Source organism: Sorangium sp. So ce185, from assembly GCF_051526825.1.
Classification (GTDB): Bacteria; Myxococcota_A; Polyangia; order Polyangiales; family Polyangiaceae; genus Sorangium; species Sorangium cellulosum_D.
Genome location: NZ_CP150316.1, coordinates 1,094,739 through 1,152,409, shown reverse-complemented (window position 1 = coordinate 1,152,409; position 57,671 = coordinate 1,094,739). Strand labels below are relative to the sequence as shown.

The window sequence follows — 57,671 nt, the reverse complement described above, 5'->3', positions numbered from 1 at the left end:
GCCCGTCAGGCCGCCCCCCGGGAGGCAGAGGCTCACGCGGGCCCGCCTCCCCTCGCGGCGAGGGGCCGCGCGGCCCCCGCCGTTCGCTTCCACGGTCGCGGGGGCGCGGCCTTCGCCGTCCCCCGCTGCGATCTGCGCGGTTCGGCTCGCGCCGCCGCCTTGGCTCTCGAACGCCGGCATCATCGGAGGTCCTCTTCCCTCGCGCGGGCCGCCCCCTCGGCGCGGTTGCCGAGGGCGCAGGCGAGCGCGGTCAACACAAGCGCACTGGCGGAGCTCGCCGCCACGAGCCACCCCGGGATCGACGCGGTCTCCGGCAGCGCCGCGCCGGCAGCGGCGGGCACCTCGTCGACGGGGCCCGCGCCCCCGGCGGAGAGGAGCGCGAAGCACTGGATCGCGTTGTAGGTCCCGTGCATCAGGATGGGCGGCAGCAGCGAGCCGCTCGCGACCCGGACGACGCCGAGGGCCACACCGAAGAGCGCGATCGGCAAGAGCTTCTGCCACTCGCCGTGGGCCGCCCCGAAGAGCGCGGCCGTGGTCGCGACCACGACCGGGGCGCCGTGCGCGAGGCGCATCGGGCGGGCGAGCGCCCCGCGGAAGAAGGCCTCCTCCAGGGCGGGGCCGAGCGCGATGAAGATGAGGCCGAACGCGATCCGATCGAGCGCGCTCGCCTCCACGAACGTCTGGACGAGCCGGGCGTCGCTGATCCCCGACGGGAAGCGCCGCTCGATCGCCTCGTAGAGGGCGGTGATGGGCGGCTCGAGCGCGAAGCCGAGCGCGACCGCGAGCGGGTAGAACGCCGCGTGCGTCCCGCGCACCCCGAGGAGCTCGCGGGCCGTCGCGCGCGGCGCGTGGACGCGGCGCACGCCGAGGAGCCCGAGCAGGTACGCGGCGGCCTGGCACGCGAAGCTGCCGACCACGTCGAGCCTCGGCGCCGGCGGGGGCGAGCCGGCCGCGCCGCCCGGCGCCGGCCGGAGCAGGGCGAGCGCGCCGAGCAGGCACACGAAGACGAAGGTGACGGCCGCCGTCCAGCCGGCCGCCGCGAGGACCGACATCGGTCGCTCCCCGCGGCCGCGATGGACGAGCGGGCCCTCCGCTCCGCCGCTGGGCGGAGGCTGGGCGGCGCTGCGCGGATCGCTCATCGACCTCGCAGATGAGGCAGCACACCCCGCTTCACGACCGTGTCCGTGGAGAGGCGATCGTTCGTCTCCGGGTAGTCGATGGTCGAGTGCAGCCCCCGGCTCTCGTGCCGGGCGGCGGCGCAGCCGACGATGAGCTCCGCCACGGTGGCGATGTTGCGCAGCTCGAGCAGATCCCGCGTGACGAGGTGCTTCCAGTAGTACTCGCGGATCTCCTCCTGGAGCAGGGCGATCCGCCGGGCGGCGCGGCGGAGGCGGGCGTCGGACCGGACGATGCCGACGTAGTTCCACATGGTCCGGCGCAGCTCGTCCCAGTTGTGGGCGACGACGACCTCCTCGTCGCTCGCGACCGCGTTGCCGGCCTGCCACTCGGGGACCGACGGGAACGGGCTCTGCCGGAGCTCGTCGATCTGCGTGGAGAGGCGCGCGGCCGCGCGGTGGCCGAAGACGAGCCCCTCGAGCAGCGAGTTCGAGGCGAGCCGGTTCGCGCCGTGGAGGCCGGTGCACGTGCACTCGCCGATCGCCCAGAGGCCGGGGATCGTGGTCCTGCCGTAGAGGTCGGTGGTGACGCCGCCGCACATGTAGTGGGCGGCCGGCACGACGGGGATCGGCTGCGCGGTGATGTCGATGCCGTAGCGGAGGCACTGCGCGTAGATGGTGGGGAAGTGCTCGCGGACGAAGCTGGCCGGCCGGTGGGTGATGTCGAGCAGCACGTAGTCCGAGCCGGTCCGCTTCATCTCGAAGTCGATCGCGCGCGCCACGATGTCGCGCGGCGCGAGGTCCTTGCGCGGGTCGTGGCTCGCCATGAAGGCCGTGCCGTCCGGCAGGCGGAGGATGGCGCCCTCGCCGCGCAGCGCCTCGCTGACGAGGAAGCTCTTCGCTTCCGGGTGGAACAGGCACGTCGGATGGAACTGGTAGAACTCCATGTTCGCGATCTCGGCGCCGGCGCGGTAGGCCATGGCGACGCCGTCGCCCGTCGCGACGTCGGGGTTCGTCGTGTAGAGGTAGACCTTGCCCGCGCCGCCGGTGGCGAGCACGGTCGCCCGCGCGAGGTAGGTCTCGACGACGTGCGGCTTCGAGGCGGGGCGGTGGCGGGGCGCGGGCCGCTCCGAGTCGCGCGGCCGCGGCGCCGGGTTGAGGGCGGCGTCGGTCTCGTCGAGCACGTAGGCGCCGGCGCAGACGTCCGGCCCGCCGAAGCGGGAGAGCGGGATCAGGTCGATCGCCGTGTGGTGCTCGGCGAAGCGGATGTTCGGGTTCTGCCGGGCCTGCTCGAGGAGCGCGCGCTCGATCTCCTGGCCGGTGGCGTCGGCGGCGTGCACGATCCGCCGCGCGGAGTGCCCGCCCTCGCGCCCGAGGCGCACCTGACCGTTCTCGTGGTCGAACTGGGCGCCCCGCGCGATGAGCTCGCGCACCCGCTCGGGGCCTTCGCGCGCGCAGATCTCGACGACCACGTCGTGGCAGAGGCCCGCGCCCGCCTCGAGGGTGTCGGCGATGTGCGCCTCGGCGGAGTCGTCCGGCGCGAAGACCGCGGCGATGCCTCCCTGAGCGTATTTCGTGTTGGACTCGTCGCGCGAGCGCTTGGTGACGACGATCACCTCGCCGTGCTCGGCCGCCTCGAGCGCAAATGTAAGCCCGGCCACACCGCTGCCGATGACGAGGAAATCGGTCGTAATCGCCACGGCCCGGCAGGGTAGCAGGAGCGGGGCGTCCGAAGGTAGGCCGCGGTGCGCGTCCTGCACGTGACGGCGCTGCGGGCCTGGCGCTCGGGCCGGCGCCGCGCCGAGCGGAGCCGAGGCGAGCGCCGGCGTGGGGGACTGGCGTGAGCCGGCGCGAGGCCGATGCCGCGGGCAGGCGCGAGGCCGATGCCTTGGCCGAGGCTGGCTGCACGTCCGCCCTGCGCGCCAAGAGGCACGTCACGTGCTCGGGCTCGCCGCTCTCATGAGCACAGTCGAGCAGCAGGCTCGCCGTGAGACGCAGCTCATATGCGCTGCAAGGATGCCGATGGTGCGGCGATTGGCCACCGAATCCCAGAGGCTGCCCGAGCAAACGAGAAAGATGTCGCCTGGCTCGGTCCGCTCGACATGGGTGCTCATTTCCACCGCCGCGTCACAGCCGAGCGCTCGTGTCACCCGCTCTTGCGTGCTGCGTCAACATGGCGAGCGCATCAGGCGATGATGATGCCCTCCGACACGCCACCGTAACAGCAGTACGGGAGACAACCCATCCCCCGAATCCACCGGCGACCAGGAACAGCCCCAGGCAAGGCCGCGCATCAAAGCTCTCCCTGTGGCTCGAACGACGCTTCGACGCAGGGCCCGCCGCGCCTGCCTCGGTTCAAGCCCTCAAGCGTCCTTGCGCTCGACACGCGGTGAGCGCACGAGCCTCAGCTGGCCTCGGCGCTTGCTCCGCCCCTTCGGACCACCCGCCCCGGGAGGGGTCTTCGCCCAGCCGACGCTCAGCAGCGGCTTCGGTCGGCTCTCCGATGGCGGAGCAACCTCCTCCACCGCCTCTCCGCGAGCCGCTCGCTCCGCGAGGCAGTGCTCGCAGCATTGCTCCGGATCCCACGGGATGTCGTCGAGACCCATCTTCCGCACCCACTTCCGCTCCCACTCCCCCAGCCCGCTCAGGCTCGGGCGCCTACGGGAGGGAGGCAGGTCGTCTCGGCTGGACTTCCGGCGCATCGACATGGCGACTCCTTCGGCAGCGCCGATTCTGCCGAGATCGGAAGAGCCCGCCAAGGGGTTTCTTCCAGAAATCGATGCTCTTTCGATGGTTTACGTTCAACCATGTCGATTTATCACCAAATCGTACGGTGGCGGTCACTTTCCGCGGTCCTCCGGGAGCGTAGTTCCCGCGGATCCTTCGCGATACCTCGCCACACCTCGGAATGCACCTTCCCTCCGATCGCTCGTCATGCGCTCACCACCAACCTCTCCCTGCACCCCTCCACCGCGGCGCGGGCGGTGCTCCGACGACGCCGCCCGCTATCTCATCGCTCGCTCACCGAAACTCCTGCTCCGCTGCCCTTACGGCTTTGGCGCCTGCGCTCTCAGCAACGTTGCTGCTTCCGCCGGCCTCCTGCGCCCGCGCGCGGTCCGCCCCTCCCACGCCCCGCGCTGCGCACGCGACGGGAGGAGTTCCCGGAGCGACGGCGACCCTCGCGTCAGCGCTGCGGCGCATCCCCGCCCGGCCGCAGCCATGACCGATGGCTCTCGCAGAACACAAAAGCGATCTGCTGCCGGGCTGCCTTCAGCGACCGTCGGATAACATCCGCTCTCGCGGCCCGACGCAGAAGGGTTCAGCAGATCTTCGGTCCGTCCGCCCGCGCCCTGGGCATTCCACGCTGTGGTGGAGAAGTTGTAAGCGCCGAGCAGCCCACCGTGCCGCGTTTCCGCGACAGAGCAGTCCGTACCACTCCTGCGCAGGGTGCGTCCACTCATTTCTTGGTGTCTCCTTCAGCTCAGCAGCTCACGGACCGCAGCTCTCGTTGCTCGATCGCGTGCATTCCGTCGAGCTCGGCGGATTTTCCACGCATGAGATCGTTCTTCTCGCTCCGCGCAGCTCTCGCTCTCACGCTCACCGAAGCGCCAGCACACGCCGCTCTTGCCTGGGCTGATGGGGTTCGGGATGGCTGGCAGAACTGCCCTGCCTTTGCTCCGCCTCCTCCCCCTTGATCTCGACTCCCGGGTGCGCCGTCATCTCCGTCGCCACCCGCGATACCGGCCAGCGTCAGCATGATGTCACTGCCGGCACCGCCGGGGATGCCGGCAGTTCCAGGCGCGCCGGGCTCAGCCCCGCCGCCCTCCCGTGCTGGCGTACCGTTTCTCCTCGTGAGTTCCCCCTCGGCTATCGCCGACGCGCGCCAAGAGGCACGTCACGTGCTCGGGCTCGCCGTGCTCATGAGCGCACTCCATCAGCAGGCTCGCCGCGAGGCGCAGCTCATGGTGCGCTCCAAGGATGCCGGCGATGCGGTGCTCGGGCACCGAGCCCCACAATCCGCCCGAGCACACCAGGAAGATGTCGCCCGGCTCCGTGCGCTCGACCAGCGTCTTCATTTCCACCGCCGCGTCGCAGCCGAGCGCACGTGTCGCGGTATCCGCGTGTTGGCTCAACATGGCGAGCGCATCCTGCGAGATGGTTCCATCCGACGCGCCATCGTCGGACATAGCGTGCTCACGCGTTCGCTCCTCCAGCTTTCCGCCACGAAATCGGTAGACGCGCATGTCGCCGGCATAGGCCATATACGCGGCAACCGGCGCGAGCAACACACCGGCGAAGCTCGCCGGCACGCTGTACCTCGTCGGCTCCGAGCAATCGCGCTCCGAGCGACAGCCGCTCGGCCGATGCGGGCTCATGATGAGCCGAACTTCGTCCCGGAACTGCCGCGCAGCCATCCCATCGGCACGAACTTCGCCCACACAGTCTGCGTCGACAGCTGCGTGCACCAGCGCAATGGCCGTGCGCGAAGCGACTTCGCTGCCGACCCCACCCGCGACCAGGAACAGCCCCAAACAAGGCAATGCACGATAGCTCTCCTCGTTGCTCGTACGACGCGTCGACACAGGGGCTTCCGCTCCTGCCTCGATGGCGAGCGTTGGGCACACCATCATCCACCTCGCACGCTCGTCACACCGACGAGCCGAGTCAGGGCGCACCGCGCCCGCGGTGCGCCGAATCCTAATCCGTAGCCCTGCGCCCAGCGCGGCTGCCGTCCGCGGTCAGCGCTCCTGGCTCGTCAACGTCGAGTCGCTCGAACCGACCCCTCGTGACGGCGTCTTCCGCTCAGGGATCCTCTCGCTCGATGCGAGGCGAGCGCGCGAGCTTCAGCAGCGTCAGCTTGCCGCCGCCCTTGCTCCGCCCCTTTGGACCGCCCGCCCCGGGCGGGGTCTTCGCCCAGCAAAGGCCCGGCAGCAGCTTCGGTCGGCTCCCCGACGGCGGCGCAACCTCCTCCACCGCCTCGCCGCGAGCCGCTCGCTCCGCGATGCAGTGCTCGCAGCATCGCTCCGGATCCCACGGTATGTCGTCCAGGCCCAGCTTCCGTACCCACCTCCGCTCCCACTCTCCCAGCCCGTTCAGGCAGGGACGCCTACCAGAGGGAGGGACGTCGTCTCCGCGGGGCTTTTGGCGCATCGGCATGGCTGCTCTTTCGGATCGGGCAGCACTGATTCTGCCGATGTCGAAAGAGCTCGCCAAGCAGTTTCTTCCAAAGATCAGGTGTCCTTTCGCTGGTTTACGTTACACGCTTTCGATTTGTCACAAAATCCGACAACAGCGTTCACTTTCCGCGATTCTCGCTGGAAACGAGCTTCCTCCGGCGCCCGCTCGACACATCACCCACACCTCGGGATGCACCTCTCCCCTGCGATCGCTCCTTGCGCGACCACCACCACCTTCTGCCCCCCTCACTCCGCGGCCGTGCAAGCGGCGCTCTCGACGGCGCCGCCCGCTACCTCACCGCTCGCTCACGGAAACTTCTGCTCCGCTGCACTTACGCCAGCGGTGCCTGCGTTCTCCGCAACGTTGCTGCTTCCGCCCGGCCCCCCAGCACTCGCCGTGGCGGGCATCAGCATCGTCTGCCCTTCCTGCCTCACCGCCTCCCCCCGGTATGCGATCGCCAGCGACGGCCCGCCGAGACCTCCTCCTCCGGGACCGCCGGGGCCGCCTTGGCCTCCCTGACCGCCAGCGCACGCGTTTTTGGAGATGCCGACTCCCATGCCGCCGACGCCGCCGACCCCGCCGGCTCCACCCGGCTGCAGGTCGCCGCCCGCGCCTCCCTTGCCTCCGTTGCCCGCCTTCAACACGCAGTCCTTCAGCGTCACCTTTCCCTCCACGCTCGCCAGCGCAATGCTCGCTCCGCCGGCTCCACCGCCCTGCCCGGGCAGCCCGCCGCAGCCGCCGGCTCCGCCGCTGCCTCCGCTCGCGCCGGCTCCCCGCACGCCGCCGGGGCAGATCGCTGCGCCGCCCTTCGCGCCCCCTCCCCCGCCTCCGCCCTGCCCTGGCTTGCCAGCTCCACCGGCACCACCGCTCACGCCCACGTAGCCCGACGAGCTCAACGTGCCGAGGCCGCTCGCGGCGAGCCCGACTTGACCAGGCATGCCGTTGTCGCCGCCCTGGCCGGTGCCGCCGGCGGCGCAGCTCCAGGCGCCTGCCGCGGGCTCCCCAGATCCTGCTGCTCCGAGCGCGCCGGGCTCTCCGATCTGTCCACTGCCACCGTTGTTCACCCTGCCAGCGCCACCTTCGCCGCCGATGGACAGCGCATCTCCGCCGCACGTGTTTTCTACCTGCGCTCCTCCCAGCAGCGCCTCATCGGGTGCCCCTGATGTGTCTAGATCGCTGCACGCATCGGTTCCGGCGTTCCCCGGCGACGCCTGCGCCGGCACCTCGCTCGGCGCATCCTCCCCCTCCGCGCCATCCGCTCCGTTCCCGGCGACCAGCTCACACCGCACCAGCTCCGCCTCCGCGCCATCCACCAGCACCGCGATCGACGACGCTCCCGGCGTCCGCGCATCCGCCGCGTGCACCGACACGTCCTCGACCCTCACCGATCCCGCGCCCCGCCTCACCTTCAGCGCGATACCTTCGTCGCCCGGCGCCACGGTCGTCTTCTTCTCCTCGCCGATCCAGCTCCACCCGTTCGCGCAGTCGAGGCCACCGAAGAGCCTGACGCCTGCTGGCAGCTCGACCGCTTCCTCGAACGTTTCGGCGCACGCGTAGGCCCCCGTGCGCTTGTCGGCAGCCCTCCGCAGCGCTTCGGCGAGCGTCGCGACCGGCTCGGCACGGGTACCTGCATTGCTGTCCTTGCCTGTCGAAGCCACGAACACGCCGCACGCGTCATCCACAGCGCCGTCGATCTCGCTCGGCACGCATCCTGACGGCACGACCTCGCTGCCCCTGCCCCGGTACTTCTCGCACGTGAGCATCAGCTCGCAGTCGTCCTCGATGTGATACCAAAGCCCATCGCAACCGCTGGAGATCAACGCAACAGCGACAGTTGACCCCAGCAGGACTTGCCTGATTGTTCTCATCGGTCGCTCTCCTGCTCGGCTCACCATGCGCTCACCATCACAACGCCGACGCCATCCACGCGCGGCTCCGGAAGCACGAGCAGTGCGGTCGCCTTCTCCGCGCCTCTCCCTGGCCACAGCGCGTACGTCAACGCGGCCGTGGCGAGCACGCCCGACGCTATGTAGCTCGCCAGCGCGATGTCCCCCAGGCGACCGGCGCGCTCACCTGCGTTATGAAGCTCAGCGCATTGTCCTGCGAACGACGGTGACGCCAAGCATCCGCCATCTGCGGTGAAAATCTTGTCCTGTTGAGCGCGCGCTTCCGAGTTCGCGCTGTCCGACGCGACCGTCATCCCCACCCCCACCCCGAGTCCCACCGCGCTCGCCGCTCCCAGCGCGATCACCGGCCACCAGCTCCTCTCTTGGGGCCGCTGTTCCTGTTGTTCCGGCGCAGCAGGCGTCTTCTTCTCCACGGGCCCACCGGCCCCCGCGCCCGGCGCGCTCGCGCCCTCCGCCGCCTTCGCGACCGGCGTCGCCTCGTTCGCCTCGCTCTTCGCCAGCGTCATCGCCAGCTCCACCTTCGCCGTCCCTCCCTTGCCCACGCGCACCGTCTGGCTCGCCGTCTCGTACCCCGAGAGCCGCGCCTCTACCCGGTGCTCGCCTGGCTCGACGAACACCTCTCCCTCGAGCGGCGCTCTGCCCGTGACCTTGCCGTCCACCAGCACTTCCGCTCCCGCCATGGTCACGGTCACCCCCACCGCGCCCACCTGCGCCCGCGACTCCGCCAGCCACTTCTCGGCGTTCGGCTTCAGCTTCGCCACCCCCTTCAGCAGCGGCCAGTGTCTCAGCGCAAACGACAGGTACTGCGCTGCTTCTCGGTGCTTCTTCAGCTGGTACTCGGTGTTCCCCAGGTTGTACGCCACGTCGAACGTCGGGTTCAGCTCCCACGCCGACTGAAGCTCCGCCTCCACCTCTGGATGCTTTGCAGCTCGCGCTGGTGCGCAGAGGAGAAGAGAGACCACTACAACGATGCCCACCCCCGGCCCGTGCTCGGCCCTGCGGGCCTGCGCGCGGTCCGCCCCTCCCAAGTCCCGCGCTACGCGCGGGACGGGAGGGGTTCCCGGAGCGACCGCGGCTCTCGATGCTGCGCTGCGACGCCTCCACCCGGCCATGGCCACGGCTCGCGGGCTTCCCGACGCGCAAAAGCGATCTGCTGCTGGGCTGCCTTCAGCGACCGTCGGATGACATCCGCGCTCGCGGCCCGACGCAGAAGGATTCAGCAGATCGACGGTCCGTCCGCCCGCGCCTTGGGCATTCCACTCGGAGGTGGCGAGGTTGTCAGCGCCGGGCAGCCCACCGTGCCGCGTTTCCGCGACAAACCACTCCCTACCACCCCGGCGCGGGGTGCGTCCACTCATTTCTTGTTCTCTCCTTCAGCTCAGCAGCTCACGAGGCGCAGCCCTCGTTACTCGACCAAGTGCATTCCGTTGAGCTCTTCAGAATTGCCACACGGCGACACCGCGTCTCTCACTGCCCGCAGCTCGCATTGGTGGTGAAGTCCCAACATTCTCCGCTCTCACCCGCATTGCCGGCATTCCCGTCCGGCGCCGTCGTGCCGCCGTCGCCGGCAGTGCCGGGCATGAAGCTCGCCAGCTCGACGGCTCCACCTGGCGCAGTGGCGTAGGCGATGCCCACCGCGTGACCGCCTCGGCCGCCCGCACCGGGACCGCCCATTCCGCCTTGACCGCCTCTTCCACCATCGCAGCCGATGGATCCACCGAGGGACGAAGCAGCCCCCCCAGCTGCACCGCTGCCTCCAGCAGCGCCGCCTCTTCCGCCAGCGCCGTCCCCGCCCTTCCCCGCCGTGCCCACCTCGACCGTCACCTCCGTCAGCACAAGCTTCGTCCCCAGGCTCACGATCCCGATGCTCGACCCGCCGGCCTTTCCGCCGCCGCCTCCCTTGCCGCCGCAACCGCCAGCGCCACCGCCGCCGCCGCTCGCGCCGGGACCGTCGATCGGGTTCGGGATGGCCTGGCAGAACTGCCCTGCCTTCGCTCCGCCTCCGCCTCCTCCCCCTTGACCTTTCTTCCCGGTTTCGCCGTTGCCTCCGTCGCCCCCGGCGATGCCGGCCAGCGTCAGCTGCGTGTCGCTGCCCCCGTCGCCAGGGTCGCCGGCAGTTCCAGGCGCGCCGGGCTGTCCCGGTCGGCAATTGCCACCGCTCTGCCCTGCGCCGCCGAGACCATCCTGCTCCGGGTTTGGCTCCGGCGGCGGCGCGCCATCCGTCCCGTTCTGCCCGTTGCCGTCATCGGTACCCGTGATCCCGCCTGGCCCGCCGGCTCCGCCGCGTGTCAGGCCGTCTTCGCAGGTCGTCTCGCCGGGGTCACCGCCGTGCACCGCTGCATCCCTTACACACGCCGCCGACGCGTTCATCGCCGGCGCGCTCGCGCCGATCTGCGGCGCCTCCGTCGGCGTGGCTCCGTTCGACCCGTCGAGCCCGTCCCTCGCCGTCACGTCGACCTGCGCGAGTTCCGCCTCGATATCCGCCACCACCACGCCGATCGACGACCTTCCCGCCTCCGTCGCGTGCGCCTCGCCGGTCGCGTCCTTCGCGTCCGCCGCGCGGATCGCGAAGCTCCGCACCTTCGCCCCGCTCGCGGTCTCCGTCAGCGTCAGCGCCGCCGCGCCCGCACGCCCCTCGATCGTGCTCCGCGCCTGCTCGCTCCACGTCCACCCCGCCTTGCAGTCGAAGCCCCCGATCACCTCGACCCCGGCCTCGATCCTCACGCTCTCCTCGAACGGCCCGCTCGCGCACGCAAGCACCCGCTTGCCCTTCGCGTTCGCTACAGCATCGCTGAGCGACGCGTACGGATTCGCTTTCGTCCCATCGCCGCCCGACCCCGCATTCGCGCTCACGAACACCGCGCACTCGTCGCTCACGGCGCTCGCGTCCTGCGTCGGGTCCCCGTCGCACGCGGGGTTCGGCAGACCGCCTCCCTCTCCCTGGCGCCAGTCGTGATGCGGGTTCTCCAGCGTGTACTCATGGTCATCGGTCAGGTCGATCGATAGCGCATCGCACCCGACCGCTGCGAGCACCGCGCAGATGGCGCCAGCCGTGAAGCCGTTATGTCCTCTCACGTTCGCGTCCTTTCCTTCCCGCTGCCGCTCACCACAGACCAACGACACCGACCATCGTCTCGCTCGTCGCCAGCGAGACGATCGGTCGAATTCCGACCGAGCTGCCCGTCGTGGCCGATCGAGGCCAGAGCGCGTACGTCACTGCTCCGGCGGCCAGCGCACCGGACGCGACATAGGCCACGAGCGCGCCTGTGCCGAACGCCTCGGCGCTACCCGCCGTGTCCTTGAAGGCTTTGCATGCGCTCGCCACGTCACTCGGTGCATTCACGCACCCGGGCCCCCTCGACAAGATTGCAGCGCGTTGTGCATCGGCATCGCTCCGCGCGTTGCGAGACGCGACCGTCATCCCGATGCCCACGCCGAGCCCCACCACGCTCGCCGCCCCCAGCGCGATCACCGGCACCCAGCTCCTTTGCTGCGGCGGCGACGCCGGCTCCACCGGCGCTCCAGGCGCCAGCTCTGCCGCAGGCCCACCGCCGGCTCCCGCGCCCGGCGCGCTCGCGCCCTCCGCAACGTTCGCGACCGGCGTCGCCTCGTTCGCCTCGCTCTTAGCCAGCGTCATCGCCAGCTCCACCTTCGCCGTGCCTCCCTTGCCCACGCGCACCGTCTGGCTCGCCGTCTCGTACCCCGAGAGCCGCGCCTCTACCCGGTGCTCCCCCGGCTCGACGAACACCTCCCCCTCGAGCGGCGCTCTGCCCGTGACCTTGCCGTCCACCAGCACTTCCGCTCCCGCCATGCTCACCGTCACCCCCACCGCGGCCACCTGCGCCCGCGACTCCGCCAGCCACTTCTCGGCGTTCGGCTTCAGCTTCGCCACCCCTTTCAGCAGCGGCCAGTGTCTCAGCGCGAACGACAGGTATTGCGCCGCTTCTCGGTGCTTCTTCAGCTGGTACTCGGTGTTACCCAGGTTGTACGCCACGTCGAACGTCGGGCTCAGCTCCCACGCCGGCAGCAGCAACGCTTCCGCCTCTTGGTACTTCCGCGGCGGCACGACGGACGACCTACCCAGCTCCTCACTCCACGCAGCTCGCGCTGACGTGCAGAGGAAAAGAGAGAGCACTACAACGATGCCCACCCCCGGACCGTGCTCGGCCCTTCGGGCCTGCGCGCGGTCCGCCCCTCCCAAGTCCCGCGCTACGCGCGGGACGGGAGGGGTACCCGGAGCGCCGGCGGCTCGCGGTGCTGCGCTGCGACGCGTCCACCCGGCCATGGCCACGGCTCGCGGGCTTCTCGCCGCGCACAAGCGATCTGCTGCTGGGCTGCTTTCAGCGACCGTCGGATAACATCCGCTCTCGCGGCCCGACGCAGAAGGGTTCAGCAGATCGGCGGTCCGTCCGCCCGCGCCTTGGGCATTCCACTCGGAGGTGGCGAAGTTGTCAGCGCCGGGCAGCCCACCGTGCCGCGTCTCCGCGACAAACCACTCCCTACCACCCCGGCGCGGGGTGCGTCCACTCATATCTTGTTCTCTCATTCAGCTCAGCAGTTCACGAGGCGCAGCCCTCGTACTAGACCAAGCGCATTCCGTTGAGCTCTTCAGAATTGCCACGTAACAACCCGGTGCTTCTCACTGCCCGCAGCTCACATTGGCCTTGAAGTTCCAGCATTCTCCGCTCTCGCCGGCCATGCCGGCGTTCCCGCCCGGCGCCGTGGTGCCGCCGTCGCCGGCAGTGCCCGGCATGAAGCTCGCCAGTTCGACAGCTCCGCCTGGCGCAGTGGCGTAGGCGATGCCCACCGCGTGACCGCCTCGGCCGCCCGCACCGGGACCGCCCATTCCGCCTTGACCGCCATCGCCACCTCGGCAGCCGATGGATCCACCGAGGGACGAAGCAGCCCCCCCAGCTGCACCGCTGCCTCCAGCGGCGCCGCCTCTTCCGCCAGCGCCGTCCCCGCCCTTCCCCGCCGTGCCCACCTCGACCGTCACCTCCTTCAGCACAAGCTTCGTCCCCAGGCTCACGATCCCGATGCTCGACCCCCCGGCCTTCCCGCCGCCGCCGCCCTTGCCACCGCACCCGCCGGCTCCGCCGCCGCCTCCGCTCGCGCCGGGGCCGTTCACGAGGTTCGTACTGGTCCCGCAGAACTGCCCCGCTTTCGCTCCGCCGCCACCACCTCCTCCTTGACCTCGCGTCCCGATCTTGCCGTTGTCTCCGTCGCCGCCCTCGATTCCGGCAAGCGTCAGCACCGTGTCGTTCCTCGCGTCGCCTGGATTTCCACGGATTCCGCTCTTGCCTTTCGCACCTGACTTGCATTCGCCGTCGGGATCCGTCTGCCCAGTGCCACCCAACCCGTGCTCGTCTGGGTTCGGCTCGGGCACCGGTGCACCGTTCTTACCGTTCTGCCCGTTGCCCTCCTCGGTCCCGGTGATCCCGCCGAGACCACCGGCGCCGCCACGTGTCTCGCCGTCCTCGCACGTCATCACGCCGGGCTCACCGCCATGCACCGCCGCCTCCACGAGACACGCCGCCGACGCGCTCATCGCCGGCGCGCTCGCCCCCACCTGCGGCGCCTCGCTCGGCGTCTCGCCCTTCTCGCCATGCATCCCATCGCCCGCCGTCACGTCCACCTGCGCCAGCTCCGCCTCGACATCCGCCACCGCCACGCCGATCGACGAGCCGCCCAGCTCCGTCGCGCTCGCCGCCGTCACCGCGAAGCTCCTCACCTTCGCCCCGCTTGCGCCTTCTCCCAGCGTCAGCGCTATCTCGTTCGCTGGCCCCTCGATCGCGCTCCGCGCCTCTTCGCTCCACGTCCACCCCGCGTCGCAATCGAAGCCCCCGATCACCTCCACCCCGGCCTCGATCGTCACGCTCTCCGCGAACGGCGCGACCGCGCACACCAGCACCCGCTTGCCGTTCGCCTTCGACACTGCCTCTCCGAGCGATGCGTACGGCTTCTCCTGCGTCCCGTCGCCCCCCGGCTCCGCGCTCGCGCTCGCGAACACCGCACACTCGTCCGTCACCGTGCTTGCGTCCTTCGTCGGATCCGCCTCGCAGTGGGGGTTCGGTATGCTCCCTCCGGTGCCACTCCACAATCCGCGGTGGTGCTCACACATCAATATAGACTCGCAATCCTCCGCGACGTTGCTCCACACCGTATCGCAACCGGCGACACCAACGACAACCCCCAAAGAGCACAGCTGCCAGCGAACTCGATTCTTTATCATCCCATCCTCGTGTCGGCTCTTCACCATGCCCCCTGCACCACAATCCCGCCGTAACCGACGTGCGCTTCGGGCAGCACACGCATCTTGCCTGACGCCTTGACCTCCGAGCGCGGCCATAGCGCGTAAGTCACGGCTGCGATGGCCAGTACGCCCGACGCCGTGTACGCCACGGTGGCTGCGCGCGCGAAGGTGTCGACCCGCGAAGCTGTCGACCGGAGATCAGAGCACGCTTGAATGTATGCAGCCGGTGCATCCGGGCAGCCGCCCCCCGCTTCGAGGATCGCATCCGCTTGCGCGCGCCGATCGGCGCTCGCGTTGTTCGACGCCACCGTCGTCCCGATCCCCACGCCGAGCCCCACCGCGCTCGCCGCTCCCAGCGCGATCACCGGCACCCAGCTCCTCTTCTCCGGCACCGGCTGCGGCTCCACCGGCGCCGCCGGCCCCCCCGCCACCGGCCCCACAGCCCCCGCCCCCGCCGTGCTCCCGCCGCCCTCCGTCGTCGTCCCCGCCGCCGCCTGCGCCTCGCTCTTCGCCAGCGTCATCGCCAGCTCCACCTCCGCCGTCCCGCCCTTGGCCACCTTCACCGTCTGGCTCGCCGGCGCGTAGCCTTCCAGCCTCGCCTCCACCCGGTGCTCGCCCGGCTCGACGAACACCTCCCCCTCCAGCGGTGCCTTGCCCACGGCCTTGCCGTCCACCAGCACCTCCGCCCCCGGCGTGCCCGCCTTCACCGCCAGCGCGCCCACCTGCGCTCGCGACTCCGCCAGCCGTTGCTCCGCCGTCGTCTTCAGCTTCGCCGCCGCTTTCATCAGCGGCCAGTGCCGCAGCGCGTGCGACAGGTACTGCGCTGCTTCCTTGTGCTTCTTCAGCTGGTACCTCGTATTCCCGAGGTTGTACGCCACGTCGAACGTCGGGTTCAGCTCCCACGCCGGCAGCAGCAACGCTTCCGCCTCTTGGTACTTCCACGGCGGCATGGCGGACGACGGACCTAGCTCCTCACACCACGCAGTGCGCGCTGGTGTGCAGAGGAGAAGAGAGAGGAATACAACGATGCCCACCCCCGGACCGTGCTCGGCCCTGCGGGCCTGCGCGCGGTCCGCCCCTCCCAGGTCCCGCGCTACGCGCGGGACGGGAGGGGTCCCAGAAGCGCCGGTGGCTCTCGGTGCTGCGCTGCGACGCCTCCACCCGGCCATGGCCACGGCTCGCGGGCTCCCCGCCGCGTAAGAGCGATCTGCTGCTGGGCTGCCTTCAGCGACCGTCGGATGACATCCGCGCTCGCGGCCCGACGCAGAAGGGATCAGCAGATCTCCGGTCCGTCCACCCGCGCCTTGGGCATTCCACTCTTCGGTGGCGAGGTTGTCAGCGCCGGGCAGCCCATCGTGCCGCGTCTCCGCGACAAACCAGTCCCTACCACCCCGGCGCGGGGTGCGTCCACTCATTTCTTGTTCTCTCCTTCAGCTCAGCAGCTCACGAGTCGCAGCTCTCGTTCTCCGACCGATCGCATTCCGTTCAGCTCTTCGGAATTACCACGCGACGACACCGCGCTTCTCACTGCCCGCAGCTCGCATTGGTGGTGAAGTCCCAACATTCTCCGCTCTTACCCGCTTCGCCGCCGTTCCCACCCGGCGCCGTGCTGCCTCCGTTGCCGGGTGTGCCTGCCATGAAGCTCTTCAACGCAAGCGCGGCGCTCGGCGCCGCGGCGTAGGCGACACCCACCGCATGGCCTCCTCGGCCGCCCGCACCGGGGCCGCCCATTCCGCCTTGACCGCCTCTTCCACCATCGCAGCCGATGGATCCACCGAGAGGCGAAGCAGCACCCCCAGCTGCACCGCTGCCTCCAGCGGCACCACCTCTTCCGCCAGCGCCGTCCCCGCCCTTCCCTGCCTTGCCCACTGCGACGGTCACTTCCTTCAGCACAAGCTTCGTCCCCAGGCTCACGATCCCGATGCTCGATCCGCCGGCCTTCCCGCCGCCGCCTCCCTTGCCGCCGCAACCGCCGGCACCGCCGCCCCCGCCGCTCGCGCCGGGACCGTCGATGGGGTTCGGAATGGCCTGGCAGAACTGCCCCGCCTTCGCTCCGCCTCCGCCTCCTCCCCCTTGACCTTTCTTCCCGGTTTCGCCGTTGCCTCCGTCGCCGCCCGCGATTCCGGAAAGTGTCAGCAGCGTGCTGTTGCCACTTAGGCCCGCATCGCCGGATCCGCCTGGCGCGCCTGGCTGTCCCAGCCTGCAGTTCGCTCCGGTTTGCCCTGCGCCGCCGAGCCCGTACTCCTCGGGGTTCGGCTCCAGCGGCGGCACGCCGTCCGTCCCGTTCTGCCCGTTGCCGTCATCGGTCCCCGTGATCCCGCCTGGCCCGCCGGCGCCGCCGCGTGTCTCGCCATCTTCGCAGCTCGTCTCGCCAGGGTCACCGCCGTGCACCGCGCCAGGTAGCGAGCACGCCGCCGACGCGTTCATCACCGGCGCGCTCGCTCCTGCCTGCGGCACCTCTGTCGGCGTGGCTCCGTTCGACCCGTCGAGCCCGTCCCTCGCCGTCACGTCGACCTGCGCGAGCTCCGCCTCGATGTCCGCCACCACCACGCCGATCGACGACCTTCCCGCCTCCGTCGCGTGCGCCTCGGCGGTGGCGTCCTTCGCGTCCGCCGCGCGGATCGCGAAGCTCCGCACCTTCGCCCCGCTCGCGGTCTCCGTCAGGGTCAGCGCCGCCGCGCCCGCACGCCCCTCGATCGTGCTCCGCGCCTCCTCGCTCCACGTCCACCCCTCATCACAGTCGAAGCCCCCGATCACCTCGACCCCCGCCTCGATCCTCACGCGCTCCTCGAACGCTCCGCTCGCGCACGCAAGCACCCGCTTGCCCCTCGCGTTCGCTACAGCGTCGCTGAGCGACGCGTACGGATTGGCTCTCGTCCCGTCGCCACCCGACCCCGCATTCGCGCTCACGAACACCGCACACTCGTCGCTCACGGCGCTCGCGTCCTGCGTCGGGTCCCCGTCGCACGCGGGGTTCGGCGTGCTGCCGCCTGTGCCCGTTGGCAGGAAATGCCCGCAGGTGAGCATCAGCTCGCAATCTCCTGACACATCGCTCCAGATCACGTCACAACTGCTCGCAGCGAGGACAAGCACCACATTCGCCGCAATCCAGCGCCTTGCTTTCGTCTTCATCGCGTCCTCTCCCGAGCCCTTCACCATGCACCGAGCACGACGATGCCAGCGCCCATCGGATGCGCAGCGGCAACCACGCGCGGCTGCCCTGCAGCCCCGGCCTCATCACGCGGCCACAGCGCATAGGTCAGCGCCGCGGCGGCAAGTACACCCGATGCGACGTACGCGGCGCCTGCTACGTGGCCGAGCGTGTCGACTCGCTCTCCAGCGCTGTTCAGCTCTGCACAACGGTCGACGAATGCTGCCTGCGGCCTCGCGCACTGCCCGCCAGCGTCTCTGAGCGCCTGCCGCTGCGCGTGCACGTCATCGAGCACGTCGCTCCCCGCGACCGTCGTCCCGATCCCCACGCCCAGCCCTACCGCGCTCGCCGCGCCCAGCGCGATCACCGGCCACCAGCTCCTCTCTTGCGGCCGCTGTTCCTGTTGTTCCGGCGCTGTGGGCGTCTTCTTCTCGAGCTCACCGGCCCCCGCGCCCGGCGCGCTCGCGCCCTCCGCCGCGTTCGCGACCGGCGTCGCCTCGTTCGCCTCGCTCTTCGCCAGCATCATTGCCAGCTCCACCTTCGCCGTGCCCCCCTTGCCCACGCGCACCGTCTGGCTCGCCGTCTCGTACCCCGAGAGCCGCGCCTCCACCCGGTGCTCCCCCGGCTCGACGAACACCTCTCCCTCGAGCGGCGCTCTGCCCGTGACCTTGCCGTCCACCAGCACTTCCGCTCCCGCCATGCTCACGGTCACCGCCACCGCGCCCACCTGCGCCCGCGACTCCGCCAGCCACTTCTCCGCGTTCGGCTTCAGCTTCGCCACACCCTTCAGCAGCGGCCAGTGTCTCAGCGCAAACGACAGGTACTGCGCTGCTTCCTTGTGCTTCTTCAGCTGGTACTCGGTGTTCCCCAGGTTGTACGCCACGTCGAACGTCGGGTTCAGCTCCCACGCCGGCAGCAGCAACGCTTCCGCCTCTTGGTACTTTCCATCCGAGTAGAGGCGGCCGGCCTTCTGGACCAGCGCTTCGGCGCGCTTCGCCGCATCGGCGCTGCCAGCGGCGTGCTGCGGCGCCGCTGGTTGCGCCGCGGCGATGTCAGGCACGGCGACCGCGGTCGCTAGCGAGATCAAGAGAGCAACGGATCGGAAGTTCATCGTCATGGCTCCACGCGGTTTCATTGCATCCAGTTTTCGTCGAGCGGCCGCTCGGCCGGCGCCGGCGCTACCGGCGTCGGCGGGAGGCGCGGCGCAGCACGCGCCGGCCGCGCGGGTGTCGGCGCGGCTGGTGCAGGCGGGTCGCTCGCGGTCGCGGAATCGTCAAGGCTTGGCTCGACCGCCTCCGGCGCTTCCGGCGCTGCCGGCGGCGGCAGCTCCGAGGCTGCCGGCGGCGCTATCGCGCTCCGCGCCGGCGCCCCGCTCGACGGCGGCGCTGGCTGCGACTCCTTCGGCGGCGTCTCTCGCAGCAGCAGCGCCGCCAGCACGAACGGCATGCTCACCGCGAACACCGCAAGCACGACCATCAGCCACCTCGGCATCCACGGCCGGCGCTCCGCGGCCGCGGGCGCGCTGGCCGGCGTCTTCGGCGTCGCCACCGGCGGCGGCGTGATCGGCAGCAACGACGACGGCAGCAGCGACTTGTCGATCGGCGGCAGCGTACGATCCGCCCACTGGCTCGGCGCCATCGCCCCCGGCTGCGCCACCGTGCTCCGTGGGACCCCGGGACTGGGCATCGCCGCTCCCAGCGGCGCTGCCGCGCCACCGTACAGCGGCACCGCCGATCTGTGATGCGCCGCCGCTGGTGCGTGGTGCGCCGCCGCTGCGCCCTGCTGCGCCGCCGCTGGTACGTGGTGCGCCGCCGCTGGTGCGTGGTGCGCCGCCGCTGGTGCGTGATGCGCTACCACCGCTCCCTGCTGCGCGACCGCTGCGCCCTGCTGCTGCGCCGCCATCCCCGGCAGCGGCGGCGGCCCCACCGCGCCCTGCTGCGCCCCCGCCCCCGGCAGCGGCGGCGGCCCCGGCCGCACCGCCGCCCCCGACGGCGCCGCGTGCCCGTGGGGCACCGCCGGCACCACCGGGAACTGGAACAGCGGCTGCCCTGTCGGCTTCTGCTGCTGCATCTCGGACAGCGCCCGGTCCAGCTCCGGGTTGTTCAGCGCCTGCTGCAGCTTCCGCTCCGCAACCGCCGGATCCGCCTCGCGCCGGATGCTCTCCAGGTCCGGCAGGTACTGCCGGACGTCGTCGCTGTCCTTGTTGCTGCTCATCTCGAAGACCTCTCTCCTCAGCGACTAGAACGGCCTGCACCCCGCCGACTCGCACGGGCCTTTTGGCTTCGCGCCACCTGCATCCGCAGGCGCTGCCTTCTGCCCCGGCGCCGCCTTCTTCTTCTCCTCCGATAGCACCCGCAGAAACGACGGCTTCTGCCGCTTCGGCATCGGGTAGACGTCGTCCTCATCCTCCGCCTCCGCCGGCGCCGTCCTCACCGGCGCCGCCTTCTCCAGCGACGGCTCTCTCACCGGCGGTTGCTCCTTGGAAGGGGGTGGCTCCGCTTCCGCAACCGCCTCGGCCTTCGCGGGCATCCCGACATCCGCAGCCCCCTCGGCCGTGCTCACCGCCCCCGCGCTCGCTGTCGCCTCCGGCGCGGGTGCGGCGGGAACCGGCTCCGGCACCGGCGCAACGGCGCTCGCCGCCGCCGCGCTCGCCGACACGCTCTCGGCCGGCATCGCCGTGACCGCCGGCGCTCCTGTCGCCCCCTCTGGCGCGGCGCCCCTCATCGCTCGGATCCCCAGCGCCGCTCCGACGCCCACCACCGTCATCACCAGCGCCAACAGCGGCGCCAGCACGTACACACGCGTCGCTCGCCGCGGCTGCACGAGCATCGCCGCCGGCATCCTCGGCGCCTCTCTCTGCAATGACCCAGGCGCTTGCGCGCTCGGCGCCGTCACCGAGCTCGGCGCCGCCGGCGGTCCCGCGACCAGCGGCGGCGCCGCTGCCGCTCGCTGCATCTCGGTCATCGGCAACGGTGGCGTCGCGTACTGCGCCGCAACCTCCCACTGCGGCGTCACGTAGTGCGCCGCAACCTCCCGCTGCTGCGGCGTCACGTACTGCGCCGCAACCTCCCGCTGCTGCGGCGTCGCGTACTGCGCCGCAACCTCCCGCTGCTGCGGCATCACCTGCGCCGACGCGATCTCCGGCGGCGGCACCGCTCGCTGCGCTTCCCTCCAGGGCGACAGCACCGGCGCTGCGTGCTGCGTCTCTATCGCGGGCAACGTCGGCGGCACCGCCCGCTGCGCTCCCACCTCGGGCGGCGCCGCCGCCGCGTGGTAATGCGCCGCGGCTCCCGGCAGCCCCGGCGCCCCTCCTCGCGCCGCCGCCCTCTCCGCCCACGCCCCCGGCAGCACCGCAGTCGCCTCCCGTGGCGCCGCGCTCCCGCGCACCCCCGCGCTCCCGCGCACCGGCAGCGGCGGCAGCGTCGGCGGCAGCGGCTCCGTATACCCCACCCCCCGCCCGCGTGGCACCCGCGCCGGCTCCCGCGACGCCGGCGCGAACGGCAGCGGGCTCGCCGGCGCCACGAATTGCTCCAGCGGCGCCGTCTCCCCGTGCACCACCCGCCGCCCCCTCGCCTTCTCCTCGCTCTCGCTCCCCCGCACCATCCCGCCCCCCTCTCTCCCGCCCTCGCCCTCCCCCGCCACCGGCGCGCTGTCCTCCTCCATCTCCACCCCGGCGAACGCCGCCTGCCGCTCCGCCCTCATCCGCTCCTGCGCCAGCCGCTGCGCCAGCACGTGCCCTGCCGGCACCGTGTCCCTCAAGAGCCCCCGCAGGTCCCGCGCCACCTCGTCGAACCTCGGATACCGCTCCTCACGGTCGATCGCGATGCAACGCGCCACCACCGGCCACACGAACTCGGGGCAATCCGGCACGATCTCGTGCACTGGCTCGGGCGCCGCCACGAGGTGCCCCGTCAGCGTCTCCTCCGCCGTCGCCGGCTCCCCGTCATCCAGGAACAGGTGCTTGCCCGTCAGCACCTCGTAAAAGATTGCACCGAACGCGTAAATATCCGTCCGACCGTCCGGCCTCGCGCCCTCCCCGCGCTCCGCCTTCTTCGACGTCCCGTACAGCATCTTCACCTGCTCCGGTGAGATGTACCTCACCGTGCCCACGTCCGGCAGGTCGTCCGTGTTCATCCCTCCATCGGCGAACTTCGCTATCCCGAAGTCGAGCAGCCACACGTGCCCCTTCGCGTCTCCCTTCGCCCCAACCATGATGTTCTCGGGCTTCAGGTCGCGGTGCCATATCCCCTTCGAGTGCACGAACGTCATCGCGTCCGCCACCTGCAGCATCACGTGCATCGCGCTCAAAAAATCCAGGCGGTAGATCTTGTTCAGCACCTTCCGCAGCGTCCGCCCCTCGAGGTAGTCCATCACGATATACGCCACCTCGTCCGCCGACACCCCGGCCTTCCTCATCCGCACGATGTTCGGGTGCTTCAGCTTCGGATAGAACTTGCACTCCTGCCGGAACCGCCTCGCGAAGTCCTCTCTCCTCACGTGCCGCGGCGACATGCACTTGATCGCCACCACGTCGTCCGAGTACTCCTCCACCGCCTTGTACACTTCCCCCATTCCACCCGCGTCGATCACCTCCGTGATCCGGTAGTCCAGGAACACGTCCCCGGCCTTCAGCGCTTCACGCGCCATCACCACACCCCCAGGCCGCGCAGCAGCAGCGCCGCGATCAGCGAGAACACCACCGTGCTCCCCGCCGTGAGCGCCGCGAACAGCCGCGCGTCCACCGGCGCCGCCCCCTCCCCCGCGTCCGCCGCCACGCACGCGCGAGCCCCCGCCCCGCCGGTGCCGTCCGGCATCGCCTCGAACCACGCCCCGATCTCCGGCGTCCACGCTGCTCCCGCCTCCCCTCCGCCAGCCGTCGCCCCCTTCGATGCCCGCTCTGCCGCCGCCAGCGACGCCGCCCGCTCCGCTCCCCCTACCCCCGCCACCCCCGCCACCCCCGCCCCCGCGCTCCCTCCCGCCTCCCCCAGCTCCGCCGCGATCCGCCCCAGCTCCTCCGCGAACGCCTCGGCGCTCTGAAACCGCTCCTCCGGCCGCTTCGCCAGCGCCTTCAGCACGGCCCGGTCCAGCGCCGGCGGGATGGGCTGCGCGGCGCGCCGCGACGGAGCCGCCGGCGCTTCCAGCACGTGCGCGCGGAGCACCTCCAGCGCGTCGTCCAGGTGAGCGAACGGCCCGTGCCCCACCAGGAGTGTATACATCAGCAGCCCAACGGCATACACGTCGGCCCGCGCGTCGACCGGCTTGCATCGCGCCTGCTCCGGCGACGCTGTCCGCGGGGTCCCGACGAGCAACCCGGCCTCGGTCGGATACGCCGGCCCCTCCAGGGGAAAGGGCCGCTCCGCGCCCGGCGCGCCCGGCTCGACGCCCCCGTCGAGCACCTTCGCGACCCCGAAGTCGAGCAGCTTTGCGACGCGGCCGCCGCCCGACGCCGCCGACCCCGGCGCGCACAGGAACACGTTGTCGAGCTTCACGTCGCGGTGAACGAGCCCGACCCGATGCGCCGCCGCGAGCCCCGCCAGCACCTGCCGCACCAGATCGATCGCCTCGGCCACCGGCAACGCACCCCGCTGCGCGAGCTCCTCCCCGAGCGTCCTGCCTTCGAGCCGCTCCATCACGAGGTAGGGCCGCCCCGCCGGCGTCCGTCCCAGGTCGAGGACCGCCACCACATGCGGCGACGACACCGCCGCCAGCGCCTGCGCCTCGACCCGCAGCCGGTCGGCGAACCGCGGATCCCCGGCGAGCGCGCGGCGGACCAGCTTCACCACGACCCGCTTCCGGAGCACGCGGTGCTCCGCCTCGATCACCTCCCCCATGCCCCCGCGCCCGAGCCGCCGGAGCGCCCGGTACGGCGTTCCTTCCAGCTCGTCCCCCCCGCCGCGGGGAGGCCCTGCGCTGCCTGACGTGAGGCGTGCCACCGGCGTTGTCTCCTGAAGGGGAAATCACGAGCACGGGGCCGGTTCCGACAGAGAAAATGCACCGGCGCGGTCGATTGTTGAAAAGCAGCGTCGATTTACGTAGTTGCCTGGCCACGAACGCCCGCGCATCCGCCCCCGGCCCGCGCCCGCCGCCGCCGCGCCCGCCCGGGCGGCGCAGAAAAACGACGGGGGCGTCGCTTTCCCTGTCCGAACCGGTCCACCGATGGTGATTTGAGAAGAGGAAGGACGAAGGGGCGCCGCGCCGCACGCGGGGTCCCGCCACGCGAGGCCCCATGACGCACGAAGCTCCCGAGCGCGACGACCTGGACACGACGGGCGACGTCGATCCCCTCGTCGAAGCCTGTGTCGCCGACGCGCTGAGCCCCTACCTCGGAGCGCTCTCGCCCGAGGAGATCGAGGACTACCGCAGGCTCCTCGAGGTCTTCATCACGACGCACCCGGCGTCGATGCCGCTCTACGATCGCTTGCGGGCGAGGCCTCCTGTCCTGTCCGAGAGCGGCGAGGTGGCCCGCGAGGGCGAGGGCGCGGGAGGGGCGATGTCGACCCCGGCGGCGCCGGAGCGCGGCGACGGTACCTTCGGTGGGCGGCGGTGACGGACAGTCAGCGTCCGCCTCCCTCTCCTCCCGATCATGAGCGCGTGCTGGAGGCGCTCCCGATGGCGCGCCACGTCGCGCGGACGACCGCGCGGGTCTACGGCGTGCGGACGCGACAGGGCCTGGAGGACTGCGAGCAGACGGCCTATCAGGCGCTCCTCGAGGCGAGCCCCGGATACGACGCGGCGCGCGGCGTCCCGTTCGGCGTGTATGCCTGGAAGCGGGTGGCCGGCGCCGTCATCCGGCTGCTCACCCGCGAGGCGTCGTTCCGCCGCGCCGGCCTCGACGCCGCGCTCGACGCGGCCGAGTCGATGCGCGACGCGAGCGATCCGTTCGGCGACGACGACGCCGACGCCTTGAGTCAGCTCAAGGACCAGTGTCGCGCGCTCGTCTTCGCGCGCTTCGTCGCAAGCGCCGGCGAGCGGCTCCGGGCGCACCCCGAGGACACGATGGCGCGCACCCAGGCCCTCGAGGCGCTCCGAACGGCGCTCCGCGGCCTCGACGAGCGGGAGGCGCGGCTCATCGAGCTCCGCTATTGGCAGGACCTCTCCTGGTCCAAGGTGGCCGCGGCGCTCGGCGTGCACGAGAAGTACGCGACGCGCATGGATGAGCAGCTGCGGAGGCGGCTCCGGGGCGATCTACGGGCCAGCGAGGTCGACGAGCCGCCGCCGAGCGAGGGGGCCTGAGCGTCGATCGACGCGAGTCCGCAGAGTCCAACATCGTATCCGAGCAAGCCGAAGAAACGGCGACGCGAGGCGAGGCAGCTCCTGGATGAGCTGCTATCGCGCCCGCAGCTTCTCCCCCACGAGCAACTCATGCCACGACGCCGAGTAGTCCGGGGAGATCTCGAACGCATATCTGTAGATATCCGGAACGTCGAGCTTCCCGTCGTCCACCTCGCGCAACACGCCGAGCCGGAGCAGCTCCGACACCACCAGGTCGCCTCGCGCCGGGATCCCCGCCGGCTCGTCCGGGCGGCGCTGCGCGAGCCGCGCCTCGACCTCGCTGCGGCCGAGCCAGAGCGTCAGCCCGCGAAGGTTCTCCATGCGCCTCACGAGCGGGTACTCCTCCACCAGCTCCTGCACCCGCTGCCGCGACGTCCGCTGAAGCGAAGCCAGGAGATCCCTGGGCGTCACCAGCGCTCCCCGGCTCCGAGGCGGCCCCTTCCTCGCCGACTCCGCGGCGAACGAGAGAAACCAGAGCAGCACCCTCGGCGTGACCCCGCCGTGCGCATCGCGCAGTCGGCCCATCATCCAGTCCAGGGAGGACGCCTTGACCACCCCTTGGCCGATCACCTTGCCCGCGAACCTGGCGACGAACGCGCTCTGTACCTCGCGCGCTTTCATCTCTCCAGGCATCCAGCCGAACTCCCCCCGGTCCACCAGGGTGAGGCCGGGGACGTCGCGCAGCCAGGCCCGCGCGGGCTCCGACTCCTCCGCGAGGTGTCGCGCCGCTACCTGCAAGAGCGCTCCCGCATCCCAGGTGAGCGCTTCCGATCTCGCTCTGAGCTTGCTCGCGTCCGCGAAGCCGAGCTCTCCCGCGTCGAGCAGGTCGTCCCGCAGGAACAGCTTGCCGCGCAGGCGCCGGTAGCGGCTGGAGAGCGACAACCACAGGGAGAGGAGCGCGCTCAGGTAGCGGCGCCGAACGCCGGGGTCGAACTGGCCGATCCGGTCCAGCGTGTCGTACGTCGCCATGACGGAGCGTCCGGCCGACGACAGCGCGCGCTCGGCCGCATCCAGCGCCGCGTTGACCGCGCCGAGGTTCGCCTCGGCAGCCGGCAACCATGCCCTGAGATCGGGCACAGGCGCCGCCAGCACGGACGAGAGCGCCTCCGGCACCTCGACGACCTCCGGCACCTCGTCCCGCAGCCGCCGGAGCAGGTGCGTCATCCAGAACGCTCGCAGCGTGATGTCGCTGGCGCCGGCAGCATAGGCCTCCAAGGTGCCCACCTCCGGATGGAGCGCCGCCGCCGAGAAGGCGTCGATCCACGTCGCCTCCGGGATCCGCTCGTCCTCGAAGAGCGCGCGCAGGCGCGCGGCCGTGCGCGGCTCGTTGACGAGCCGGAAGAGCGCCGTCTTACCCGTGCCCCGGCTGCCCAGGATGACGACGTTCTCGGGCCAGAGGGCGCGTCGGTGCGGACCGAGCGGCACGAACGTGGTCAGCGGATCCAGCGCCTCGCCGTCGCCGCGCGCGCCGAGCCGCGCGAACGCCTCGAGCACCTGCTCGCGCTCCTCCGGGCTCATGCGTCCTCGTCCTCCCTCGGCGGCACGCACAGGATCTCGACCCGCTTGCGCAGCTCCTCGAACCACGGGGCAAACAGCGATGTTCGGATCGCCCGCAGCGAGGCGAACCGCGCGAGCCCCGCGTCGTAGCGCAGCACGAACGGCACGTGAGGCCCCGGATCCTGCTCGGCGATGGTGAGCGCCGCCCTCTGGTACACGTGCTCAGCAAAGCTCGCATAGCTGCGCTGCCGGAACTCCTGCTCCTCGAACAGCGCCTCGGGGAGCCCCTCCGACGGCACGAACGACTGCGCGATGACGCACTGGAGCCCTGTCGTCCCCTTGCGTCCCACGAGCGCGCCGAGCGTCACGTCCAGCCCGCGATACCCCTGCTCGCTCGCGCGGCCGACGATCACGTCGACGTGCGCCAGCCGGTGCAGCGACAGCCCCGCGAGATCGTGCAGCCCTGCCCGGGAGTCGATCAGGATGTAGTCCGGCGCGATGTCCCGCCGCACGGCGAAGAGCAGCTCGCGAAGCGCCAGCTCCATCGGGCTCGTGGACGCGTGACCGCCCTGGCCGGCGTCGGCGCTGAGGAAGTCGAGGCGCGCGAGCTTCTCCAGGTACATGGGGCCGAGCCTGCCCGCCGCGAGCACATGCACGCGCTCCTCGTCGTCCCCGAGGGCACGAGCCCCCGCGACGAGATCGTCGAGCCGAGACGCGCCCGTCGCGACATGATCGGCCAGAAAGTCGACGACCCCTCGCCCGGATTCTCCCTCCAGCAGCACGCCGAGGCCCGGCGCCTCCAGATCCAGATCCACCACGGCGACCCGCCGCCCCGCCTGCGCCAGCTGCCACGCGCACGCCGTCAGCGCGGTCGTCCTCCCGACGCCGCCCTTGTAGGAGTAGAAGGTCACGATCGCAGGCCCGTCCCCCAGCTCCCATGGCAGGTTGGGCTGGCCCGCTTCCAGCCACGCCTGCTTCGACAGGCGCCTTTCCATCTTGTGCCATGGGGCGCGAGCAGCGAGACCGCGAACGCCCGTCGCGGGGTCGTCGTACGTCGCGCCCCACCGGGGTTGCGCCTCCGGGCGAGCCAGCACGGCGCGGGCGAGCCTGGCCTCATCGGCGTGCCGGGTCGCGGTCGACCAGATCGGGCCGACGAAATACCCACCGAGCGCCCCCCGAAGCGCCTGCGCGAGCGCGTCGACGTCAACGGCCGCGGCGCCGGGCTCGGGATCGATGACGAGCCTCACCCGGCCGTGGAGATCCCGCACCGCGCAGCAGCGCCGGACCGTGGCGAAGTGCGGAGCCTCCTCGCACACCCGCACCAGCGTCGGAAGCACCTCATCGAACGTCACCATGGAGTGTGCCCCTCGGCGATACGGCCGTCCGCCCAGAGCGCGACCGCGACGGAATCCACCACCTCGCGCGCCTCCTGGCAGAGCGCCTGTGCTTCCGACCGGGATCGCGCTCCGGTGCGCTGGTAGCGCGCCTCGACCCGCCAGGCGGACAGGGCAGGGCACCGTGCTGCATCCATGGGCACATCGTAGCGCCGCGCCAGCGGATCGAGGTCGAGCATGAACGCGGTCACGTCAGCGGCGGAGGTCTCGACGCCGTGGCCGATGGCCTGGTCGAGCCAGCGCAGGGAGACGGTGGCCTTGCGCGCGCACTCCGGACCGTAGCCCGCGAGGTGATACGCCTGGTCGGGCGACGTGTAGCCGGCAGCCGGATCCAGCAGGTGCTCGGCGTCCCGCGCATGCCGCAGCGCCGCGGACAGCAGGTCGGCCGCCTTGGTGGAGAGGGTCAGCGCGCTCGATCGGGCCATCGCCGCACCGTGTGAACACGGTCTGGACGAGGGCGTCAACAGGCGAGGGCTCGGCTGGTCGGCGACGTGGGACGACGGCAGGAAGCCGGCGCCCGGCCGCCGCGGTTCACACGGGCGGAAAAACTGCCGCCGTGATGGTGGCCAGGGCACGTTCGCGTCGCGCGAGCGGCCTTCACGGACAGCGCTCGACCTGGGAGCCTGCCCGATGGTGCGTTCCCCGGCGAGCGTCGCCGGAGGAAAACCAAGGAGGCACCATGGCGCTCAAAGACCTCTCTCCTCGTCAGATGGTTCAGATCACGGCCGCGTGGCTCGACCCCGAGCGCGAAAGGCCGCTCCTCGTGTCGCTGAAGCGGTGCGCCCCGCTCATCGACGATATCGAGGCCGCGCACGACGGTATCTTGAAGTCGCACCGCCCGCCGAAGAAGGCGAACGACGAGCTCGCCGCGATCCAGCAAAAGCAGGTCGCGACCGACCAGGTTCACGATCGCAAAGCCCGCGGCGCGCACGCGGTGCTCACCGGGTTCGCCGATCTCGCCGACGATCCCGAGGACGCGGCGATCTATCTCGAGATTCGAGATCAGCTCTTCGCGGATGGGCTGAAGTTCATCTCGGCGAGCTACAGCGATGAGGCGGGCGAGGTGAAGCTCGCGCGCGACCGGCTGACGCCGGAGTCGAAGGCGGCGCTCAAGGCGCTGCCGACGCCGGGGGGCAACCTGCTCAAGGCGGTGCAAGCGTGGTTCGCCGCGGGCGACGAGCTGGGCAAGCTCGACGCGCGGCGCGTCCACCTGGAGGCGCAGGACAGGCCGGGCGCGGCGGATCCGCGCGGCGGGCAGCTCCGGGCGCGCAACCGCTGGATCAAGGTGATGCGCAGCGTGCTCCAGATGCTGGAGCTCGAGGAGGCCGACGCGGAGACGACGCGCCGGCTGCTCGCGCCGCTCGAGCGCGAGACGGCCAAGGCCGAGCGCCGGCGCGCGAACGGCAAGGAGACCGACGCGGAGGACATCGCTCCGCCGGCCGCCGGCGGCGCAGGCGAGCCCGCGACCGATGGGGAAGCGCCCGCCGCCGGGGTGGATCGACGCGCCGGCCCTGACGGCAGGCCTTCCTGACAGACTCCGTCCATCAAGGCCCCCCGCGCGCGGGGCCTCCTGACAAACTCGATCCGTCGAGCCCCCCTGCGCGCGGGGCCTCCTGACCGACTCGATCCGTTGAGCCCCCCCTGCGCAGGCCCTCCCGATAGACGCGATCCGTTGAGCGCCCCCTGCGCCCAGGCCTTCCCGATAGATGCGATCCGTTGAGCTCCCCCTGCGCCCAGGTCTTCCCGATAGACGCGATCCGTTGAGCCCCCCTGCGCGCAGGCCCTCCCGATAAACGCGATCCGTTGAGCCCCTGCTGCACGCGCGGCCGACCGACGGACTCAATCCGTTGAGCCCCCTTGCGCGCAGGCCCTCCTGACCGACTCGATCCAAGGAGAGCCCTTGCCGGCAGGCTCTCGCAACGGACTCGATCCGTTATCTCCCCTCGCCGCCACCCCCTCTCAACGGATCGCCTCCGCCTCGCCCCCCGCCGCCACCCCCCTCTCCAACGGATCACCTCCGTCACGCTCCCCCGCCGCCGGCCCCCTCTCCGCCGCTCACACCCCCGCTCCCTCCCCTCCCCGCCGCGAGCTCCCTCACGCCCTCACACCGGCTCACCCCGGGCACCCTTCCCCTCCGCGAGATTCCTCACAACGAGTCGTCTCCATCCCACAAGAACCGCCGCGTCTGCTTGACGCACCACGTCGGCGCTGCCATGACCGCTTTCCTCCGCCTCGGGCGCGCTATTTCAGCGGGCTCGCCGGATCCACGCTCGGGTCCGCCGGCCCGTCTGTCGTGTGGCGCGCCCCTGCCCGGGCGGACTACGCTCTGCGTTACCCCCACAGCCACAGGAGCCAACCGAGCCGTGAAGATCCTCGTTCCGCTCAAGCGCGTCGCCGATCCGGATAACGCGAACAAGGTGAAGATCCCTGCGTCAGGGGACAAAATCGAGACGACCGGGCTCGAGTGGAAACCGAACCCGTTCGACGAATACGCGCTCGAAGCAGCGCTGCGCCTGACCGAGGACGGCAAGGCGCCGAAGACGCGGGCGGGCGAGGTCATCGTCGTCACCTTCGGGCCCAAGGAGACCGAGCAGACCCTCCGCGCCGCCCTCGCCACCGGCGCCGACCGCGCCATCCGCATCGACGTCACCGACGACAAGCTCGACGGCGACCTCGTCGCCCGCGCGCTCAAGACGCTCGTCGAGCGCGAGAAGCCCGACGCCGTGGTCATGGGCAAGCAGGCCGTCGACGGCGACTCGAACCAGGTCGGCCAGATCCTCGCCGAGCTGCTCGACTGGCCGCTCGCCACCTTCGCCGCGACCCTCAAGGAAGAGAAGGGCGCCCTGCTCGTCGGCCGCGAGGTCGACGGCGGCGTCGCCACCCTCCGCGTGCGCCTGCCGGCCGTCGTCACGGTCGACCTCCGCATCGTCGCGCCGACCAGCGTCTACTCGATGAAGACCGCGCCCGCCTTCAAGTACAACGACGGCGTGCGCTTCGCGGCGCTCCCCGCCATCATGGCCGCCAAGAAGAAGCCCCTCGCCGAGGTGAAGCTCGCCGACCTCGCCGCCGACCAGGCGCTCAAGGTCCAGTACCACGCGTTCCAGCCGCCCCCGGCGCGCAAGGCGGGCATCAAGGTGAAAGACGTCGGTGAGCTCGTCACCCGCCTCAAGAACGAGGCGAAGGTCCTCTGACGGGACCCGAAGGGCAGATCCCCGCCCGCGCGGGGATCAACCGACACCATTTGAGGAGGTGCAGGAGGGATCATGGCTGACGTTCTCGTGGTGGCCGAGGCCGCCGAAGGAAAGCTGAAGAAGACGACGCACTCCGCGGTCACGTTCGCCAGGCAGGCGGCGGCGGCGCTCGGCGGGACGTACGCGATCCTCGTGATCGGCGACGCCCTCGGCGACGCGGCCGCCGAGGCGGCGACGCTCGGCGCGGCCAAGGTGCTCGTCGCCGAGTCGAGCGCGCTCAAGGACTACGTGGCCGAGCGCTACGTGCCGACCGTCGCGGCGGCCGCGAAGGGCTACGCGGTCGTCGTGGGCACCGCGAGCGCCTACGGCAAGGACCTGCTCCCGCGCGTGGCCGCGCGGCTCTCCGCCGGGTTCGCGAGCGACATCTCCGAGCTCGTGGCCGAAGGCGCGACGCTCAAGTACAAGCGCCCGATGTACGCCGGCAACGCGTACGGGATCTGCTCCGTCGCGACCCCGATCCAGGTCGTGAGCGTGCGGCAGAGCGCGTTCGCCCCCGCCGAGCCCGCCGGGTCGAAGTCGCCCGTCGAGCAGGTCGCGGTCGTCGCGCCGAGCGCCGCCGCGGAGCGCGTGGAGTTCGTCTCCTTCGACCAGGTGAAGAGCGAGCGCCCCGAGCTCACCGAGGCCAAGGTCGTCGTCTCCGGCGGCCGCGCGCTGAAGGAGCGGTTCAACGAGGTCCTCGACCCGCTCGCCGACGTCCTCGGCGCCGCGGTCGGCGCGAGCCGCGCCGCGTGCGACGCCGGCTACGCCGCCAGCGACCTGCAGGTCGGCCAGACGGGCAAGGTCGTCGCGCCGTCGCTCTACGTCGCCGTCGGCATCTCCGGCGCCATCCAGCACCTCGCCGGGATGAAGGGCTCGAAGGTCATCGTGGCCATCAACAAGGACGCCGACGCGCCGATCTTCCAGGTCGCCGACTACGGCCTGGTCGCCGACCTCTTCACGACCGTGCCCGAGCTCGTGAAGCAGATCCAGGCCGCGCGCGGATGATCCAGGCGGCGCGCGGCTGATCCAGGCCGCGCAAAGCCGACGGCCGCGCCCGGCCCCGCCGGGGCGCGCCGCGGCCAGCCCCGCCGGGGCGAACCGCGACCAGCCCCGCCGGGGCGCGCCGCGACCGGCCCCGCCGGGGCGCGCCGCGACCGGCCCCGCCGGGGCGCGACGCGCCGCTCTCTATAAATCGGGCCGCGGCCGTGCTCCGGCCCACCGGAAGAGTCCGTCCAGCGAGAAGTCCACGTACGGCAACGTAAATTCCGTGTCGGGTCGCTCGCATAGCATCTTGTTCGCGTCCGGCGGCCGTGGGATCCCTTGAAGCCATGCCCGAACGTTCGGACATCCCGATCGTCACGGCCCTTGCGCAGGCGCGGGCATCGCTCCTCGAGGCCGCCGCGACCGCCGAGCAACGCCGGCTCATCGGCCCGGCGGTCATGGAGATCGATCGCGCGATCGTGAGCCTCGACCCGGCCGCGAGCGCCTCGTTCGAGCTCACGCCGCTCGCCGCGTCGGTGCCGCCGATCGACACGGAGATCGAGACGCTGCGCCGCGAGGTCGAGCGGCTGCGCGCCATCACCCGGCACGAGCGCGGGCTGCTCGACGCGCTGCTCAGCGAGAGCCCGCACGGCATCATCGTCTCCGACGCGCAGGGCAAGCTGATCCTCCAGAACCGGGCGTCCGAGCGCATCTGGGCCGGCAGCACCAGCGCCAACACCGTCGAGGGGTGGGGGCGCTACCGCGCGTTCCACCCCGACGGCCGGCCGTTCGAGGGCGGGGACTGGTCGATGGCGCGGTGCCTCTCCAGCCGGGAGAGCGTGCCCGCCGAGGAGCTCCACTTCCAGCGCTTCGACGGCACCCACGGGATGATGCTCGGGAGCTGCGCCCCGCTCTTCTCGCCGGAGGGCGAGCTGCTCGGCGCCGTCTCGATCTTCGCCGACATCACCCAGTTCAAGCAGCTCGAGGCGGACCTGCGCGTCAGCAGGACCAAGTTCTCGACGACGCTGAAGAGCATCGGCGACGCGGTGATCTCGACCGACGGCTCGGGCCGGATCGACTTCATGAACGCCGTGGCCGAGAAGCTGACCGGGTGGACGCTCGACGAGGCGCGGGATCGCCGGCTGTCCGAGGTCTTCCGCGTCATCTCCGAGCAGACGCGCGACGACCTCGACAACCCGGTCACCGAGGTGCTGCGCCACGGCGGCATCATCGGGCTCGACGACACGACGCTGCTCCTGCGCAGGGACGGCTCGGAGCTCGCGATCGACTCGAGCGGGGCGCCGATCCGGAGCGACGACGGCGATCTCGTCGGGCTCGTGCTGGTCTTCCGCGACGTGACGGAGAAGCGGCTCGCCGACAAGCGGCGCTACTTCATCGGCGAGGCGAGCCGGCAGCTCGCGCTGTCCGGCCTCGAGTACGACACGACCCTGTCCAACGTCGCGCGCCTCGCGGTGCCGCACATCGCCGACGCGGCGGTGGTGGACATCGTCGAGCCCGACGGCTCGCTGAGCCGGCTCGCGGCCGTGCACGCGAGCACCGCGAAGCAGGCGCTCGGCAAGGAGCTGTCGGCCCGCTACCCGAGCGACCCCGAGGTGCCCCGCGCGGTGCACGCGGTGCTCCGGTGCGGCGAGTCGCTGCTGCTCCCGGAGGTCGACGGCATGGCGTGGCAGCGGACCTCGTCGCCCGAGCCCGGCGACGAGGCCCTGTCCGGCGCGCACGATCCGGTCTACCCCGCGCTGCTCCGGGAGCTCGGCGTCCGCTCGGCGATGGTCGTCCCGCTGCGCGCGCGCGGCCGGACGCGCGGCGCGATCACGCTGTTCTCGACCGAGTCGAGCCGGCGCTACGGCGTCGACGATCTCGCGCTCGCCGAGGAGCTCTGCAACTTCGCGGCGCTCGCGCTCGACAACGCGCAGCTCTACCGCGAGTCGCAGCAGGTCAACCGGGCGAAGGACGAGTTCCTCGCCACGCTCTCCCACGAGCTCAGGACGCCGCTCACCGCGATCCTCGGCTGGGCGCGCATGCTCCGGCAGGGCTCGCTGAAGCCGGACACGCACGTCCGCGCGCTCGAGGCGATCGAGCGCAACGGCACGCTCCAGGCGCAGCTCGTCGAGGATCTGCTCGACGCCTCCCGCATCATCACCGGCAAGCTGCGGCTCGACGTGATGCTCGTGGATCTGCCGCCGATCATCAACGCGGCCATCGACGCGGTCCGCCACGGCGCGGACGCGAAGGGGATCGAGCTCGCGGTGCAGCTCGACGCGGGCGCGGGGCCGATCTCGGGCGACCAGACGCGGCTGCAGCAGGTGGTGTGGAACCTCCTGTCGAACGCGATCAAGTTCACGCCGCGCGGCGGCAAGGTGTCGATCCAGCTCAGCAGGGTCGAGGGCCTGGCGCGCATCCAGGTGAGCGACACCGGCCAGGGCATCGTGCCGGAGTTCCTGCCGTACGTGTTCGACCGCTTCCGGCAGGCCGACAGCACGAGCACGCGGCCGCACAGCGGGCTCGGGCTCGGCCTCGCGATCGCGCGCCACCTGGTCGAGCTGCACGGCGGCACGGTGAAGGCGGAGAGCGGCGGCGAGGGCAAGGGCGCGACGTTCACGGTGGACATCCCGCTCGCGCCGCGGGGCGCGATCGCGGCGCTCCGGAAGGCCGAGGGGCTGAGCAGCCTGGCCGCCGATGCGGAGCCGACGCTGCAGGGCGTGCGCGTGCTGATGGTCGACGACGAGCCGGACGCGCGGGAGCTCGTGACGACGGTGCTGGAGCGCAAGGGGGCGACCATCACGGCGGTGGCGACGGTCGACGAGGCGCTGTCGGCGATCGCGCGCGAGAAGCCCGACGTGATCCTGAGCGATCTCGGGATGCCCGGGGAGGACGGCTACAGCCTGATCCGGCGGCTGCGCGCGCAGAGCCCCGAGCACGGCGGGCGCATCCCGGCGGCGGCGCTGACGGCGTACGCGAGCGCGCAGGACCGGACGCGGGCGCTGCTGGCGGGGTTCCAGTCGCATGTCCCCAAGCCGATCGAGGCGTCGGAGCTCGCGGCGGTGATCGCCAACCTGGCGGGGCGCACGGGATAGCCGGGGCCCGGCCCTCGGCGGGGGTGGTCGCCGCGCGGCGCACGGAGGGCTGAACTCGCCTGTGACGTCGCTCCTCAGGCTTCGCCGGAGGAGCGACGTCACGATAGCCGGGGCCCGGCCCTCGGCGGGGGTGGTCGCCGCGCGGCGCACGGAGGGCTGAACTCGCCTGTGACGTCGCTCCTCAGGCTTCGCCGGAGGAGCGACGTCACACAGGCTCAAACATCAGCCCTCCGTGCGCCGCGCGGCGACCACCCCCGCCAAGGGCCTACCGCCTTGCCAGGAGCGCCTTCCCACGCGGGTGGGAGCCCGCAGCGGCAGCTCGTAGGGCGCGCTCAGCGGCGCGCCCGCAGAGGGCCCAGCGGCGGGCTCGCAGACGGCCACAGCGGAGGCCCGCAGGGACCGCTGAGGCAACGACGCGGTCATCGAGCGTCGCTTCGGGCGACAGGGATACCAGCGAGGGCGACGGACGCCCTCGCTGCGATCGACCTGTCCCTCTGTCGAAGAGATGGTCGGGGCGAGAGGATTTGAACCTCCGACTCCTCGGTCCCGAACCGAGTGCGCTACCAGGCTGCGCTACGCCCCGTACGCTGCCGCAAGAGCAACGCCCGCTGAACAGCGGGCGCGCAACATCGCTAAGAGCGGGGCGCTTGTCAAGACGAAATGAACCAGGGCACCCCGGCACCAACCCGCGCCCCCAGAAACACCGGCCCGCCGCAACACGGACGAACGGCGGAAAGTGCCCAGAAACACTCCTGTTTCCCGCCTCACCCGGCGCCCCGGACGTTTCACGAAGCCAAGAATTGGGGGAGCGCAAGAAAAAACTCCCGTCTACGACTTGCTCAGACCGTGTTAAAGTGTCACTGGAATCCCGATGTTGCCGAGAGCAAGCAAAGCGCGAGGGGCCTGTGGCGCCGGTCAGGGCCTCGCCCCCTGCTCGCGCAGCGTTGGGCAGGGGACCGCCGGTGCGGCCCCTTCCAGAACAGACCAGGGCGACCGGTTTCGGCGGTCGTGCGGGTGCATGACACACGGGCGACCGGCTTCGGCCGACCGTGAGACAAAGGCGACCGGCTTCGGCGGTCCTACGACGGGTACGTGAGAGGAGGAACAGGTGGCAATTGAGCTTCCCGCTGTGCGCATTCTGATCGTCGACGACGACCGGGCGATCTGTGACTACATGCAGACGCTGCTCGAGCGCGACGGCTATCAGGTCAAGACGCTGGGCGATCCCACGACCGTGGAAGAGGAGGTCCGCGCGGGCGGCTACCACCTCATCATCCTCGACCTCATGATGCCGAAGCTCGACGGCATCGAGGTGCTCAAGCGCATCCGCAAGGTCGACAACGACATCGCCGTCGTCATCTTCACCGGCTTCCCCAACCTCGAGAGCGCCGTCGCGTCCATGAAGCTCGACGCGGTCGACTACATCAAGAAGCCGTTCAACGTCGACGAGTTCCGCGAGGTGCTCGCCCGCGTCATGCGCAAGAAGGGCCTCGCGCGGACGCCCGAAGAGCAGCTCCACCGCGTCATCGGCGACACGATCAGGAACCTCCGCAAGGACAAGGACCTGACGCTCAAGCAGATGGCCCGCCGCACGGGGCTCAGCGTGTCGCTGCTCTCGCAGATCGAGCGCGCCGAGTCGTCGGCGTCCATCTCGTCGCTCTACAAGATCGCGGTCGCCCTCGAGTCGCGCATCCAGGACCTCTTCGGCCACTACTGATCCGCGGGCCGGCGCCGCCGCGCGCGCGAGCGACCGGGCGGGCGCCGGCTCAGCGCCGCGCGCCGCGCTCGATCGCCGCGTCGAGCTTGTCGAGCTCGAGGCCCGCGATCGCGTCCAGGTGCGCGCCGGTCGCGTCGTAGACGATCACGTAGGGCAGCTTCGAGACGTGCTTCAGGTAGCGCTGGGCGAGCGGTGTGCCCCAGTCGCCGATGTCGAGCTTGCGGTAGGCGACGTCCCGGCGAGCCTGGAGCACCTTGGCCATGTGCGCGTCCAGCTTGCGGCACGGCAAGCACCAGCTCGCCGCGAAATCGATGACCGTGACCTTGCCCGGGACGACGTGGGCGCCGAGATCGGGGATGTCCGCGCCGCCCTCGGAGATCGTCCGAGCGTCCGCCCCCTCGGGGAAGGTCGCCCAGCCGAGGTACTGCCCCTTGCCGCCGCCGAGCACCGCCTCGAACCCCTCGTCGGCGGCGAGCTGCTTCACGGCGTCCGCGACGTCGAACGAGCTCGACGCGGTGACGGCGATCTCGGCGCGGCGCTTGTCGAACGTGGCCGCGTAGACGCCGGGGCGCTCGCGGAGATCGGCGACGAGCTCGGCGCCGCACGCCTCGCAGTCGATGTTCCGCAGCGAGACGACCGTGGTGCGGGCATCGGACGGGGCGGGCTGGGCGCCGCCGCAGGCAGCCAGGCAGAGGACCGACGAGAGGACGATCGCGCTTCGCACGGTGTTCCCGGGCAACCTTGGCCTCCTTCGCCGGGCGGCGCAACGTCGTGTAGGCTCGGCGGCGATGAGCTCCGTCGTGACCCGCACCCTCCCGGCCGATCACATCACGCCGGTCCGCGCCTACGCCGCGCTCCGCGCCCACGCGCCGGGCCGATCGTCGTTCATGTTCGAGTCCGCCGTCTCCGGCGAGCGCTGGGGCCGCTACGCGATCCTGGGGTACCGGGCGCGCGCCGAGAGCCTCCTCCCGAGCGGGTTCGACCCGTTCGAGGCGCTGGCGGAGGGGCTCGCGGAGCCGGGGGCGCCGGGCTCGCCGCGCGACCTGGCCGCGCGCGTCTGCCGGTCGTGGGTCGGCTTCCTCTCGTACGATACGCTGCACCAGCTCATGGGCATCGAGCCGTGGCCCGAGGAGATGTACCTCGGGCGCGTGCTGAAGGACGCGACCGTCGTCGTGTTCGACAGCGTGGCGCAGACGATGACCATCGCCGGCCGATCGCAGGGCGCGGTGAACCGCTGCGCCTGGGAGATGACGCACGGGCCGGAGCAGCCGGGCCTGCCCGCGCTCGATCCGGAGGCGCTGCCGGAGCACCTGGAGACGCCGGTGACCGACGACGGCTACGCGGCGAAGGTGGCGGCCGCGCGCGAGCGGATCGCGGCCGGCGAGGCGACGGAGGTGGTGCTCGCGCGGAGGTTCCGGTCACCGCTCCGCGGCGCGGATCCGTTCGACGTGTACCGCGCGCTGCGGCTGCTCGCGCCGTCGACGCACCTCTACTTCCTCGACTTCGCCGAGTCGCCGTTCGCGCCGGGGCTCGCCATCGCGGGGACGTCGGGCGAGACGCTCGTGCGCGCCGAGCGCGATGCGTCGGCCGAGCCGCGCGCCGGGGACGCGTCGTTCGTCGAGGCGATGCGCGCCGCCCTCGCGGGCGGCAGCGCCGTCGGCCAGCCGGCAGCGCGCGCGAGCGCCATCAGCCGCAGCCTGGAGGCCGGCCCGCGGTGGGTCTACGGCGGCGCGGTGGGGTACTTCGGGCCGGAGGGCTCCGAGATCGCGCACACGCTCGGCGCCGTCTGGAGCGCGTTCGGGTACTTCGAGGTGATGACCGGCGCGCGCATCGGGAACGGAAGCGAGCCCCGCGCGGAAGCCGAGCGAACGCGGCGCGACGCGCGCGGCCCGCTGTCGGCCATCCGCGCGGCGCACGAGGCACGCAAGGCGCACGACCTCGCCGAGGAGAAGAAGGCCGCCGCCGAGAGGGCGGCCGCCGAGAAGGCCGCCGCTGAGAAGGCCGCCGCCGAGAAGGATGCCGCTGGGGACGACGGATCCCGGAGCGACTAGCGCGACCCACGAGGGCCAGCGCCGCCCTCGGGCCAGCGCGCGCCGCTCGCTCAGTCCGGCGCGAAGCCGTGGCGCACGCGCGCGGGCGCGGGCCCCGCCGAGGAGCCCGGCCGCGCCGGGCGCGGCGGCGCGGCGTGCGGCGGCGCGGCCGTGGCGGCGTGGGCGCTGCGCTGGGGAGAGGCGTGAGGGGCTCGCCGGAAGAGCGCGGACGAGGCCGCCGTGGGCGCGGCGGCGGGCAGCGGCGCGGCGCGGCGAACCGCGAGGGACGCCGAGAGCACCGCCGCCCTGGCGCCGCCGACGGCCGTCGCCGGCGCGGGGCGATCCAGCCGAGCGCTCGTCACGAGCGCCACCGCGCCGAGCAGCGCCACGAGGCCCGCCGGCAGGAGCCACGCGCCGCGCGCGGGCGGGCCGTCGAGCCCGCGCAGGACGTCGGCGCTCTCCGCGGTGAGCAGCGTGTCCGGGGCCGCACGCTGGCCGGCGCTCGGCGGCTCAGCAGGGTCGGGATCCGCCCGCGCAGCAGCGCTGGACGCCACCTCCGCGGACAGCGCGGCCAGCGGCCGCGCCGCGGCCGCCCACGGGGGGACGCGCGCCGGCGGGGGCGGACGCAGCACGCCAGACGAGGGAGGCGGCGCGAGCTCCGCGATGCCGACGAGCGACTCCACCATCTCCTCGATCGATCGAAAGCGCCGCGCCAGATCGCGCGCGAACGCCTTCTCGAAGAAGCCGTCCAGCGCAGCAGGCAGGCTCGACACGAGCTGCGTCGCCGCAGGCGGCGGCGCGAGCAGGATCTTCGAGGCCACGACGCTGGCGATGTCGCCCGGAAACGGGAGCTGGCCGGTCACCGCACGGAACAGGACCGCGGCCAGCGACCAGAGATCGGTCTGCGCATCGAGGGTACGTTCCGATCGGATCTGCTCGGGGCTGAGGTAGTGGAGCGAGCTCGCGCTCACCTCGGCCGCGACGTCGCTCACGAGCCGCGGCACGACCGCCCTCGGGAGCCCGAGATCGAGCACCTTCACGATCTCCTCGCCGCCGTCCAGCGCGAGGAAGAGGCTCTCCGGCCGGAGTCCCTGGTGGAGGAGATCCGCCGCGTGGGCGCACCGGAGGGCCTCGCCGGCCTGCGCGGCGATGCGCGCCGCCTCCTGCAGCGAGAGGCGGCTGCGCCGGAGCAGGCGCGCCGCGAGATCCTCGCCGGAGAGCAGGTCCATGGCCAGGTAGACCCTGTCCCCCTCGGCGCCGTGGTCGTGCACGCGCACCACGTGCCGCGACGAGAGCCCGGCGGCAGCGCGGACACAACGATCGATCCGGAGGAGCTCTCCCGTCGCGCCAGCGTCGGGGTGGAAGAGCTTCAGCGCGACGCGCCCCCCGAGCCGCAGCTCGCGCGCGACCCAGACCGAGCCTCGGTCGCGCGCCAGCCGCGCGCCAGGCCGCACGAGCTGCCTCTCCAGCAGATATTTCCCCCCGACGATGGTGCCCGGTGTGATGTCCATATACCTGAGCCTCCTCCCCCACGGTAAAGTTGCACATCGACCTCGGGGCGCAATTTGTAGCAGCGCGGATCGCTTGAGAAATCGCCTCGGCGGGGGATGCGCTGTGAGCGTTCGTACGGGGGGAGCGCACGGGGAAGGCCGCCCACGTCGGGCGGGGCCGTCAGGGGCTCTGCGGGTCGGGCGAAAATCGGAGCGGCACGACGAAGCGCAGGTCGCCGCCCTCCGGTGCCGGGAACGTGAGCGCGCGCGCGCGCCGGAGCACGCAGCGGGCGAGCCGTTCGTCCGGGAAGCGCGACTCGACCTCGAAGGCCTCGTCGACGGCGCCGCTGTCGGTCACGTGAAAGCGGATGGCGAGGCGGCCCCAGAGCGCCGGCGCGCCGGCGAGGGCCGCGTCGTAGCAGCTCCGAAACGCGGGCATGGCCTCGGCCAGCGCGGCCTCGATCGCGTCGGGCCGGAGCTCCCCCGGGCCGGGAGCGAGGACGGACGGCGGAGGCTCGACCGGATCGTCGCCCGGGTAGACCTGCAGCGTGGCGACGACGGTCGAGCCGGCCTTGGCCCTGGGCAGCGGGAGCGACCGCGCGCGCGCGGCGAGGCACGAGACGACGTCCGGCGCGGAGAGCGTGGACGAGGTCGCGCGGGCGCCCGTCACCTTGCCGGCGCGGCTCACCGTGAGCCGCACGGTGGTCTTGCCGTGCAGCGACGGATCCCTGTACGCGCGCAGCCGGTAGCACGCGTAGACGTGGATCCAGAGATGCCGCCGGGCGATGCGCTCGACCTCGCGCGCCTTGAGCGGTCCGTTCACCTTGTCGATGTCCACGATGATCCGCGGCAGCGGGTGCCCCTCGGCCGGCGGCGGCGGCGCGGGCGGCTCTCCCCTGCCCCCGGCGTTCCAGCGATCCCGCTCCGCCGCCTCGGCCTGGCCGCGGGGCACCGGGTGCTGGCCGAGCTTGTAGGGCGGCTCAATCGCGATCGAGGGCCCCTGCAGCGCGGCCGCGTCGGCGGCGCTCGGCGCCGCGGGCGGGGCCGCGTCGGCGACGCTCGGCGCCGCGGGCGGGGGCGCCGAGGGCGCGGGCGGCGAGGACGGCGCGGCCGCGCTGGACGCGGCGGTGGAAGCGACGGAGGGCGCCGGCGCGCCCGCGGGCCGCGAGGGGCGCGCAGGCTGGACGGCGGCGGGCGCCGGGAGGCCGGCGGCGGGCGGCGCCGGGCGCGGCGGCGCCGCGCACGCGGCGAGCGCGACGGCCGCCGCGAGGAGGGGCCGGGGATCGATGGCGAGCGGCTGCTTCATGGGAGGTCGACCTGGGAGCCGCGACCGCGCCGGGCGACGCGCGCGCGACCGCGGAGGCGGATCGCCGCGCGGCCGGGCGCCGCGCTCAGAACCGGAGATCGCCGCGAGGCGCCTCCACCTTGCCGTCGAGCAGATCGATCGCCTTCGCCACCTCGGGGTCGTCGACGGTCGGGACGTGCACCACGAACTTCACGTAGAGGTCCCCCGGCTCCTTCCCCTTGCGGGCGATGCCCTTGCCGCGCAGCCGGATGACCTGGCCGGTCTGGGTGCGCGCCGGGATCTTGAGCGTCACCTCGCCGTCGGGCGTGGGGATGCGGATCTTCTCGCCGCGGTAAGCCTCGCCGAGGGTGACGGGCACGTCGAGGTGGAGATCGTCGCCCTCGCGCTTGAAGAACGGGTGGGGCGTGACGTGGATGTTGAGCAGCAGATCGCCCGGCTCGCCGCCGCCCATCCCCGGGCCGCCCTGGCCGCGGATGCGCAGGCGGCTCCCCTCGGCGGCGCCGGGCGGGACGCGCACGGTCACGGGCTCGGGCTCGCCTTCGCGCTGGAGCTGGAGCGTCGTGCCCCGCACCGCCGAGACGAAGTCGATGGTGAGGTCCTGCTCGACGTCGCTGCCGCGGCTGCGCGTGGGCGGCCCGCGCCGGCCCGCACCGCCGCGGGCGCGGCCGAAGAGATCGCCGAGGATGTCGCTGAGGTCGCCGGCGCCGCCGCCGGCGTTGCCGAAGATCTCCTGCACGTCGAAGTTACCGGGCCCGCCGCGGCCCCCGCCCGCGGCCCGGGCGTTCGCGTAGCGACGGTAGGCGCGCGCGCGCTCGGCGTCGAAGTTCTGCGACAGGCTCTCCTCGCCGAACTCGTCGTAGAGCGCGCGCTTCGCCTTGTCGCTCAGCACCTCGTGCGCCTGGTTGATCTCCTTGAACTTCTGCTCGTTGGCCTTCCCCGGGCTCTTGTCCGGGTGGTACTTCATCGCGAGCTTGCGGAACGCCTTCTTGATGGTGTCCTCGTCCGCATCGCGCGAGACGCCGAGCACGGAGTAGAGATCACGAGCCATGGTCGTCCGTCGTCATTCTGGGCTGCAGGAGATGCAGGCGATGCGGGCCGCGAGGGGCCCGCATCGGGCGGAAACCTAGATCTGCCTGCCGTTTTCGTCCACTGGTGCTGAGGACGGCCGCGGCCGGGGAGCGCGCGCGGCGGACCTCGCCACGCAGCGGCGAGCCGAGCGGGGCGGGCGCCTCGGCCAGCGTGTCGCGGAGCCACACCTCGGGCATGGCCCCCGGGTCTATCAAGGCCGGCGGATGCTGTCACCGGTCCGCGTGCTTAAGTAAATCGCGATGCTGCCCGTCCGAGACCAACTGCCCACCCGCAAGGCGCCGGTCGTCAACTACCTGCTGATCGCGGCCAACGTCCTCGGCTTCTTCTGGATGCGGTCGATGATCGCGGCCGGGTTCCCGCCCGACCGGCTGCTCTCCTTGTGGGGCCTCGTCCCGGCGCAGCTGATGACGGAGCCGACCGACACCTGGTGGACCGTCTTCAGCAGCATGTTCATGCACGACCCGACGGGGTGGGCCCACCTCGGCGGGAACATGCTGTTCCTCTGGATCTTCGGCGACAACGTCGAGGATGCGCTGGGCAGCCTCCGCTACGCGGCGTTCTATGTGCTGTCGGGGATCGCCGCCGCGGGCGCGCAGATCCTGATCGATCCCGGATCGATGATCCCCATGGTGGGCGCCTCGGGCGCGATCTCGGGCGTGCTGGCCGCGTACGCGTCGCTCTACCCGCGCTCGCCGATCACGGTGCTGAACCCGATCTTTCTCCTGTGGTTCATCTTCGGCCTGTTCCTGGAGCTCCCGGCGTGGCTGGTCATCCTCGAGTACTTCGTGGTGAACCTGCTGAACGGGCTCGGCTCGATCGGCATGCGCAGCGGCGGCGTCGCGTTCTTCGCGCACCTCGGGGGGTTCGTCGCCGGGCTCTTCCTCGTCCGCCTCTTCATGGCGGGGCGCTCCCCGCGCGAGCACGAGCGCTGGCAGCACTGGCGCGCGACGCCCCGGCGCCCGACAGCCCGCCGCCCCGCGTCGTGGGGCGCGCCGCGGCGGCGCGACCCCTGGGGCTGGTAGCGCGGCGCGATCGCGGCGCTCGTGGTTCGCCCAGGATGCAAAAGCGTGATAGCGTCCCGGCCGCAGCGATGCGACGACCCCTTCGAAGGCGCCCCACCGCCGGCGGTTCTGCGGCAGAGGCAGCGAACCCCCGGGCCAGGCTGCTGGCGCTCACGGTCGCGCTCGCCGGCTGCGGAGGCCCGTCGTTCGACGGAACGATCTACCGCGGCTCGGAGGTCGCCTTCCGCGTGCCCCCGGCGCCGGCGAGCTGGAGACCGCTCTCGGTGTCGGACGCCGCCGTGGCGTACCGCGACGAGGCGAACGGGGCGACCATCGCCCTGAACGGACGCTGCCGGAACGAGGACGACGTCCCGCTCGTCTCGCTGACCAACCACCTCTTCCTGCACTTCACGGAGCGCGAGGTGCTGAAGCAAGAGGTCGTCCCGTTCGACGGCCGCGAGGCGATGCACACGGTCGTCTCGGCGAAGCTCGACGGGGTGCCGAAGGTGTTCGACGTCTGGGTGCTCAAGAAGAACGGCTGCGTGTACGACATGCTCCTCATCGCCGACCCCGCCCGCTACGCCGCCGGCGAGCCGGCGTTCACGCGAATGGTCCGCGGCTTCTCGACCCTGCCCGCCGATGACGACTGAGCGCAAACGGCCCCTGGAGGCGGCGCCGCCCTCCGCGAACAGCCCGGCCCCGCCCAGCGCGGGCCCGAGCAGCCTGCCGCCGAGCAGCCTCGCCCCCGGGAGCCGGGGGCCGGCCAGCATCGCCCCGCCGCCGCTCCCCCCGCTCGTCGCGAGGGTCAACGACACGGCCGTCGGGTTCGTCGAGCACCTCGGGCAGTTCGGGCGGATGACCTGGGGGGCGATCAGGGCCATCTTCGAGCGGCCGCTCGAGCTGCGCTCGACCATCTACCAGATGGAGTCGCTCGGCGTGCGCTCGGCCGCGATCGCGTCGGTGACGGCGCTGTTCGTCGGGATGGTCATGGCGGTGCAGTTCGCCATCGGCCTGCAGAAGTTCGGGGGCATGGAGTACACGGGCCGCATCATCGGCCTGTCGTTCTCGCGCGAGCTCGCGCCGACGCTGACGGCGGTCATCGTGGGCGGCCGCATCGGCGCCGGCATCGCGGCGGAGGTCGGGTCGATGGCCGTCACCGAGCAGATCGACGCGATCCGCGCCCTCGGCGCCAACCCGGTGAAGAAGCTCGTCCTGCCCCGGCTGCTCGCGAGCATCGTGGTGATGCCGGTGCTCGGCGCGTTCGCGCTCGTGCTGGGCTTCAGCGGCGCGATGCTGATCTGCGCGACCGAGTTCGGCATCCCGGCCGGCTTCTTCCTGAGGACGGCGCTCAGCTCGGTCACGTTCATGGATTACTTCAGCGGGATGTACAAGACGCCCTTCTTCGGGGCGATCATCGCGCTGGTCGGATGTCACTTCGGGCTGATCACGCGCGGCGGAACGGAGGGCGTCGGCCACGCGACCACGCGCACCGTGGTGGTGACGTCGATCGCCATCCTGATCGCCGACTTCTTCCTGACCAAGATGTCCATCCTGTTCTTCCCGAGCCGGTGATCCCGCCCGGTCCGGAAGGCGCCCCGATGCCGTCATCGACGTCGCCGCGCCGGGGGATCGGGTTCGTCGCCCGGGTCCTGCCCGCGCTGCTCGCCGGGGTCGCGGCGTGCCAGGGAGACGCGGGGCGGGAGGGCGCGGCGGCGCCGGCGCTCGACGGCGGGGACGCGCTCGCGGCCGAGGGCAGCCCGGCGCCGCGGCGCCCGACGCGGTACTACCACCTGCGGCGGACGGACGACGGCTGCGAGCTCTTCTGGATCGACGGGGACCTCGTCTCCGCGTCCCAGACGGTCGTGTGCCCGCCCGACCTGGAGGTGGGCGAGCGCGTTCGCCTGACCGGCAAGACGTGCATGCGCGAGTCGGCGCAGACCCCGAGCCGCGCCGTGCCCGTCGTCTGTCCGCTGGTGCTCATGAACCTGGAGAAGGCGGACAGGGCGCCGCCCGACGCCGGAGCGCCGCCGGACGGCGGCCGAGACGGCGGCAAGCCGGGCGGCCGCAAGCCGGACGGCGGCAGATAGACGAGCGGCAGAAGCGCGCAGCCAGGCTCCTCCTCCGAGCATCGGAGTCCGAGGGGGGACGCATGAGGGACGCGGATACCGTCGTCATCGGATCGGGCGCCGGCGGGCTCACGGCGGCGCTCGCGCTCGCGCGCGCGGGACAGAAGGTGATCGTCGTCGAGCAACACTACCTCCCCGGCGGGTGGACCCACAGCTTCTCGCTGGACGGCTATCTGTTCAGCCCGGGAGTCCACTACATCGGCGAGCTCGGCCCGGGAGGCGCCGTGAGGCGGCTTTATGAGGGGCTGGGCCTCTCGGAGGATCTCGAGTTCTGCGAGCTCAACCCGGACGGGCTCGATCACCTGATCGTCGGCGAAGAGCGGTTCGACGTGCCCAAGGGGTTCGAGCGGCTCGTCGCCCGGCTCACGGCGCGCTTCCCGCACGAGGCGGCGGGGATCGCGCGGTACTTCCGCGTCCTCCGCGGGCTGAGCGACGATCTCGGCCGCGTCGACGAGATGCTCGAGTTCCCGAAGGTGCTGCTCTTGCCGTTCAAGGCGCCGGACCTCGTGCGCTGGGGCCTCCGCACCCAGGAGGATCTGCTGGACGCGACGATCCGCGACCCGCTGCTGCGCGCGTTCCTCGCGGCGCAGGGGGGCGATCACGGCCTCTCGCCGTCGCGCGTCGCGCTGCCGATCCACGCGAGCATCATTGGCCATTACCTCGACGGCGGGTATTACCCGCGCGGCGGGGCGAGGCGCATCCCGCTCGCGATGATCCGGGCGCTGCGCCGGCTCGGGGGGCAGGTGCGGACGCGCGCGCGGGTGAGGCGCATCCTCGTCGAGCGCGGGCGCGCGGCCGGCGTCGAGCTGGAAGGGGGCGAGATCGTGCGGTCGGCGAGCGTCGTGTCGAACGCGGACCCGGCGATCACCTACGGCGAGCTGCTCCCGCCCGAGCTGACCGCCCGCGAGCGCCGCAAGGTCCAGCGGATGGAGTATTCCGTGAGCCTGCTCAGCGTGTTCTGCGCCGTGGACATGGATCTGCGGTCGATGGGCTATGACTCGGGCAATTACTGGTGGTACCGCGGGACCGACGTGGGCCGCATCTACGAGCGCGCGGAGCGCCAGATGCCGCGCGGCGCGGTGGACGGGCTGTTCCTGACCATCACGACGCTGAAGGACCCCGGCCACCCGACGCGGGGCAATCACCACACCATCGAGATGTTCACGTTCGTGCCCCACGGCCCCTTCGCGCGCTGGGAGAAGACCCGCACGGGCAAGCGAGGCGCCGAGTACGAGGCGCTCAAGGAGTCGCTCGGAGATCAGATGATCGCCGCGGCGGAGAACGTCATTCCCGGCATCTCCCGGGCGCTCGTGTTTCGCTCGGTGGCGACGCCGCTGACCAACGATTTCTACTGCGCCTCGCACCGCGGCGCCGCCTACGGCACCGCCAAGACGCCCTGGCAGCTCGGCCCGCTGTCGTTCTCCGTCAAGACGAGGATCCCGGGGCTGTACCAGTGCGGCGCGAGCACGCTGAGCCACGGGGTGGCCGGCGCCGCGATGTCGGGCCTCATGGCCGCGCAGCGCATCACGGGCGCGGCGCGCGCGGGGGACCTGCTCGGGCCGGCGGACGGCTCGCTGCGGGTGTATCCCGCCGACCGGCCGGAGGAGTGGCTGCACGAGAAGAGAAGAGCCGCCGAGGCGCAGGCCGACGCGGACGAGCGCAACGAGACGACGTGAGCCCTGCGACGCAGGGCGCTAGCCAGCAGGCGTCCTGGACCGGAACGTGATCTGCACGAGCGGCATCACGTTGGGATCGTCCTGCGTCTCCCGCTCGAACTGGAGCACGTCGTAGTACCCGCACCGCGGCCTGCCGGGGTAGTCGCGGCAGACCTCCGGCCGCGCCTCGTAGATGGTGCAGCCGCGCGTCGTGAGATCGAGGAACCGGCAGACACGGCCGAGCAGCGGATCCGACTGCCGCCGGAGGATGCGCTCGCCGTTGTAGCGCTTCGTGAAGCGCTCCTCGGCGGCCTCGAGCGTGAGGCCGAAATGACGGGCGAGCCGCCGCAGGTCGCGCGGCGTCACCTCGACCCGCTCGTAGATGGAGCAGCAGTAGGCCGGGCACTTCGAGCAGTCGTAAGAGACGCGGCGCTTCGCCTTGAGGGTCGTGGTCATGGATCGTGAGGGACGTGCGGCCGATGCCGGCGAGGAGAGGCGGCACGCTCGCTGACAGGCAGCGGAGCATACGCGGCCGCGCGAACCTCCGCGACGGCGAAGTGCTCGCGACGGCGCGCTCAACATAGCGCGGCGGCGCGCGACGACGAGCGCGCGGGCGCCCGCGCGCTCACTCGGTGAACCCGAGCTGCTCCCGCGCCTCGGCCAGGCCGTCGCTCACGGCGAAGACGATGAGGTCGCGCGCTTCGGCGTTGCGCCCGATCCAGGTGACGCGGTCCTTGCCCCCGGCGGGCGGCGCGTTCGTGTGGCCGCCCGACCAGGCGATGCCCGTGAGGGCAATGCTGAGGTCGCCCACCGCGAGGAACGCAGCCCGGTTCCCCCAGCCGTTGATCGCCGTGTTCAGCGTCGACGCCCGGTTGCCGATCGAGCCGATGACGTCGGCGGCGAGCACGCCGAGCTTCGGATCCAGCCCGCCCGTCGTCACCCGCTCGATCCGGCCCTGGTACTCGCGCAGGCGACCGGCGTCGGCGCCCTGCGGCGTCCACGAGGGCGTGAGCGCCTTCAAATAGGCCGCGAGCAACGGCCAGAGGTCGATCGGCGCCGTCCGCGAGAAGGCCGAGGCGTTGGTCTGGAGGATCTTGACGGCGCGGTGGATGAGGAAGAGCCGGACGTCCTCGCGCGGCGAGGCGACCAGGGGCTGCCCGAGGACGATCTTCGGCGGGCTCGAGGAGGCCGGGACGCAGACGGCGCCGAGCGCGGCCGTCACGTAGACCTGCAGGTTGGGCAGGCCGTACGCCGCCCCGACGCCGCGGGCCAGGTCGGTGATGTCGGCGTGCTGCGGCGGCAGCGGGGTCGCGCGGATCGAGTCGAGATCGAACGGCACCGCGGCGTCGAGCAGCGGGCCGGTCTTGAGCAGGAGCTCGCGGAACGCCGCGGTCATGAGCTCCGGCGCGAGGTGGACGTCGAGGCGGGCCGCGCCCGCGGCGTTGCCGGCGCCGCCCATCGCCGCGTCGCGGCCGTCGAGCGCGGCCACCGTCGCGCGCGCGATCCTCGAGGCGCCGGCGCGGCCGCGGAGCTCCGCGACCGTCGCGACCGTCGAGAACAGGTACGGCTCGAAGCGGCCGGTGTTCAGCGCGCGGCGGGCGTCGGCGAGGGCGCGATCGAGCAGGACGCCCGCCGCGGAGGCCTGATCGGTGCGCTGGTAGTAGCGGGCCAGCGCGCCGAGCGCGAAGTCGTCCTTGGGCCACGTCTTGCGCGCCGTGAGCAGCGTGGCCTCGGCCTTCTTCATGTCCCCCATCGACTCGTAGATCTCGGCGAGCTCCGCCGTGCGGCGGCACTTCTGCTCGGGCGCCTCCGCGGCGTTGATGAGGAGGTTCTGCTGCTCGAGCGCGCGGGCGCCGTCGCCGGCGCGCTTGTAGAGCGCGACCAGGCGCTCGCGCGCGCTCACGTCGCCCGGCGCGCGCTTCAGGATCTCCTGGTAGGCGAGCTCGGCGCGCTCCGCGTTCGGGAGGTGCTCGTCGTAGAGCTCGCCGAGGCGGAGGTAGATCGCGACCTGCTTGTCGGGATCGGGCACGAGGCGCGCGAGCCGGATCCAGGCCTGCTCGGCGCCGGCCCAGTCGCCCTCGCCGGCGCAGACGTCCGCGAACGCGGACAGGGCCTCGACGTGGTCGGGGTTCGCGTCGAGCGCGGCGGCGAGCGCCCGCTTCGCCGCCGCCACGTCGCCGACGTCGGCGAGCGCCCGGCCGCGGAGGACCTCCATCTCGACCCGCTCCGCCGGATCCGTCACCGCGTCGAGGCGGCGCTCGAGGAGGGCGGCGAGCTCGGCGCGCGCGCCCTCGGCGACGTAGATCGCCCTGAGCCGCGAGAAGACGTCGGCGTACGACGGGTCGACCGTGGCGACCGCCTCGAGGACGTCGCGGGCCCGCGCGGCGTTCTGGACCTTGTCCTGCCAGAGCACGGCCGCGGCGTAGAGCGAGTGCGCGCGCCCCTCGGAGCCGACGCTGGCGCCCGCCGCGGACTCGAGCGCGGCCGCGGCGGCGGCGGCGTCGCCGCCGCGCTCGAGCGCGTCGGCGAGATCGAGGTGCGCGACGAGGTAGTGCGGGACGAGCGTGATCGCGTGGCGGAAGAAGGCGACGGCGTCCTCGATCGAGCCGGCGAGGAGGGCGTCCTTGGCGGCCCGCACCGAGAGGGCGGCGGCCTCGGACGGGCGATCGGTGCGCTCGATGAGCTGGCGATCCGCCTCGATCGCGAGGGCGTGATCCGCCTTCGCGCGGGCGTGCGCGGCCATCTGGCGCAGCGCCCAGATGCCCCGGGGCTCGTTCCTGTACGCGATCTGGACCGGCTCGAGCGTCTCCTCCCACGGGAGCACGCGCAGGCGCAGCCGCGCCGACAGGAGCGCGTGCGCGATCGCCTCGGGGCCGTCGAGGACGCGCGCGATCTCGAGCGCCATGGGCTCGAGCTCCTCGTCGCGCCCCTCGCCGATGAGGTAGGAGGCGACCCGGCGGAGCGTCGGCAGGTGGTGCGGCGTCTCCTCCAGGATGGAGCGGCGCCAGAGCAGGGCGTTGCCGGGGTCGCCGCGCCCGAGCTCGTCGAGCTCCGCGAGGCGCTCGTAGATCTCGAGGCGCTCCGCCGCGTCCGCCGCCTCGCGGGCGCGCGGGATCAGGGCGTCGACGAGCTCGCCGGCGCCGTGGCCGGCGACGGCCGCGCGGTAGAGGGCGATCGGCGCGAGCGCGTCGTCGCCCGCGGCGATCGCCTGGCGGGCCGACGCGGCGGCCTGCCCGAGATCGCCGGCGCGCTCGAACTCGAGGGCGGCCTCGAGGGCGAGGCGCGCGGCCTCGACGCCCGTGGCGGCGCGGTCGTCGCCCTCGGCCGGCGCGTCGCCGCCCGGGTGGAGGGCGCGCATCAGCTCGGTGGCGCGCTCGGCGCGCCAGGAGGCGCGGTCGGCCGGAGGCTCGGGCGCGAGCCGCTCGAAGAGCTCGCGCAGGCCGATGTCCTGCGGGCGCGAGCGGTGCGCCGTCTCGAGGAGCGACGCGGCCGACGCGGGGTCGGCCTCGGCGACGAGGAGCGCCTCGCGGACGAGGTCGTGGGCGCGCTCCAGCGGGTCGGTCGCGCTCTCGCGGCGGGTCCGGAGCCACTCGAGGAGGCCGTCGCGGTCCACGCGGGCGCGCGCGCTCCGCTCGCCGAGGTGGAGCGCGACGGGGAGCTTCGGGTCGATCTGCGCGGCGCGCGAGAGCAGGCGCTCGCCCTCCTCGTTGTCGCCGGCGTCGAGCAGGCGGATCGCCGCCTCGGTGACGAGCACCGCGGCGCGCGGCCCCTCCTCGAGCGTGAGCGCGTGCTCCGCGAGGATGCGGGCCGCGCCGACGCCGCTCTCCTGCGCGGCGCGGGCGCGCGCGGCGCCCTCGTGCTGCGGATCCGCGCCGCGGGCGCGATCGAGATCGCTCATGGCCGCCCGCTGATCCCCGGCGATCTCCGCGATCACGGCGGCGGCGAGCGCGCTGTCGCGCTCGGACGCGACCTCGCGGAGCGCCGCCACGGCCCTGGCGACGCGGGCGCCGCGATCGCCGTCGAGGTCGAGCTCGAGCGAGAGGGCCCGGAAGAGCGGGCTCTCGGGCGCGGTGTCGCCGTAGGTGACGACGGCGCGGGAGAAGGCGTCGCTCGCGTCGATGCCGCCCTCGGCCGGGACGGCCTCGCGGGAGAGCGCGCGGCCGAGGACCGCGGCGGCGCGGGCGCTCGGGCCGCCGGGGGCGCGCACGCCCCGCGGCGCGGGCGCCTGGGCCGCCGAGCCGCCGGCGTCGCTCAGGGCGGCGCTCGCCGCGGCGGAGAGCGGCGCGAAGTCCGGATCGTCGGCGAGGGCGTCGAGCCACGGCTCGATATCGCCGGCGGAGCCGCCGGCGAGCGCCGACAGGACGATGCGGTCGGCCGGCGAGAACGCGTCGCCGTCGTCGAGCGTCGCCTCGCGCGCGGCGGCGGCGTCGCCGAGCTCGATCGCCTGCGCGGCGAGGGCGCGCCGCGCCTGGCCGGCGTGCGAGCCCGCGGCGACGGCGCGGAGCGCGCCGAGCGCCGCCGGGCGGGTCTCCTTGCGCGCGGCGCTGAGCGCGGCGGTGAGCCACGCGACGCCGGGCGCGAGCGAGGTGCCGCGCAGGGGCTCGAGGCTCGCGAGGCCCTCGGAGAGGTCGCCGGCGCGTAGGTGGGCGCGGGCGCGCAGCAGCGCCTCGTACGGCGTGGCGGGGGCGGCGCGGCCGCGCGCCGGCCGCAGCGCGCCGCGGTGCGCGGCGACCTGCGCGCACGCCGCGGCGAGCGGCGCGAGCTCGGGCGCGTCGGGGAGGCGGAACTTCGCGATGGCCGAGCCCTGGGCGTCCGAGTCCGGCGCGGCGAGCGCCTCGCAGAAGCGCTGGACGTGCGGGCGCGGATCGGCGGGGTGCATCCGGGCCGCGAGCTCCAGGCGCTTGTGCGCGCCGTCCGGATCGGCGAGCGAGATGCGGGAGAGCTCGGCGCCGAGCACCAGGTTGTGGCAGCGCGCGGCCGGCGTCCCGAGGATGCGGGTCTCGGCCTCCAGCGCGTCGAGGGCGGCGGGCAGGTCCCCCTCGCGCATCAGGAGCCCGCGGAGCTGCCGGTGGGCGAAGATCAGGCTCGGGGCGAGCTCGCGCGCCTCGGCGGCGATGGCGCGGGCGGTCGCGTCCTCCCCGGCCATCACGTAGAGCTCGGCGACGGGGAGCAGCGCGCGCGCCCGGGACGTCGGATCCTCGATGAGCTCCGCCTCGGCGCGGAGCCAGGCGGCGCGCGCCGCCCAGACGTCGCGCTGCTGCGACTGGACGAGGATCGCGCTCGCGTCCTGCTCGGCGTCGAACACGGACGCGGGCGGCGGGATCGACGGCAGCGGCGGGAGGCTCTCGGGCGCGCGGGCGGGCGCGGACGAGCGCGGCGCACCGAACGCCGCGCCGACCTCCGGCCTCCGGCTCGCGACGCGCGTCTGGGCGAGATCGTCCTCGTCGGCCGGCCCGTCGAGGAGGCTGGACTCGTCCACGAGCTCGCCGGGATCGCTCTCGATCGCGGCCTGGTCCCAGTGGCTCGCCGGGGCGGACGGCTGGCCGGCGTACGGCCGGGTCGTGGGCCCGGGCTCGTCGAGGGCCTTCGTCTCCTCGTCGTCGAAGCCGGTCGTGTCCTCGTCGTCGAAGTCCGGCGCCGCGGCGCGCCGGCTGCTGTTCACGAGGCTCGGCGGCGCGAACTCGAACGGGGAGTCGCCGCCGTCGGGGATGGGCGTCGCGCGGTCGCCCGGCTCGGCGGTGTCCTCGTCCTGCACCGGCTCAAGGCGCCTTTGCTGCGGCTGCGGCGGCAGCGGGGGCGGCGCCGCGGCGGCGGGCTGCGGGCGCGGCGGGGCGGGCCTCGAGGAGGCGGACGGCGCCGGGATCTTCGGCGTCCGATCGCTCGGCGCGAGCTCGGCGGCGGGCGCCTTCACGTCGCTCGGCCTGCCGGAGCGCGGCGGGGCCGCGGGGCGGGGCAGCGACGGGGGCCGCGGCGGCGGGATGGGGGGCGAGGCGCCCCGGCGCGCGCCGGGCAGCGCGGGCGCCGAGGTCACGACCCCGTCGTCGGCGTCCTCGCCGCGCTGGTCCTCGAAGAGCATGTCGAGGAGCGCGTCGCTCTCCCCGGCGCTCTGCGCCGGCCGCGCGGGCACGGGCACCGGCTCGCGCGAGAACAGCTGCTTCAGGCCGCCTTCGCCGACGCGCTCGCCCTCCTCGGCGCGGATCGACTTGATGAGCTCGTCGGGGATCTTCGCGAGGAGCGTGGCCTCCTCGACGTCGCCCTCCGAGACCGCCGCGCCGTACATCGCCGGCGGCGGGACGGTGATCTTCTCCTGCGACGGGGTGCCCTCCTCGCCGCCGTTGCCAGAGGAGCTCTTGGATTGCGGATTCTTGCTCACCGGACCCCCATCCCGAGCTTCTTCCGGAGCTCGAGGTAGCTCTGCGACAGGACGAACGCGACCAGCTGGCGCGCCCGTTCGCTCTCGGCGACGACGCCGCCGAGCTGCTCGCGCGGGGTGTTGAGGATGTCCGAGAGGACCAGCGACACGTCGCCGGCGGCGATGACGGCCATGCGATCGATGCTCCTGCGGGCGGCCTGCGCCCAGCGGTGCGGATCCTGCTGGCTCGAGACGATGCGCTGGCACACCTCGGCGATGGCCTTCCGGGTCGCGCGCGACATCTCCTTGTGGATGGCGCGCGAGACCTCGCCGAAGACGGCGTACGGCGGCTGGGGGACCGCGAGGCCCGCCTCGATGCACGCCGCCGCGACGAGCGAGGCGACGGTGTTGTCGTCCCGGGTCCTGAGCGACGTGATGCCCCGGCGCAGGGCGAACGCCTCGCGCGCGATCGCCGAGCGCGAGGCGGCGTCGAGCGGCGCCGTGATCTCGGGGCCGAGCACGAGCGCCGGCAGCTGGCCGTAGACGCCCGTCGCGCCGCGAGGGCTCGGGCCGCCGACGTAGAGCTCGAAGTCGGTCTCGAAGCTGAGCGCGCCCATCCACTCGGCGACCGCGACGCGGAGCGGGTGGCCGCCGCGCGCCTCGATGCGGTCCTTCTTGCCGACGCCGAGCGACACGAGCGAGGGGCCGAGCGCCATGGAGATGGTCTCGGCCATCTTCGCGAACAGCTCGCCGACCGGCCCGGCGTCGAGCGGATCGGCGATGTCGGCCATGGCCTTGGCGTCGAGGGCGATCTGCGGCCGCGCCGGGACGCGGGCGTCGATCTTCTTGAGCTCCGCGGAGATGCCGTCGTCGATCCGGCCGAGCGCGACCAGCGCGCCGAGCGTGGCTTGCCGGAGCGGCGCGTCCTGCCCGGCGCCGGCGATCTTCGCGAGGAGCGCGACCCGGTCCGCGTCGATCGGGTCCGACGCGAGCGCCTGGATCAGCGTCGCCTTGGCGCGGCCGAGCACGCGGGTGCGGAACGCCGGGTCGTAGTCCGTCGTGAGGACGAGATCGATCGCCTCCCCGTCGTCCGGGGCCTCCTCGAGGAGCTTCGCCACCGCCCGCTCCGCGCGGCGGGGCGCGCGGAGCTGGTCCCGGTAGATGGCCATCGCGAGCCGCGCCGCCTCGATGCGCCCGTCGGGGGCGTCGCGCTCGACCATGAGCTCCTCGAGCAGGCGCGTGGCCTCCTCCCAGGCGCCGACCCGGGCGGCGACCCGCACGAGGCGCTCGCGGACCACGAGCGTCGACAGCCCGGCGCGGTGCAGGCCGACCAGCACCTCGAGCGCCTTGTCGTGCTCGCCGAGCTTCTCGTACGCGTCGACGGCCGTGATCCCCGACATGAGGCGCTGCTCCCCGGGCGCCTTCGCGACCCGCGAGAGCTCGGCGTAGAACGCCGCCGCCTGGCCGAGGTCGCCCTGCGCCTTGGAGATGTCGGCCGAGAGCGCCAGCGCGCCGATGTGATCCGGCTCGAGCAGCGTCACGTTCTCGAGCGCGGCGAGCGCCTCGTCGAGCTTGCCCTTCTTGCGGAGCACGCGCGCGCGCTCCCAGAACAGCTTGCAGATCTCGAGGTCGTTGTCGGCCACGCCGAGCCGCCGCTCGACGATGTCGAGCAGCCGATCGTCCTCGTTGCGCGCGCGGACCCGGCGGAACAGCCGGTCGAAGGCGACGCCGCGCCGCGGGTCGCGCGCGAAGGCGCGATCGAAGGCGATCTCGGCGTCGTCGTGCGCCTCGGTGTGCTGGAGCAGCAGGAGCCCCGCGCTCTCCCAGAAGCCCGCGCCGCGCGCGTCGTCCTTGCAGAGCGCGCCGAGCTGGGCCGAGGCGAGCGCCGTCGACACCGGGTCGCGCAGCGCCTCGGACGTGGCGCGGACGCCCTCCCAGGCGGCGACGTCGTCGGGCCTCCGCTCGACCACCGCGCGGAACGCGCCGAGCGCGCGCTCGTGATCGCCGGCCGCGAAGTCCGACCAGCCCGCGAGGGAGAGCGCGGTGAGCTGCGCGTCCTCGCCGAGCGCGTCGCCGAGCCCGTGCAGCGCGGCGGCGCGGCGGCGCGGATCGCAGCCCGGGAGCGCGAGCTCCAGGTTGGCGAGCTGGGCGGGCGCGTGCTCGCCCGACAGGAACGGGCGCGGCAGGTTCGGCTGGTCGAGCGCGCCGACGATCGCGGCCGAGGCCTCCATCGCCGCGCGGGCCTCGCCCTCCATGTGGCGCGCGAGGGCGCTCCGGGCGGCGACCTCGGCCTCGCGGTCCTCGGCGCCGAGCGCCGCGCCGAGCCACTCGAGCTCGGCGTGCGGGCTCGGGTCGGCCGCGGCCCACGCCGCCGCGCGCGCCGCGGTGCGCGCGCGGTCGTGGTCGAGCGTGCGCGCGAGGCGGAAGCGCTCGGCGTGCGCGATGGACGTGGCGCCGTCGCCGCGCTCCTCGATGTAGTCGAGCGCGCGCTCGACGGCGCTCCGCTGCTCGAGCGCCGGCTGCCAGAGCAGCCGCCCGAGCGCGGCGGCGAGGGCGAGGTCGTCGCTCGCCTGCGACTCCAGCGCCTCGAGCGTCGCGAGCGCCTCGTCGGCGTCGCCGCCCTCGGCCGCGCCGATCTCGAGGCCGAACCGCGACAGCGCGAGCGCCGCCGGGTCCTCGCCCGCCTCGCCCGCCACCTCGAGGGCGCGGCGCCGGCTGAGCAGATCGCTCGCCTCGTGGCCGCGGAGCGCCCAGGTGAGCGCCGTCGCGCCCGACCGCGGCGCCTTGCCCCGCGCCGCCTCGAGCTCCTCGACGGCGCGCCCGCGCTCGCCGGCGCGCCAGAGCAGGATGGCCGCCTCGATGTGCAGCGCCGCCGACAGATCGGCGTCGTCGATCGCCGCGGCGCAGGTCGAGAGCGTCGCCGCCGCGGAGGCGGGGCTCCCCGCGCGCCGCTCCAGCTCGGCCAGGAACACGGCGACGACCTCGTCGTCCGCGGACTGCTCGAAGAGCGCGCGGAGCCGGCTCCGCGCGCGATCGAGCTCGCCGCTGCGCGCGCTCCGCAAGGCCGCGACGAGCCACAGCCCGCGCGCGGTCTCCGGGCCCTCGACCTCCGCGAGCGCCTCGATCACCGTCGGCGAGCGCCGCGGGCCGGGGGTGCCGGGCTCGTCGCCGCGCTCGCGCCGGCTGCGGACGAGATCGACCGCGAAGGCGCCGAGCGCCCGCCCGAGCCACGCGTTCGGCGCGGCGCCGCCGTCATCCGCGCCGGCGGCGGCGAGCTCGGCGAAGGCGCCCTCGGCGCCGTCCGCGTCGCCCCGGAGCAGGCGGCTCCTGCCGATCTCGAACCACAGGCTCGCCTTCTCGGCCGGGTCGACGCCGGTCGAGAGCAGCCGCTTCGTCGACTCCTCGTACCAGGCCGCGTCGCCGCGGAGCGCCGCGAACGACCGCCCGAAGCGCGCGAGCACGCCCGGGTGCACGCCGGCCATGCCGGCCTGCGACAGGGCGTCCTTCGCGGCGCCGACGTCGTCGGTCCGCACCGCCCAGACGTAGGCCGCGAGGAGCAGCGCGCGCCCCCTCGCCTCGTCGCTGCCGTACGACGCCGCCGTCGCCTCGAGCGAGGCCGCGAACGCGGACGGGTCCTGGCCGTCGCCGAGCAGATCGATCTCCAGCGCGCGCGCCGGGATGCACTGCGGGTCGGCGGTGAGCGCGCTGCGGAGCGCCGCGAGGGCGGCCTCGCGGTCGCTGGCCAGCGCCGCGGCCTCGGCGATGCGGAGCCACAGCGCCGCGGCGCCGGGCCCGCTCGCGCCGCGCGCGATCTCCTGCTTGGCCAGGCCGG

General features: G+C 72.8%; 38 protein-coding genes and 1 tRNA gene (2 of these 39 cut by a window edge). 13 read left to right on the top strand and 26 right to left on the bottom strand.

What is annotated here, in order from left to right; translation table 11 throughout:
• The 15 genes from WMF26_RS04370 to WMF26_RS04300 form a co-directional block, all read right to left on the bottom strand.
• Window positions 1-36: the 5' end (the start) of a patatin-like phospholipase family protein gene (locus tag WMF26_RS04370; protein WP_437999258.1), read on the bottom strand. Its footprint begins 1,041 nt before the window's first position; the window shows 36 of its 1,077 coding nt (coding positions 1-36); the start codon lies at window positions 34-36; its stop codon lies beyond the left edge, outside the window.
• Between the two features lie 143 nt (window positions 37-179).
• A complete protein-coding gene (locus tag WMF26_RS04365) occupies window positions 180-1,052 on the bottom strand; it encodes a CPBP family intramembrane glutamic endopeptidase (RefSeq protein ID WP_437944884.1) in 873 nt (290 codons plus the stop codon).
• Between the two features lie 83 nt (window positions 1,053-1,135).
• On the bottom strand, window positions 1,136-2,815 hold the full coding sequence (locus WMF26_RS04360; RefSeq protein WP_437335946.1) for an L-aspartate oxidase: 1,680 nt from the start codon (window positions 2,813-2,815) through the stop codon (window positions 1,136-1,138).
• A gap of 2,109 nt (window positions 2,816-4,924) precedes the next feature.
• Window positions 4,925-5,746 (bottom strand): PP2C family protein-serine/threonine phosphatase, encoded by an 822-nt coding sequence (locus WMF26_RS04355; RefSeq protein ID WP_437999257.1) that lies wholly within the window; start codon window positions 5,744-5,746, stop codon window positions 4,925-4,927.
• An 852-nt stretch (window positions 5,747-6,598) separates the two neighbouring features.
• Window positions 6,599-8,161: a PGRS family protein gene (locus WMF26_RS04350; protein WP_437999256.1), complete on the bottom strand. Its 1,563-nt coding sequence runs from the start codon at window positions 8,159-8,161 to the stop codon at window positions 6,599-6,601.
• A gap of 20 nt (window positions 8,162-8,181) precedes the next feature.
• On the bottom strand, window positions 8,182-9,177 hold the full coding sequence (locus WMF26_RS04345; protein WP_437999255.1) for a PEGA domain-containing protein: 996 nt from the start codon (window positions 9,175-9,177) through the stop codon (window positions 8,182-8,184).
• A gap of 490 nt (window positions 9,178-9,667) precedes the next feature.
• Window positions 9,668-11,275, bottom strand: a complete 1,608-nt coding sequence (locus WMF26_RS04340) for a hypothetical protein (RefSeq protein WP_437999254.1) — start codon at window positions 11,273-11,275, stop codon at window positions 9,668-9,670.
• A gap of 28 nt (window positions 11,276-11,303) precedes the next feature.
• Window positions 11,304-12,266, bottom strand: coding sequence for a PEGA domain-containing protein (locus tag WMF26_RS04335; RefSeq protein WP_437999253.1), 963 nt, complete (start codon window positions 12,264-12,266; stop codon window positions 11,304-11,306).
• 573 nt (window positions 12,267-12,839) lie between these two features.
• On the bottom strand, window positions 12,840-14,459 hold the full coding sequence (locus WMF26_RS04330) for a hypothetical protein (RefSeq protein WP_437999252.1): 1,620 nt from the start codon (window positions 14,457-14,459) through the stop codon (window positions 12,840-12,842).
• A complete protein-coding gene (locus WMF26_RS04325; protein WP_437999251.1) occupies window positions 14,453-15,403 on the bottom strand; it encodes a PEGA domain-containing protein in 951 nt (316 codons plus the stop codon). Before WMF26_RS04325 ends, WMF26_RS04330 begins: the two co-directional genes overlap by 7 nt.
• 574 nt (window positions 15,404-15,977) lie before the next feature.
• Window positions 15,978-17,585 carry a hypothetical protein gene (locus tag WMF26_RS04320; protein ID WP_437999250.1) on the bottom strand — a complete coding sequence of 536 codons (1,608 nt, stop codon included), beginning with the start codon at window positions 17,583-17,585 and terminating at the stop codon, window positions 15,978-15,980.
• Window positions 17,586-17,605: 20 nt separating this feature from the next.
• A complete protein-coding gene (locus WMF26_RS04315; protein WP_437999249.1) occupies window positions 17,606-18,721 on the bottom strand; it encodes a PEGA domain-containing protein in 1,116 nt (371 codons plus the stop codon).
• Between the two features lie 14 nt (window positions 18,722-18,735).
• Window positions 18,736-19,818, bottom strand: coding sequence for a hypothetical protein (locus tag WMF26_RS04310; protein WP_437999248.1), 1,083 nt, complete (start codon window positions 19,816-19,818; stop codon window positions 18,736-18,738).
• A gap of 24 nt (window positions 19,819-19,842) precedes the next feature.
• Window positions 19,843-22,251 carry a protein kinase domain-containing protein gene (locus tag WMF26_RS04305; protein WP_437999247.1) on the bottom strand — a complete coding sequence of 803 codons (2,409 nt, stop codon included), beginning with the start codon at window positions 22,249-22,251 and terminating at the stop codon, window positions 19,843-19,845.
• Window positions 22,251-23,537 (bottom strand): serine/threonine-protein kinase, encoded by a 1,287-nt coding sequence (locus WMF26_RS04300; RefSeq protein ID WP_437999246.1) that lies wholly within the window; start codon window positions 23,535-23,537, stop codon window positions 22,251-22,253. Before WMF26_RS04300 ends, WMF26_RS04305 begins: the two co-directional genes overlap by 1 nt.
• A gap of 293 nt (window positions 23,538-23,830) precedes the next feature.
• Between WMF26_RS04300 and WMF26_RS04295 the strand changes: the two genes are divergently transcribed.
• Complete coding sequence (locus WMF26_RS04295; protein WP_437999245.1) at window positions 23,831-24,151, top strand: hypothetical protein; 321 nt, start codon at window positions 23,831-23,833, stop codon at window positions 24,149-24,151.
• Window positions 24,152-24,195: 44 nt separating this feature from the next.
• Window positions 24,196-24,837 carry a sigma-70 family RNA polymerase sigma factor gene (locus tag WMF26_RS04290; protein ID WP_437999244.1) on the top strand — a complete coding sequence of 214 codons (642 nt, stop codon included), beginning with the start codon at window positions 24,196-24,198 and terminating at the stop codon, window positions 24,835-24,837.
• 93 nt (window positions 24,838-24,930) lie between these two features.
• Here WMF26_RS04290 and WMF26_RS04285 read toward each other — a convergent pair whose 3' ends face one another.
• The 3 genes from WMF26_RS04285 to WMF26_RS04275 are packed head-to-tail and all read right to left on the bottom strand — an operon-like array spanning window position 24,931 to window position 28,192.
• Window positions 24,931-26,394: a P-loop ATPase, Sll1717 family gene (locus WMF26_RS04285; RefSeq protein WP_437999243.1), complete on the bottom strand. Its 1,464-nt coding sequence runs from the start codon at window positions 26,392-26,394 to the stop codon at window positions 24,931-24,933.
• A complete protein-coding gene (locus WMF26_RS04280) occupies window positions 26,391-27,728 on the bottom strand; it encodes a tyrosine-protein kinase family protein (protein WP_437999242.1) in 1,338 nt (445 codons plus the stop codon). Before WMF26_RS04280 ends, WMF26_RS04285 begins: the two co-directional genes overlap by 4 nt.
• Window positions 27,722-28,192 carry a hypothetical protein gene (locus tag WMF26_RS04275; protein ID WP_437999241.1) on the bottom strand — a complete coding sequence of 157 codons (471 nt, stop codon included), beginning with the start codon at window positions 28,190-28,192 and terminating at the stop codon, window positions 27,722-27,724. Before WMF26_RS04275 ends, WMF26_RS04280 begins: the two co-directional genes overlap by 7 nt.
• Window positions 28,193-28,446: 254 nt before the next feature.
• Here WMF26_RS04275 and WMF26_RS04270 point away from each other — a divergent pair, with 254 nt between their 5' ends.
• The 4 genes from WMF26_RS04270 (at window position 28,447) to WMF26_RS04255 (ending at window position 35,073) form a co-directional block, all read left to right on the top strand.
• A complete protein-coding gene (locus WMF26_RS04270) occupies window positions 28,447-29,298 on the top strand; it encodes a hypothetical protein (protein ID WP_437999240.1) in 852 nt (283 codons plus the stop codon).
• An 832-nt stretch (window positions 29,299-30,130) separates the two neighbouring features.
• Window positions 30,131-30,958, top strand: a complete 828-nt coding sequence (locus tag WMF26_RS04265; RefSeq protein WP_437999239.1) for an electron transfer flavoprotein subunit beta/FixA family protein — start codon at window positions 30,131-30,133, stop codon at window positions 30,956-30,958.
• A gap of 72 nt (window positions 30,959-31,030) precedes the next feature.
• Window positions 31,031-32,002 carry an electron transfer flavoprotein subunit alpha/FixB family protein gene (locus WMF26_RS04260; protein WP_437335931.1) on the top strand — a complete coding sequence of 324 codons (972 nt, stop codon included), beginning with the start codon at window positions 31,031-31,033 and terminating at the stop codon, window positions 32,000-32,002.
• A gap of 323 nt (window positions 32,003-32,325) precedes the next feature.
• Entirely contained in the window at window positions 32,326-35,073 is a 2,748-nt protein-coding gene (locus WMF26_RS04255; RefSeq protein ID WP_437999238.1) for an ATP-binding protein, read from the top strand.
• Window positions 35,074-35,579: 506 nt separating this feature from the next.
• Here the strand turns inward: WMF26_RS04255 and WMF26_RS04250 are convergent.
• Window positions 35,580-35,656 (bottom strand) — tRNA-Pro (locus tag WMF26_RS04250).
• Window positions 35,657-36,181: 525 nt separating this feature from the next.
• Here WMF26_RS04250 and WMF26_RS04245 point away from each other — a divergent pair.
• Entirely contained in the window at window positions 36,182-36,790 is a 609-nt protein-coding gene (locus WMF26_RS04245; protein ID WP_020732843.1) for a response regulator, read from the top strand.
• Between the two features lie 49 nt (window positions 36,791-36,839).
• Here WMF26_RS04245 and WMF26_RS04240 read toward each other — a convergent pair whose 3' ends face one another.
• Window positions 36,840-37,514, bottom strand: coding sequence for a TlpA family protein disulfide reductase (locus WMF26_RS04240; RefSeq protein WP_437335929.1), 675 nt, complete (start codon window positions 37,512-37,514; stop codon window positions 36,840-36,842).
• Between the two features lie 64 nt (window positions 37,515-37,578).
• Here WMF26_RS04240 and WMF26_RS04235 point away from each other — a divergent pair, with 64 nt between their 5' ends.
• Window positions 37,579-38,841: a chorismate-binding protein gene (locus WMF26_RS04235; RefSeq protein ID WP_437999237.1), complete on the top strand. Its 1,263-nt coding sequence runs from the start codon at window positions 37,579-37,581 to the stop codon at window positions 38,839-38,841.
• Window positions 38,842-38,891: 50 nt separating this feature from the next.
• On the opposite strand, the gene WMF26_RS04230 is transcribed toward WMF26_RS04235, so the two are convergent.
• The 3 genes from WMF26_RS04230 to WMF26_RS04220 form a co-directional block, all read right to left on the bottom strand.
• A complete protein-coding gene (locus WMF26_RS04230; RefSeq protein WP_437999236.1) occupies window positions 38,892-40,331 on the bottom strand; it encodes a serine/threonine-protein kinase in 1,440 nt (479 codons plus the stop codon).
• A 160-nt stretch (window positions 40,332-40,491) separates the two neighbouring features.
• Complete coding sequence (locus WMF26_RS04225) at window positions 40,492-41,616, bottom strand: AgmX/PglI C-terminal domain-containing protein (protein WP_437999235.1); 1,125 nt, start codon at window positions 41,614-41,616, stop codon at window positions 40,492-40,494.
• Between the two features lie 85 nt (window positions 41,617-41,701).
• Complete coding sequence (locus tag WMF26_RS04220) at window positions 41,702-42,664, bottom strand: DnaJ C-terminal domain-containing protein (protein WP_437944865.1); 963 nt, start codon at window positions 42,662-42,664, stop codon at window positions 41,702-41,704.
• A 280-nt stretch (window positions 42,665-42,944) separates the two neighbouring features.
• On the opposite strand from WMF26_RS04220, the gene WMF26_RS04215 reads away from it, so the two are divergent.
• The 5 genes from WMF26_RS04215 to WMF26_RS04195 all read left to right on the top strand — a co-directional run bounded on the left by WMF26_RS04215 (window position 42,945) and on the right by WMF26_RS04195 (window position 47,508).
• Window positions 42,945-43,727 carry a rhomboid family intramembrane serine protease gene (locus WMF26_RS04215; RefSeq protein ID WP_437999234.1) on the top strand — a complete coding sequence of 261 codons (783 nt, stop codon included), beginning with the start codon at window positions 42,945-42,947 and terminating at the stop codon, window positions 43,725-43,727.
• Window positions 43,728-43,795: 68 nt separating this feature from the next.
• A complete protein-coding gene (locus WMF26_RS04210; protein ID WP_061623531.1) occupies window positions 43,796-44,356 on the top strand; it encodes a hypothetical protein in 561 nt (186 codons plus the stop codon).
• The gene (locus WMF26_RS04205; protein WP_061623530.1) at window positions 44,346-45,278 is read left to right on the top strand and encodes an MlaE family ABC transporter permease; all 933 of its coding nucleotides are present in this window, start codon (window positions 44,346-44,348) and stop codon (window positions 45,276-45,278) included. Before WMF26_RS04210 ends, WMF26_RS04205 begins: the two co-directional genes overlap by 11 nt.
• Before the next feature lie 26 nt (window positions 45,279-45,304).
• Window positions 45,305-45,793, top strand: a complete 489-nt coding sequence (locus tag WMF26_RS04200) for a hypothetical protein (RefSeq protein ID WP_437999233.1) — start codon at window positions 45,305-45,307, stop codon at window positions 45,791-45,793.
• On the top strand, window positions 45,790-47,508 hold the full coding sequence (locus tag WMF26_RS04195) for a phytoene desaturase family protein (RefSeq protein ID WP_438002374.1): 1,719 nt from the start codon (window positions 45,790-45,792) through the stop codon (window positions 47,506-47,508). The genes WMF26_RS04200 and WMF26_RS04195 overlap by 4 nt, the downstream gene beginning before the upstream one ends.
• A gap of 18 nt (window positions 47,509-47,526) precedes the next feature.
• Here the strand turns inward: WMF26_RS04195 and WMF26_RS04190 are convergent, their stop codons facing one another.
• The 3 genes from WMF26_RS04190 to WMF26_RS04180 all read right to left on the bottom strand — a co-directional run.
• Window positions 47,527-47,943: a YkgJ family cysteine cluster protein gene (locus WMF26_RS04190; protein ID WP_061623527.1), complete on the bottom strand. Its 417-nt coding sequence runs from the start codon at window positions 47,941-47,943 to the stop codon at window positions 47,527-47,529.
• A 169-nt stretch (window positions 47,944-48,112) separates the two neighbouring features.
• Entirely contained in the window at window positions 48,113-53,860 is a 5,748-nt protein-coding gene (locus WMF26_RS04185; protein WP_437999232.1) for a hypothetical protein, read from the bottom strand.
• On the bottom strand, window positions 53,857-57,671 hold the 3' portion of the coding sequence (locus WMF26_RS04180) for a tetratricopeptide repeat protein (protein WP_437999231.1). The gene runs 961 nt beyond the window's last position; only the last 3,815 of its 4,776 coding nucleotides appear in the window; its start codon lies off the right edge, out of view; its stop codon occupies window positions 53,857-53,859. Before WMF26_RS04180 ends, WMF26_RS04185 begins: the two co-directional genes overlap by 4 nt.

Bases quoted from the DNA above. Each gene is read 5' to 3' on its own strand.
- WMF26_RS04365 (WP_437944884.1), bottom strand. From the start codon at position 1,052: ATGTCGGTCCTCGCGGCGGCCGGCTGGACGGCGGCCGTCACCTTCGTC.
- WMF26_RS04355 (WP_437999257.1), bottom strand. From the start codon at position 5,746: ATGATGGTGTGCCCAACGCTCGCCATCGAGGCAGGAGCGGAAGCCCCT.
- WMF26_RS04350 (WP_437999256.1), bottom strand. From the start codon at position 8,161: ATGAGAACAATCAGGCAAGTCCTGCTGGGGTCAACTGTCGCTGTTGCG.
- WMF26_RS04330 (WP_437999252.1), bottom strand. From the start codon at position 14,459: ATGGTGAAGAGCCGACACGAGGATGGGATGATAAAGAATCGAGTTCGC.
- WMF26_RS04325 (WP_437999251.1), bottom strand. From the start codon at position 15,403: ATGCCGCCGTGGAAGTACCAAGAGGCGGAAGCGTTGCTGCTGCCGGCG.
- WMF26_RS04320 (WP_437999250.1), bottom strand. From the start codon at position 17,585: ATGAAGACGAAAGCAAGGCGCTGGATTGCGGCGAATGTGGTGCTTGTC.
- WMF26_RS04315 (WP_437999249.1), bottom strand. From the start codon at position 18,721: ATGACGATGAACTTCCGATCCGTTGCTCTCTTGATCTCGCTAGCGACC.
- WMF26_RS04310 (WP_437999248.1), bottom strand. From the start codon at position 19,818: ATGAGCAGCAACAAGGACAGCGACGACGTCCGGCAGTACCTGCCGGAC.
- WMF26_RS04305 (WP_437999247.1), bottom strand. From the start codon at position 22,251: ATGGCGCGTGAAGCGCTGAAGGCCGGGGACGTGTTCCTGGACTACCGG.
- WMF26_RS04295 (WP_437999245.1), top strand. From the start codon at position 23,831: ATGACGCACGAAGCTCCCGAGCGCGACGACCTGGACACGACGGGCGAC.
- WMF26_RS04285 (WP_437999243.1), bottom strand. From the start codon at position 26,394: ATGAGCCCGGAGGAGCGCGAGCAGGTGCTCGAGGCGTTCGCGCGGCTC.
- WMF26_RS04280 (WP_437999242.1), bottom strand. From the start codon at position 27,728: ATGGTGACGTTCGATGAGGTGCTTCCGACGCTGGTGCGGGTGTGCGAG.
- WMF26_RS04275 (WP_437999241.1), bottom strand. From the start codon at position 28,192: ATGGCCCGATCGAGCGCGCTGACCCTCTCCACCAAGGCGGCCGACCTG.
- WMF26_RS04270 (WP_437999240.1), top strand. From the start codon at position 28,447: ATGGCGCTCAAAGACCTCTCTCCTCGTCAGATGGTTCAGATCACGGCC.
- WMF26_RS04260 (WP_437335931.1), top strand. From the start codon at position 31,031: ATGGCTGACGTTCTCGTGGTGGCCGAGGCCGCCGAAGGAAAGCTGAAG.
- WMF26_RS04255 (WP_437999238.1), top strand. From the start codon at position 32,326: ATGCCCGAACGTTCGGACATCCCGATCGTCACGGCCCTTGCGCAGGCG.
- WMF26_RS04235 (WP_437999237.1), top strand. From the start codon at position 37,579: ATGAGCTCCGTCGTGACCCGCACCCTCCCGGCCGATCACATCACGCCG.
- WMF26_RS04230 (WP_437999236.1), bottom strand. From the start codon at position 40,331: ATGGACATCACACCGGGCACCATCGTCGGGGGGAAATATCTGCTGGAG.
- WMF26_RS04225 (WP_437999235.1), bottom strand. From the start codon at position 41,616: ATGAAGCAGCCGCTCGCCATCGATCCCCGGCCCCTCCTCGCGGCGGCC.
- WMF26_RS04220 (WP_437944865.1), bottom strand. From the start codon at position 42,664: ATGGCTCGTGATCTCTACTCCGTGCTCGGCGTCTCGCGCGATGCGGAC.
- WMF26_RS04215 (WP_437999234.1), top strand. From the start codon at position 42,945: ATGCTGCCCGTCCGAGACCAACTGCCCACCCGCAAGGCGCCGGTCGTC.
- WMF26_RS04210 (WP_061623531.1), top strand. From the start codon at position 43,796: ATGCGACGACCCCTTCGAAGGCGCCCCACCGCCGGCGGTTCTGCGGCA.
- WMF26_RS04205 (WP_061623530.1), top strand. From the start codon at position 44,346: ATGACGACTGAGCGCAAACGGCCCCTGGAGGCGGCGCCGCCCTCCGCG.
- WMF26_RS04200 (WP_437999233.1), top strand. From the start codon at position 45,305: ATGCCGTCATCGACGTCGCCGCGCCGGGGGATCGGGTTCGTCGCCCGG.
- WMF26_RS04190 (WP_061623527.1), bottom strand. From the start codon at position 47,943: ATGACCACGACCCTCAAGGCGAAGCGCCGCGTCTCTTACGACTGCTCG.